The organism is Pseudomonas sp. TH31, assembly GCF_016650815.1.
Taxonomy (GTDB): Bacteria; Pseudomonadota; Gammaproteobacteria; order Pseudomonadales; family Pseudomonadaceae; genus Aquipseudomonas.
Map to the genome: position 1 here is coordinate 7,501 of NZ_JAEKEZ010000005.1, position 57,671 is coordinate 65,171.

The 57,671-nt window shown below is 52.5% G+C and carries 45 protein-coding genes and 6 pseudogenes; 29 read left to right on the forward strand and 22 right to left on the reverse strand.

Features of this window, described 5'->3' with window-relative positions:
* Positions 1–132: 132 nt before the first annotated feature.
* Entirely contained in the window at positions 133–1,482 is a 1,350-nt protein-coding gene (locus JFV26_RS01745; protein WP_201189194.1) for an aspartate aminotransferase family protein, read from the reverse strand.
* A 138-nt stretch (positions 1,483–1,620) separates the two neighbouring features.
* Between JFV26_RS01745 and JFV26_RS01750 the strand changes: the two genes are divergently transcribed.
* From JFV26_RS01750 to JFV26_RS01780, 7 genes and pseudogenes are all read left to right on the forward strand, one after another.
* Positions 1,621–2,541 carry a LysR family transcriptional regulator gene (locus JFV26_RS01750; RefSeq protein ID WP_201189196.1) on the forward strand — a complete coding sequence of 307 codons (921 nt, stop codon included), beginning with the start codon at positions 1,621–1,623 and terminating at the stop codon, positions 2,539–2,541.
* Between the two features lie 121 nt (positions 2,542–2,662).
* Positions 2,663–4,056 (forward strand): annotated as a pseudogene (locus tag JFV26_RS01755) (uracil-xanthine permease family protein).
* An 87-nt stretch (positions 4,057–4,143) separates the two neighbouring features.
* Positions 4,144–4,794, forward strand: coding sequence for a TetR/AcrR family transcriptional regulator (locus JFV26_RS01760; RefSeq protein ID WP_201189198.1), 651 nt, complete (start codon positions 4,144–4,146; stop codon positions 4,792–4,794).
* Between the two features lie 7 nt (positions 4,795–4,801).
* A complete protein-coding gene (locus JFV26_RS01765; RefSeq protein WP_201189200.1) occupies positions 4,802–5,383 on the forward strand; it encodes an IMPACT family protein in 582 nt (193 codons plus the stop codon).
* Positions 5,384–5,989: 606 nt separating this feature from the next.
* Positions 5,990–7,531: pseudogene (locus tag JFV26_RS01770) on the forward strand (ABC transporter ATP-binding protein); the annotation flags it as partial.
* A 34-nt stretch (positions 7,532–7,565) separates the two neighbouring features.
* Positions 7,566–8,672 (forward strand): ABC transporter permease, encoded by a 1,107-nt coding sequence (locus tag JFV26_RS01775; protein ID WP_201189202.1) that lies wholly within the window; start codon positions 7,566–7,568, stop codon positions 8,670–8,672.
* The gene (locus JFV26_RS01780; RefSeq protein WP_201189204.1) at positions 8,672–9,598 is read left to right on the forward strand and encodes an ABC transporter permease; all 927 of its coding nucleotides are present in this window, start codon (positions 8,672–8,674) and stop codon (positions 9,596–9,598) included. The genes JFV26_RS01775 and JFV26_RS01780 overlap by 1 nt, the downstream gene beginning before the upstream one ends.
* On the opposite strand, the gene JFV26_RS01785 is transcribed toward JFV26_RS01780, so the two are convergent.
* Positions 9,595–10,017: a hypothetical protein gene (locus JFV26_RS01785; RefSeq protein WP_201189206.1), complete on the reverse strand. Its 423-nt coding sequence runs from the start codon at positions 10,015–10,017 to the stop codon at positions 9,595–9,597. The two genes, JFV26_RS01780 and JFV26_RS01785, sit on opposite strands and share 4 nt — an antisense overlap.
* A gap of 82 nt (positions 10,018–10,099) precedes the next feature.
* On the opposite strand from JFV26_RS01785, the gene JFV26_RS01790 reads away from it, so the two are divergent.
* The 3 genes and pseudogenes from JFV26_RS01790 (at position 10,100) to JFV26_RS01800 (ending at position 12,974) form a co-directional block, all read left to right on the forward strand.
* Positions 10,100–10,465, forward strand: coding sequence for a MerR family transcriptional regulator (locus JFV26_RS01790; RefSeq protein ID WP_201189621.1), 366 nt, complete (start codon positions 10,100–10,102; stop codon positions 10,463–10,465).
* 23 nt (positions 10,466–10,488) lie between these two features.
* Positions 10,489–11,177 (forward strand): annotated as a pseudogene (locus JFV26_RS01795) (SDR family oxidoreductase).
* 438 nt (positions 11,178–11,615) lie between these two features.
* Positions 11,616–12,974 (forward strand): 8-oxoguanine deaminase, encoded by a 1,359-nt coding sequence (locus tag JFV26_RS01800; RefSeq protein ID WP_201189208.1) that lies wholly within the window; start codon positions 11,616–11,618, stop codon positions 12,972–12,974.
* Between the two features lie 123 nt (positions 12,975–13,097).
* Here the strand turns inward: JFV26_RS01800 and JFV26_RS01805 are convergent.
* Positions 13,098–13,868: pseudogene (locus tag JFV26_RS01805) on the reverse strand (calcium:proton antiporter); the annotation flags it as partial.
* A 142-nt stretch (positions 13,869–14,010) separates the two neighbouring features.
* On the opposite strand from JFV26_RS01805, the gene JFV26_RS01810 reads away from it, so the two are divergent.
* The 7 genes from JFV26_RS01810 to JFV26_RS33240 all read left to right on the forward strand — a co-directional run bounded on the left by JFV26_RS01810 (position 14,011) and on the right by JFV26_RS33240 (position 21,459).
* The gene (locus JFV26_RS01810; RefSeq protein ID WP_201189210.1) at positions 14,011–16,107 is read left to right on the forward strand and encodes a hypothetical protein; all 2,097 of its coding nucleotides are present in this window, start codon (positions 14,011–14,013) and stop codon (positions 16,105–16,107) included.
* Positions 16,108–16,132: 25 nt separating this feature from the next.
* A complete protein-coding gene (locus JFV26_RS01815; RefSeq protein WP_201189212.1) occupies positions 16,133–18,313 on the forward strand; it encodes a hypothetical protein in 2,181 nt (726 codons plus the stop codon).
* Positions 18,294–18,842, forward strand: coding sequence for a hypothetical protein (locus JFV26_RS01820; protein ID WP_201189214.1), 549 nt, complete (start codon positions 18,294–18,296; stop codon positions 18,840–18,842). Before JFV26_RS01815 ends, JFV26_RS01820 begins: the two co-directional genes overlap by 20 nt.
* The gene (locus JFV26_RS01825) at positions 18,835–20,298 is read left to right on the forward strand and encodes a hypothetical protein (RefSeq protein ID WP_201189216.1); all 1,464 of its coding nucleotides are present in this window, start codon (positions 18,835–18,837) and stop codon (positions 20,296–20,298) included. The genes JFV26_RS01820 and JFV26_RS01825 overlap by 8 nt, the downstream gene beginning before the upstream one ends.
* A gap of 155 nt (positions 20,299–20,453) precedes the next feature.
* The gene (locus JFV26_RS01830; protein WP_201189218.1) at positions 20,454–20,741 is read left to right on the forward strand and encodes a hypothetical protein; all 288 of its coding nucleotides are present in this window, start codon (positions 20,454–20,456) and stop codon (positions 20,739–20,741) included.
* Positions 20,731–21,060 (forward strand): DUF7693 family protein, encoded by a 330-nt coding sequence (locus JFV26_RS34625; RefSeq protein ID WP_446739890.1) that lies wholly within the window; start codon positions 20,731–20,733, stop codon positions 21,058–21,060. Before JFV26_RS01830 ends, JFV26_RS34625 begins: the two co-directional genes overlap by 11 nt.
* A gap of 189 nt (positions 21,061–21,249) precedes the next feature.
* Entirely contained in the window at positions 21,250–21,459 is a 210-nt protein-coding gene (locus tag JFV26_RS33240) for a hypothetical protein (RefSeq protein ID WP_242487723.1), read from the forward strand.
* Between the two features lie 269 nt (positions 21,460–21,728).
* Here the strand turns inward: JFV26_RS33240 and JFV26_RS01835 are convergent, their stop codons facing one another.
* The 4 genes from JFV26_RS01835 to JFV26_RS01850 all read right to left on the reverse strand — a co-directional run bounded on the left by JFV26_RS01835 (position 21,729) and on the right by JFV26_RS01850 (position 23,753).
* Positions 21,729–22,403, reverse strand: a complete 675-nt coding sequence (locus tag JFV26_RS01835) for a hypothetical protein (RefSeq protein ID WP_201189220.1) — start codon at positions 22,401–22,403, stop codon at positions 21,729–21,731.
* Positions 22,400–22,765: a hypothetical protein gene (locus tag JFV26_RS01840; protein WP_201189222.1), complete on the reverse strand. Its 366-nt coding sequence runs from the start codon at positions 22,763–22,765 to the stop codon at positions 22,400–22,402. The genes JFV26_RS01835 and JFV26_RS01840 overlap by 4 nt, the downstream gene beginning before the upstream one ends.
* A gap of 193 nt (positions 22,766–22,958) precedes the next feature.
* Entirely contained in the window at positions 22,959–23,186 is a 228-nt protein-coding gene (locus tag JFV26_RS01845; protein ID WP_201189223.1) for a helix-turn-helix domain-containing protein, read from the reverse strand.
* Positions 23,187–23,195: 9 nt separating this feature from the next.
* A complete protein-coding gene (locus tag JFV26_RS01850; protein ID WP_201189225.1) occupies positions 23,196–23,753 on the reverse strand; it encodes a DUF2975 domain-containing protein in 558 nt (185 codons plus the stop codon).
* Positions 23,754–25,135: 1,382 nt separating this feature from the next.
* On the opposite strand from JFV26_RS01850, the gene JFV26_RS01855 reads away from it, so the two are divergent.
* Positions 25,136–25,762: a response regulator transcription factor gene (locus JFV26_RS01855; RefSeq protein WP_201189227.1), complete on the forward strand. Its 627-nt coding sequence runs from the start codon at positions 25,136–25,138 to the stop codon at positions 25,760–25,762.
* A 13-nt stretch (positions 25,763–25,775) separates the two neighbouring features.
* Here the strand turns inward: JFV26_RS01855 and JFV26_RS01860 are convergent, their stop codons facing one another.
* Positions 25,776–26,459 (reverse strand): response regulator transcription factor, encoded by a 684-nt coding sequence (locus JFV26_RS01860; protein WP_201189229.1) that lies wholly within the window; start codon positions 26,457–26,459, stop codon positions 25,776–25,778.
* A gap of 504 nt (positions 26,460–26,963) precedes the next feature.
* Here JFV26_RS01860 and JFV26_RS01865 point away from each other — a divergent pair.
* Both JFV26_RS01865 and JFV26_RS34630 read left to right on the forward strand, forming a co-directional pair.
* Entirely contained in the window at positions 26,964–30,230 is a 3,267-nt protein-coding gene (locus JFV26_RS01865; protein ID WP_201189231.1) for a transporter substrate-binding domain-containing protein, read from the forward strand.
* Between the two features lie 99 nt (positions 30,231–30,329).
* Complete coding sequence (locus JFV26_RS34630; RefSeq protein ID WP_446739891.1) at positions 30,330–30,608, forward strand: Hpt domain-containing protein; 279 nt, start codon at positions 30,330–30,332, stop codon at positions 30,606–30,608.
* A gap of 252 nt (positions 30,609–30,860) precedes the next feature.
* Here JFV26_RS34630 and JFV26_RS34370 read toward each other — a convergent pair whose 3' ends face one another.
* The 4 genes from JFV26_RS34370 to JFV26_RS01890 all read right to left on the reverse strand — a co-directional run bounded on the left by JFV26_RS34370 (position 30,861) and on the right by JFV26_RS01890 (position 36,016).
* Entirely contained in the window at positions 30,861–31,700 is an 840-nt protein-coding gene (locus JFV26_RS34370) for a fimbrial protein (protein ID WP_207203825.1), read from the reverse strand.
* Positions 31,701–32,019: 319 nt separating this feature from the next.
* On the reverse strand, positions 32,020–34,596 hold the full coding sequence (locus JFV26_RS01880; protein WP_242487724.1) for a fimbria/pilus outer membrane usher protein: 2,577 nt from the start codon (positions 34,594–34,596) through the stop codon (positions 32,020–32,022).
* 118 nt (positions 34,597–34,714) lie between these two features.
* Positions 34,715–35,395 carry a fimbrial biogenesis chaperone gene (locus JFV26_RS01885; RefSeq protein WP_201189237.1) on the reverse strand — a complete coding sequence of 227 codons (681 nt, stop codon included), beginning with the start codon at positions 35,393–35,395 and terminating at the stop codon, positions 34,715–34,717.
* Between the two features lie 105 nt (positions 35,396–35,500).
* Complete coding sequence (locus JFV26_RS01890; protein ID WP_201189239.1) at positions 35,501–36,016, reverse strand: fimbrial protein; 516 nt, start codon at positions 36,014–36,016, stop codon at positions 35,501–35,503.
* A 347-nt stretch (positions 36,017–36,363) separates the two neighbouring features.
* Here JFV26_RS01890 and JFV26_RS01895 point away from each other — a divergent pair, with 347 nt between their 5' ends.
* Positions 36,364–37,344, forward strand: a complete 981-nt coding sequence (locus tag JFV26_RS01895) for an IS5 family transposase (RefSeq protein WP_201189624.1) — start codon at positions 36,364–36,366, stop codon at positions 37,342–37,344.
* A gap of 1,220 nt (positions 37,345–38,564) precedes the next feature.
* Here JFV26_RS01895 and JFV26_RS01900 read toward each other — a convergent pair.
* On the reverse strand, positions 38,565–39,206 hold the full coding sequence (locus JFV26_RS01900) for an HAD family hydrolase (RefSeq protein ID WP_201189241.1): 642 nt from the start codon (positions 39,204–39,206) through the stop codon (positions 38,565–38,567).
* A gap of 858 nt (positions 39,207–40,064) precedes the next feature.
* On the opposite strand from JFV26_RS01900, the pseudogene JFV26_RS01905 reads away from it, so the two are divergent.
* The 4 genes and pseudogenes from JFV26_RS01905 (at position 40,065) to JFV26_RS01920 (ending at position 46,379) form a co-directional block, all read left to right on the forward strand.
* Positions 40,065–41,611: pseudogene (locus JFV26_RS01905) on the forward strand (TerC family protein).
* Positions 41,612–42,098: 487 nt separating this feature from the next.
* Entirely contained in the window at positions 42,099–42,611 is a 513-nt protein-coding gene (locus tag JFV26_RS01910; protein WP_201189243.1) for a DUF3757 domain-containing protein, read from the forward strand.
* Positions 42,612–42,978: 367 nt separating this feature from the next.
* Positions 42,979–44,070: an IS630 family transposase gene (locus JFV26_RS01915; protein WP_201189625.1), complete on the forward strand. Its 1,092-nt coding sequence runs from the start codon at positions 42,979–42,981 to the stop codon at positions 44,068–44,070.
* A gap of 56 nt (positions 44,071–44,126) precedes the next feature.
* Positions 44,127–46,379, forward strand: a complete 2,253-nt coding sequence (locus JFV26_RS01920) for an autotransporter domain-containing protein (RefSeq protein ID WP_201189250.1) — start codon at positions 44,127–44,129, stop codon at positions 46,377–46,379.
* A gap of 1,364 nt (positions 46,380–47,743) precedes the next feature.
* Here the strand turns inward: JFV26_RS01920 and tnpC are convergent.
* The 3 genes from tnpC to tnpA all read right to left on the reverse strand — a co-directional run bounded on the left by tnpC (position 47,744) and on the right by tnpA (position 50,037).
* Positions 47,744–49,291, reverse strand: a complete 1,548-nt coding sequence (gene tnpC / locus JFV26_RS01925; RefSeq protein ID WP_201189251.1) for an IS66 family transposase — start codon at positions 49,289–49,291, stop codon at positions 47,744–47,746.
* 81 nt (positions 49,292–49,372) lie between these two features.
* Entirely contained in the window at positions 49,373–49,708 is a 336-nt protein-coding gene (tnpB, locus tag JFV26_RS01930; RefSeq protein WP_201189253.1) for an IS66 family insertion sequence element accessory protein TnpB, read from the reverse strand.
* Positions 49,705–50,037: an IS66-like element accessory protein TnpA gene (tnpA, locus tag JFV26_RS01935; RefSeq protein WP_207203826.1), complete on the reverse strand. Its 333-nt coding sequence runs from the start codon at positions 50,035–50,037 to the stop codon at positions 49,705–49,707. The genes tnpB and tnpA overlap by 4 nt, the downstream gene beginning before the upstream one ends.
* Positions 50,038–50,359: 322 nt before the next feature.
* Here tnpA and JFV26_RS01940 point away from each other — a divergent pair, with 322 nt between their 5' ends.
* Positions 50,360–51,667, forward strand: coding sequence for a lytic murein transglycosylase (locus JFV26_RS01940; RefSeq protein WP_242487725.1), 1,308 nt, complete (start codon positions 50,360–50,362; stop codon positions 51,665–51,667).
* A gap of 211 nt (positions 51,668–51,878) precedes the next feature.
* Complete coding sequence (locus JFV26_RS01945) at positions 51,879–52,673, forward strand: nitrilase-related carbon-nitrogen hydrolase (protein WP_201189261.1); 795 nt, start codon at positions 51,879–51,881, stop codon at positions 52,671–52,673.
* Positions 52,674–52,722: 49 nt separating this feature from the next.
* On the opposite strand, the pseudogene JFV26_RS33255 reads toward JFV26_RS01945, so the two are convergent.
* The 3 genes and pseudogenes from JFV26_RS33255 to JFV26_RS01955 form a co-directional block, all read right to left on the reverse strand.
* A pseudogene (locus tag JFV26_RS33255) lies at positions 52,723–53,019 on the reverse strand (hypothetical protein); the annotation flags it as partial.
* 163 nt (positions 53,020–53,182) lie between these two features.
* Entirely contained in the window at positions 53,183–53,674 is a 492-nt protein-coding gene (locus JFV26_RS01950) for a 3'-5' exoribonuclease (RefSeq protein ID WP_201189262.1), read from the reverse strand.
* Positions 53,675–53,826: 152 nt separating this feature from the next.
* Positions 53,827–54,126, reverse strand: coding sequence for a hypothetical protein (locus JFV26_RS01955; RefSeq protein WP_201189264.1), 300 nt, complete (start codon positions 54,124–54,126; stop codon positions 53,827–53,829).
* A gap of 195 nt (positions 54,127–54,321) precedes the next feature.
* Here JFV26_RS01955 and JFV26_RS01960 point away from each other — a divergent pair, with 195 nt between their 5' ends.
* Positions 54,322–54,621, forward strand: coding sequence for a hypothetical protein (locus JFV26_RS01960; RefSeq protein ID WP_201189265.1), 300 nt, complete (start codon positions 54,322–54,324; stop codon positions 54,619–54,621).
* Positions 54,622–55,083: 462 nt separating this feature from the next.
* Here JFV26_RS01960 and JFV26_RS01965 read toward each other — a convergent pair whose 3' ends face one another.
* The 3 genes from JFV26_RS01965 to JFV26_RS01975 form a co-directional block, all read right to left on the reverse strand.
* Entirely contained in the window at positions 55,084–55,488 is a 405-nt protein-coding gene (locus JFV26_RS01965) for a DUF6957 family protein (protein WP_201189267.1), read from the reverse strand.
* 67 nt (positions 55,489–55,555) lie between these two features.
* Positions 55,556–56,284, reverse strand: coding sequence for a metallophosphoesterase family protein (locus JFV26_RS01970; protein WP_201189269.1), 729 nt, complete (start codon positions 56,282–56,284; stop codon positions 55,556–55,558).
* The gene (locus JFV26_RS01975; protein ID WP_201189271.1) at positions 56,281–56,790 is read right to left on the reverse strand and encodes a hypothetical protein; all 510 of its coding nucleotides are present in this window, start codon (positions 56,788–56,790) and stop codon (positions 56,281–56,283) included. The genes JFV26_RS01970 and JFV26_RS01975 overlap by 4 nt, the downstream gene beginning before the upstream one ends.
* A gap of 395 nt (positions 56,791–57,185) precedes the next feature.
* Here JFV26_RS01975 and JFV26_RS01980 point away from each other — a divergent pair, with 395 nt between their 5' ends.
* The gene (locus JFV26_RS01980; protein WP_201189273.1) at positions 57,186–57,644 is read left to right on the forward strand and encodes a helix-turn-helix transcriptional regulator; all 459 of its coding nucleotides are present in this window, start codon (positions 57,186–57,188) and stop codon (positions 57,642–57,644) included.
* The last annotated feature ends 27 nt before the right edge of the window (positions 57,645–57,671 follow it).

Here is a 57,671-nt window from a genome sequence, read left to right on the forward strand (position 1 = left end):
GAAATTTTGTTCACCGGCGCCCATCGAGGGGCGCCTGTTTAAAGAAGGCTTTTGCAGGAGCAGAGCTTGCTCGCGATGGCAGCCCCAAGGACGCCATCGCAGGCAAGCCTTGCTCCTACAGGTCATGTCGAATCAGTCGATCTTGTTCAGCACTTCGCCGACCGCATCGAACAGACGATCCAGGTCCTGCGGCTTGCTGTTGAAGGTTGGGCCGAACTGCAGGGTGTCGCCGCCGAAGCGCACATAGAACCCGGCTTTCCACAACGCCATGCCCGCTTCGAATGGACGCACAATCGCATCGCCGTCACGCCCGGCAATCTGGATCGCGCCAGCCAAGCCGTAGTTACGAATATCGATAACGTTCTTCGAGCCTTTCAGACCGTGCAACGCATTTTCGAAATGCGGTGCGATTTCGGCCACGCTCTGAACCAGGTTTTCCTTTTGCAGCAGGTCGAGTGCCGCCAGGCCGGCAGCACACGCCACTGGATGCGCGGAATAGGTGTAGCCGTGCGGGAATTCCACCGAGTACTCCGGCGTCGCCTGGTTCATGAAGGTGTGATAGATCTCGGAGCTGGCAATCACCGCGCCCATCGGGATCGCACCGTTAGTGACTTGCTTGGCGATGCACATCAGGTCCGGGGTCACCCCGAAGCTGTCGGCACCGAACATCGAACCGGTACGGCCAAAACCGGTGATCACTTCGTCGAACACCAGCAGGATGTTGTGCTGATCGCAAATGTCGCGCAGACGCTTGAGGTAACCCTCAGGCGGCACCAGCACACCAGCGGAACCGGCCATTGGTTCGACAAATACCGCAGCGATGTTCGAGGCGTCGTGCAGTTCGATCAGTTTCAGCAGCTCATCGGCCAGGGCAATACCGCCCTCTTTCGGCATGCCACGGGAGTAAGCATTGCTGGCCAGCAAGGTGTGCGGCAGGTGATCGACATCCATCATCGCCTGACCAAACATTTTGCGGTTGCCGTTTACGCCGCCGAGGCTGGTGCCGGCGATGTTCACGCCGTGGTAACCACGGGCACGGCCAATCATTTTGGTTTTGGTCGCCTGGCCTTTCAGACGCCAGTAAGCACGCACCATCTTCACGGCCGTGTCCGCGCACTCTGAACCCGAGTCGGTGAAGAACACGTGATTCAGATTACCCGGCGTCAGGTCGGTGATTTTCTCGGCCAGTTGGAACGACAGCGGATGGCCGTACTGGAAACCTGGCGAGTAATCCAGGGTACCCAACTGTTTGGCCACCGCGTCCTGGATTTCCTTGCGAGTGTGCCCGGCGCCGCAGGTCCACAGACCCGAGAGCGAATCGTAGACCTTGCGGCCCTTATCGTCTGTCAGCCAACTGCCTTCGGCCGCAACGATCAGTCGCGGATCGCGCTGGAAATTGCGGTTCGCGGTGTAGGGCATCCAGTGCGCATCCAGTTTGAGCTGGCTGGCCAGGGAAGACGGGGCGTTTTCGGGCAAGTTCATGAGCAAAACCTCGCAGGGCAATAAGCGGCATAGAGATCAAAAGCGTTCTTGCAGCTAAATTGCCACGGGGATAAAGTCGGTGAAATCCAACTCTTCTAACGTTCAGTCTGCCATCCACTAAACTTTGAGTACCCACGCATGAGCACTCGCCGCCCCGATCCGCTGGCACAAGTCAGCGACTTTGATATTCGCCTGCTGCGGATTTTTCGCAGCGTGGTGGAATGCGGCGGGTTCTCTGCAGCGGAGTCAGTGCTGGGCATCGGCCGCTCGGCCATCAGCCAGCAGATGAGCGACCTGGAACAACGCCTTGGCCTGCGCCTGTGCCAACGCGGTCGTGCCGGGTTTTCCCTGACCGAAGAAGGTCGCGAGGTCTACCAGTCGGCGTTGCAGCTATTAAGTGCGCTGGAAAGTTTCCGCACCGAGGTCAACGGCCTGCATCAACACTTGCGCGGCGAGTTGACCATCGGCCTGACCGACAACCTGGTCACCCTGCCCCACATGCGCATCACCCACGCGCTGGCGCAGTTGAAGGAGCGCGGGCCTGACGTACAAATCCAGATCCGCATGATCGCTCCCAATGAAGTCGAACAAGGGGTGCTCGACGGGCGCCTTCACGTTGGCGTGGTGCCGCAAGCCAGCGCTTTGTCGGGGCTGGAATATCAACCGCTCTACAGCGAACGCTCGCTGCTCTATTGCGCGGTTGGTCACCCATTGTTTTATGTCGACGACAAGCAACTGGACGACGCGCGCCTCAACAGCCAGGACGCCATCGCGCCGACCTTCCGCCTGCCCGCCGACATCCAGGCGCATTACCAGGCGCTCAATTGCACTGCCAGCGCTTCGGACCGCGAAGGCATGGCGTTCCTGATTCTGACCGGGCGCTTCATCGGTTACCTGCCGGACCACTACGCCAGCCTCTGGGTGCAACAAGGTCGATTGCGCGCACTCAAACCCGCCGTGCGTTTTTATGACTTGAGCCTCGCATCGGTCACCCGCAAGGGCCGTCGCCCCCATTTGGTGCTGGAAAGCTTTCTGGAGAGCTTGGCAGCGACGCGCTAAAAGCCATTAAAGCCAAGCCACGCTGGGCGGCGCAGTAAAAAACGATTAATAACCTGAGCACCTGGACAGCTTTTTGCAGCGCATCAGCACCTTGATCCGTCAGCAATGAGTTCCTACGCCCATGCAGCCAGAATCCTCAACCCCAAGCGATTTGATCTACGGCCTCAACGATCGCCCAAAACCCCTCGCCGCGATCCTCGCCGCCCTGCAACACGTGCTCGCCAGTTTCGTCGGCATCATCACTCCGCCGCTGGTGATCGGTTCGGCGCTGGGGCTGACCGCTTATTTGCCGTACTTGATCAGCATGGCGCTGATGGTCTCCGGCGTCGGAACGTTCATTCAGGCACGTCGACCATTCGGCATCGGCGCCGGGATGATCTGCCTGCAAGGCACCAGTTTTGCGTTTTTGGGCGCGGTGTTGTCCGCCGGTTTTCTGGTCAAGCAACGGGGCGGCAGCCCGGAAGACATTCTGGCGATGATCTTCGGCGTGTGCTTTTTCGGCGCTGTGGTGCAGATCGTTTTGAGCCGCTTCATCGGCCAGCTGCGCCGGGTGATCACGCCGCTGGTGACCGGGATTGTCATTACCTTGATTGGCATCAGCCTGATCAAGGTCGGCATCACTGACCTCGGCGGTGGTTTCAACGCGGCGGATTTCGGCGCCCGGGAAATCTGGCGCTGGGCGTGTTCGTGCTGTTGACGATTGTCCTGCTCAATCGCTCGAACACGCCATGGATTCGCCTTTCGGCAATCATCATTGGCCTGGTGCTCGGCAGCCTCGCGGCATGGTTCAGCGGCAAACTGGTCCCGCAGCCATTGCCCGACTTGCCGCTGGTCAGCCTTCCGATCCCGTTCCGGTTCGGTTTCAGCTTCGTCTGGACGGCTTTCCTGCCCGTAGCGCTGATTTATCTGATCAGCACCCTCGAAACCGTCGGCGACCTCACCGCCAACTGCATGCTCGCCCGCCAGCCCATCAGCGGCCCTGCTTATATAAGCCGACTCAAGGGCGGCGTATTGGGCGACGGTTTCAGCTGCCTGATCGCCGCGACCTTCAGCGCGTTCCCCAACACCACGTTTGCGCAGAACAACGGCGTGATCCAGTTGACCGGCGTCGCCAGCCGTTATGTCGGCCTGTACATCGGCGCCGTGCTGTTTTGCCTCGGGTTGTTTCCGCTGATTGGCGCGGTGTTGCAGCAGATCCCCAAACCGGTGCTCGGCGGCGCAACCCTGGTGATGTTCGGCAGTGTCGCGGCGGCCGGCGTGCGTATCCTTGCCCAGGCACCACTGGATCGGCGCAGCATGTTGATCATCGCCACGTCGTTCGGCGTTGGTCTGGGCATCGCCGCGCAACCAGGCCTTTTGCACCTGCTGCCGCAACTGGTGCAAAACCTGTTCGACTCGGCGATCACCAGCGGCGGTATCACCGCGATTCTGATGTGCCTGTTATTACCCGAGTCGAAAACCCAAATGCTTGACGCCAATCCCCCGTTAAAAAGCGACCCGATCGAGCAGCTATAGGGGTTTTATTGCCTCAGGACTTGTCTGAAACCTGTGGGTGCGCTATCAACGCACTGGTTGCACCCACAGACTATTTCGGAAGTGCCTATGACCTTTGAAGTCCCCGCCCACGGCGGCAAACCTGCCAGCCGCATTCGTCAAAAGAACGAAGAGACGATCCTCAAAGCCGCCGAAGATGAATTCGCCCGCCACGGGTTCAAAGGCACCAGCATGAACACCATCGCCCAGAATGCCGGGTTGCCCAAAGCGAACCTGCATTACTACTTCACCAACAAGCTTGGGTTGTACGTGGCGGTGCTGAGCAACATCATCGAGTTGTGGGACAGCACGTTCAATACCCTGACCGCCGAAGACGATCCGGCCGAGGCGCTGACCCGTTACATCCGCGCGAAGATGGAGTTTTCCCGACGCCAGCCACAGGCCTCGCGAATTTTCGCCATGGAAGTGATCAGTGGCGGCGAGTGCCTGACCGAGTATTTCAACCAGGACTATCGCGCCTGGTTCCAGGGCCGGGCCGCCGTGTTCCAGGCGTGGATCGACGCCGGCAAGATGGACCCGGTCGACCCGGTAAACCTGATCTTCCTGTTGTGGGGCAGCACTCAGCATTACGCCGACTTCGCCACCCAAATTTGCCGTGTCAGCGGGCGCGCCAAGCTGACCAAGCAAGACATGGAAGACGCCGGCACCAACCTGATCCGCATCATCCTCAAGGGCTGCGGCCTGACACCGGCTATCTAAGTCCTTTATGCCTTTTACCCTCAGCGGCTTTAGCGAATACCGCGAAGAGATTCGCAAAAGCCGCTTCATCACGTTCGCCGGGCCGATCAGCAGCCCGGCGCAAGCCCAGGTGTTCATCGAACAACACAGTGACTTGAACGCCTCACACAATTGCTGGGCCTGGAAACTTGGCGACCAGTACCGCAGCAACGACGATGGCGAACCCGGCGGGACTGCTGGCCGGCCAATTCTGGCGGCGATTGAAGCGCAGGATTGCGATCAGGTCGCGGTGCTGGTGATTCGTTGGTATGGCGGCATTCAACTCGGCACCGGTGGGCTTGCCCGTGCTTATGGCGGCGGTGCGAACAAATGCCTGCAAGCAGCGCCGAAGGTTGAGCTGATCAGCCGGGTGCCGGTGAGTTGCGCGTGTGGGTTTGGTGAGTTGGCGTTGGTGAAATTGCGGGTCGCGGAGTTGGGTGGGTTGGTGGTGGAAGAATCCTTCACCGCTAATGGCGTGGAGCTGAAATTGGCCATCGGAGAACAGCAAATCGATACGCTGCAATCGCACCTCGCAGATCTCAGTCGCGGGCGGATTTTGTTGCAGCGTTAAAACAAGATCAAAAGATCGCAGCCTTCGGCAGCTCCTACCGTGGGACCGCGATCTCTTGTAGGAGCTGCCGAAGGCTGCGATCTTTTAGGGCATCCACAATTTCCCGTGCACGCCACACTTGCCCACATCTGCTGTGCACCCGGCTGTGGATAACCTGAGTACATTCTGCTGTAACCCTTCTGTCATGCGGCTTTGCGGGCTTTGTTCACTTTTCGTCCAAAGTCCTGTAAAAAACCCTAAATCAACGAAAAAACAAATAGTTAGCTCGGTTTATCACCTTTAGAAGATAGCCGCACAGTGCTTATGCCCGAGCGTTGAGCTTGCGCACAAATACTGTGGAGCAACCTGTGGATAACCCGTTCATGGCTGGCGCAGCCCCGTGTCCGGCATAGCTTGCAGCCGACTGCTCGTTTTTTGATCAAATAGATCCGGGCGAAAGCGGAGCCTGATCAAAACCATTGCCCTCAAGTGGTGCCTGATTCATCAGCGAACAGTTCCAGACGCCCCCGCAAAGCCCTGACCAGCAAGGCTTTACGAAAATTCCTGACTCTATGGCCAGAAAATTGCTTTATCCACAGGCATAACTCCAAGCGAGCCGAGCCCGTCATGCCCAACCCCGATCCTGTCCCCTATCAACTCCCACGCCTGCAACTGCGCAACATCAGCAAACGCTACCCCGGTTGCCTGGCCAACGATGCCATCGACCTGAGCATCGCTCCCGGCGAAATCCATGCCCTGCTCGGCGAAAACGGCGCGGGCAAAAGCACATTGATGAAGATCATCTACGGCGCCACCCACGCTGATTCCGGGGAAGTGATCTGGCAAGGACAACGCATTGCCATGCGCAATCCCGCCCAGGCACGCGGGCTTGGGATCGGCATGGTGTTCCAGCACTTCTCGCTGTTCGAAACCCTCAGCGTGGCGCAGAACATTGCCCTGGCCATGGGCGCGGCGGCCGGTACGCCGAAACAGCTTGAGCCAAAAATTCGCGAGGTGTCCCAGCGCTACGGCATGGCACTGGAGCCGGAGCGACTTGTCCACAGCCTGTCCATCGGCGAACGGCAACGGGTGGAAATCATTCGCTGCCTGATGCAGGACATTCGTCTGCTGATTCTCGATGAGCCGACTTCGGTGCTGACGCCGCAGGAAGCCGCCGAATTATTCGTCACCTTGCGCCGGCTGGCTGCCGAGGGCTGCAGCATTCTGTTTATCAGCCACAAGCTCGGCGAAGTCCGCGCCTTGTGCCACAGCGCCACGGTGCTGCGCGGCGGTCGAGTGGCCGGGCATTGCGTGCCGGCCGAGTGCTCGGATCAGCAACTGGCGCGGTTGATGGTCGGTGAAGCCGCCGAACTGATCACCGATTACCCGAAGGTCATCGGCGGCAATACATTTTTAAACGTGAGCGGATTGTCCTGGCATAACCCGGACCCGTTCGGTTGCTCGCTGAAGGATATTCATCTTGAAGTGCGCAGCGGTGAAATCGTTGGGGTCGCCGGGGTCGCGGGTAACGGTCAGGATGAGTTGCTGGCGTTGCTCAGCGGTGAAGAACGACTGAACCGAAATGCCGGCACGACCCTCAGTTTCGCCGGACAAGCCGTCGCCCATTTGCGCCCTGATGCCCGCCGTAAACTCGGCCTGGCGTTCGTGCCCGCCGAACGCCTGGGTCACGGCGCGGTACCTGAGTTGAGCCTGGCCGACAACGCCCTCCTCACGGCTTTTCAACAAGGGCTGGTAAGTAAAGGCCTGATCCAGCGCAGCAAAGTCGAGGCACTGGCCGAAGAGATTATCCGCCGTTTCGGGGTGAAGACTCCCGATACCCGGACGCTGGCGCGCAGCCTGTCCGGCGGCAATTTGCAGAAATTCATCCTCGGCCGGGAAATCCTCCAGCAGCCAAAACTGCTGGTGGCCGCGCACCCGACCTGGGGCGTGGACGTCGGCGCGGCCGCGACCATTCACCGGGCGCTGATTGCCTTGCGCGATGCCGGCGCGGCGATCCTGGTGATCTCCGAAGACCTCGATGAACTGTTCCAGATTTGTGATCGCCTCGGCGCCTTGTGCAGTGGTCGCCTGTCGCCGCTCAAGGCCACCGTCGACACGCAACTGACCGACGTCGGCGGCTGGATGGCCGGCCAGTTCGACGCCCCCGCTCACCTGCCCCCACAACGCATTAACGGAGTTCCATATGCTGCTTTCTCTCGAACCCCGTGGCCAGCAATCGCGCCTGATGTTGTGGTGCTCGCCGTTACTGGCGGCGGTGCTGGCCCTGGGCTGCGGCTCATTGCTGTTTATCGCGTTGGGCCACGACCCGTTGCTGACCTTGCACACCTTGCTGATCGCGCCGATCAGCGACTTGTATGGCGTTTCCGAACTGCTGGTCAAAGCCCTGCCGATTCTGCTTTGCGCGCTGGGCCTGGCGGTGGCGTATCAGGCACGAATCTGGAACATCGGCGCCGAAGGCCAGTTGCTGCTTGGCGCCCTGGCTGGCAGTGCGTTGGCGGTGAACATCATCGGCATGCAAAGTCGCTGGGCGCTGGCGCTCATCCTGCTCACCGGCACGCTGGCTGGCGCGGCGTGGGCCGGGCTGACGGCGTGGTTGCGTACCCGCTTCAACGCCAATGAAATTCTCACCAGCATCATGCTCAATTACATCGCTCTGAACCTGCTGCTGTTCTGCGTGCACGGGCCGTTGAAAGACCCGGCCGGGTTCAACTTTCCGGAGTCGGCCATGTTTGGTGATGCCAGCCGATTACCGTTGTTGATGGAGGACGGTCGGGTTCACGCCGGTGTTTATTTCGCCCTGCTCGCGCTGGTCGCGGTGTGGGTGCTGTTGCAGAAAAGTTTTGTCGGGTTCCAGATCAAAGTGCTCGGCCTGGACAAGCGCGCCGCCGGTTTTGTCGGCTTTCGCGAGAAGCGGCTGATCTGGCTGGCGCTGTTGATCAGCGGTGGCTTGGCGGGGTTGGCCGGGGTCTGCGAAGTCACCGGGCCGATCGGCCAACTGGTGCCGCAAGTCTCGCCGGGGTACGGCTATGCGGCGATCACCGTGGCATTTCTCGGACGGTTGAATCCGATCGGCATTCTGTTTTCCAGCCTGTTGATGGCACTGCTGTACATCGGTGGCGAGAGCGCACAGATGAGCATGAACCTGCCGCAAGCGATCACCCAATTGTTCCAGGGGATGATGCTGTTTTTCCTGCTGGCCAGTGACGTGCTGATTCTTTACCGACCGCGTTTAAACCTGCGCTGGGCCCGCCGCGCCCCCGTCACCGCCGTAACCGCAGGAGCGCTGTGATGGATATCGATCTGCTGAGCAATATTTTCTACGCCATGGTCCGCTGCGGTACGCCGTTGCTGTTGGTGGCGCTGGGCGAACTGATCTGCGAGAAGAGCGGCGTCCTCAATCTGGGCCAGGAAGGCATGATGCTGTTTGGCGCGGTGATCGGTTTTATCGCCGCGCTGAACAGCGGCAACCTGTGGCTCGGCGTGTTGCTGGCGATGTTCGCCGGGATGCTGCTGTCGTCGCTGTTTGCCTTGGTGGCGCTGGTGTTCAACGCCAACCAGGTGGCCACCGGATTGGCGTTGACGATCTTCGGCGTGGGTCTGTCGACGTTTGTCGGCGCGGCGTGGGTCGGTAAACCGCTGGCGGGTTTTGAGCCGGTGGTGATTCCTTATTTGAGTGAAATCCCGCTGATCGGGCGGATGCTGTTTGCCCAGGATCTGCTGGTGTACCTGTCGTTCGCGCTGTTTGCGCTGGTGGTCTGGGTCATTCTGAAAAGTCGTGTGGGCTTGATCATTCAGGCCGTCGGCGAAAACCCGGACGCGGCCAGCGCGATGGGGTTGCCGGTGCTGGGTGTCCGAACACTGGCGGTGTTGTTCGGCGGAGCCATGGCCGGATTGGCGGGGGCGTATCTGTCTTTGGCGTACACGCCGATGTGGGCCGAGAACATGAGCGCCGGTCGCGGCTGGATTGCCCTGGCGCTGGTGGTGTTTGCCAGTTGGCGGGTGTGGCGGTTGCTGCTCGGGGCGTACCTGTTCGGGCTCGCCAGCATCCTGCATCTGGTGGCGCAGGGGTTGGGGCTGGCGATTCCTTCGAGCTTGTTGGCGATGCTGCCGTATGTCGCGACCATTGTGGTGCTGGTGCTGTTATCACGGGATGCGGTGCGTACGCGGTTGTATGCGCCGGTTTCGTTGGGGCAGCCTTGGCAGGGTGGGCATTAGGCGTAAGCAGGTCTGGCCCGCGAAGGCGTCCGGACGGGCAACACCTGAACCACGCCCCACGCCAATTCAAAGAACAGGAAAATCACCAATAGCGAACTGGCGCCGTGGGCCAGGGCATAAGCCTGCCAAGCCGCAAACAGGAACCGCCCCACCGCGTCATACCGACCGTAAATCTGCTGCGGATCACGAATCCGCAACACCGCCCACACGCACACAATCGACCCCAACAAATTCGCCATCAGCATGTGCATCGGCGCAAACGCCGGCAGCTCTCCAGGCAGATTCAAGCTCTGGCTCACACTCACCAACGCCCCATGCAACGCCGCAAAACTCCAAGGCGTGACAAACACCGCCGTCACGATCAAGTCATACCAGGCACTGCCACGCACCAACCGGCGATATTGCGTTGAAGTCCACATCAGCCTTGCTCCATAAATTCGGGGAGCAACAAGGCTAAAGCCTGGAGTATGCTCCAGGGTCAAGCCTTCTCGAGACGTCATGATGCGCATCGGTGAATTAGCCCGGGCCAGCGCCGTCAGCCGCGACACACTGCGCTTCTACGAGCAACGCGGGTTGATCGCCGCGCAACGCAGCACCAACGGTTACCGCGATTACCCGGCGGACATGGTGCAACTGGTGCTGTACATCAAGACCGCTCAACGTCTGGGCTTTACCCTCGGTGAGATTGGCAACAGCGTCGCCGCGTTGTGGCAGTCGCCCGACCCGGACAGCGCCGTCACGCAATTACTGCACGACAAGCTCAAGCTGATCGAAACCCGCATGGCCGAACTCGGCGCTCTGCGCAATGAGTTGCAGCAACGGCTCGGTCAGCATTGTCCTTTGAGTCAGTATCCACTGAATCCGTAATCCACTTATCAAGGAAGCCACTCATGTCCACGGCAAAAACCGCACTCATCATCGGCGCCTCCCGGGGCCTGGGCCTCGGGCTGGTGAAAACCCTGCTGGCCGACGGCTGGCAAGTCACCGCTACCGTGCGCAACCCGCAGAACGCCGAGGCGCTGCAAGCGCTGGGTAAGGTGCGGATCGAAAAGCTCGACATGGATGATCAGCAAGCCGTCATCGCCCTGAGCCAACAGCTCAAGGGTGAAGTGTTTGACCTGCTATTCGTGAATGCCGGCATCAAGGGCCCGGAAGTTCAGACGCCGGGGGTGGCGCGACGCTGGCCGAAGTCGGGCAACTGTTTTTCACCAACACCGTGGCGCCGATCAATCTGGCCCAGCGTTTCATCGGGCAGATCCGTGACGGCAGCGGCGTGTTGGCGTTCATGAGTTCCGGGCTGGGTAGCGTAACCGCGCCGGATGCACCGGAACTGGCGCTGTACAAGGCCAGCAAAGCGGCGCTGAACTCCATGACCAACACCTTCGTGACGCAATTGGGCGAGCAGAAACTCACTGTGTTGTCACTGCATCCGGGCTGGGTGAAGACTGAGATGGGCGGTGAAGGTGCAGACATCGATGTGGAAACCAGCATCCGCGGGGTGGTCGATCAGGTGAATGCGTATACCGGCAAGGGCGGGCATTATTTTGTGAACTACAAGGGTGAAACCATTCCCTGGTAACAACGCCCTCCCCCTGTAGAAGCTGCCGTAGGCTCGGGCCGCGTTCGGACGATCTTTTGATCTTGATTTTCAGCAATCCAGAAAAAGTCCAAGATCAAAAGATCGTCCGAACGCGGCCTGAGCCTACGGCAGCTCCTACGCGGATCGGCGTTGAGCCTGATATTGCGACCCTGCACAAAACCTGTAGGAGCTGGCGAAGCCTGCGATCTGTTGATCTTGCTTTTGTCGTCCGGAAAGATCGCAGTTTGCAAGATCAAAAGATCGTCCGAACGCGGCCCGAGCCTACGGGGGAGTTGTGTTGTCCTGTCGGACGAAGCTTGCCCGCGACGCCGTTTTGTTTGAAACTTCGCACCTCGCCCCGCGGCGACCCTGGATCAGCAGACAGGGTAATCACTGAGCTGGCTAACCTGAACCCCACTTTCAGAGGAGCCGGCCAACATGCCTGCGACCCGTACCTGGTTAAAAAATCCCCTCGCGATCTTCACTGCCAATGGCCTCGATGCCCGTGGCGGCCTGGTCCTGCAAGCCGGTTTGATCGTTGAAGTGCTCGCCACTGGCCAGCAACCGTCCGCGCCCTGTGGACAAGTCTTCGATGCCCGCGAGCATGTGATCCTGCCGGGCCTGATCAACACCCATCACCATTTTTATCAAACCCTGACCCGTGCCTGGGCGCCGGTGGTCAATCAGCCGTTGTTCCCGTGGCTGAAAACCCTGTACCCGGTCTGGGCCCGCCTCACCCCTGAAAAACTCGCCCTGGCCAGCAAAGTTGCGTTGGCCGAGTTGCTGCTGTCTGGCTGCACCACCGCGGCTGATCACCATTACCTGTTCCCGCAAGGCCTGGAAAACGCGATCGACGTGCAGGTCGAAAGCGTTCGCGAACTCGGCATGCGCGCCATGCTCACACGCGGATCCATGAGCCTCGGTGAAAAGGACGGTGGCCTGCCACCGCAGCAAACCGTGCAGGAAGGCGAAGTGATTCTCGCCGACAGCCAGCGCTTGATTGGCGAGTACCACGAGCGTGGCGACGGTGCACAAATCCAGATCGCCCTCGCACCCTGCTCGCCGTTTTCGGTGACCCCGCAAATCATGTCCGCCAGCGCTGAACTGGCGAACAAACTCGACGTGCGCCTGCACACTCACCTGGCCGAAACCCTCGACGAAGAAGACTTCTGCCTGCAACGCTTCGGCTTGCGCACCGTCGATTACCTGGACAGCGTCGGCTGGCTCGGTCCACGCACCTGGCTGGCTCACGGCATCCATTTCAACCCGGACGAAATCACCCGCCTCGGCGCGGCCGGCACCGGTATCTGCCATTGCCCGAGTTCGAACATGCGCCTGGCGTCCGGCATCTGCCCGACGCTGGACCTGACCGCTGCGGGCGCGTTACTGGGCCTGGGGGTGGATGGCTCGGCGTCCAACGATGCGTCGAACATGATGCTCGAAACCCGTCAGGCGCTGTACCTCCAGCGGCTGCGTTACGGCGCCGAGAAGATCACTCCGCAATTGGTCCTGGGCTGGGCGACCAAGGGTTCGGCGAGTTTGCTGGGGCGTACCGATATCGGTGAGCTGGCGGTGGGCAAGCAGGCCGATCTGGCGCTGTTCAAACTCGATGAGCTGCGCTTCTCCGGCAGCCATGATCCGGTGTCGGCGTTGCTGCTGTGCGGTGCGGACCGGGCGGACAGGGTGATGGTTGGCGGCAAGTGGCGAGTGATTGATGGGCAGGTTGAAGGGCTGGATCTGAAGGGGTTGATTGCCGATCACAGCCAGGCGGCTCGGCAGTTGATTGCGGGCACCTAAGTCGATCGCGATCTAATGTGGGAGCGGGCTTGCTCGCGAAGACGGAGTGTCAGTCGATAAAGATGTTGGCTGATACACCGCTTTCGCGAGCAAGCCCGCTCCCACATTGGTTTTGTGGTGTATTCAGAGGCCAAGCAGCGACAACATGATGAATGTTGCAAACAATACAAAGTGCGTCATGCCTTCAATGGCATTGGTTTCGCCATCGTTGAGGTTGATCGCACTGACGAGCAACGTCAGGAAGACCATCACCGTCTGCACCGGGGTCATCGCCATATGAAATGGCTGGCCGGTGTAGAGCGCCATCGCTTCCATCACCGGCACCGTCAGGATCACCGTCGACAGCGAAGCGCCCATGGCGATGTTGACCACTGACTGCATGCGGTTGGCCAGTGCCGCGCGCAATGCGGTCAAAATCTCCGGCGCGGCGGAAATCGCCGCCACCAGAATCGCCGTGATCACCGGCGGTGCGCCCGTGCCTTCCAGCCCCAGGTCGAGGGTCTTGGACATCACTTCGGCCAAGGCACCAATCACCACCACGCCAAACACCAGCATACCGACGCTTAGCGCCACGTTGACCGGCTCAGGCTCGTCTTCCGGGACTTTCTTGCGGCGTTTTTCCGGGTAGCTGTAGCTGAAGAAATAACTGTGCGGCCCGACCTGCATGCGCAAGAACAAGGTGTAGAGCACGATCATCGCGCCGATGGTGAACGCCGAATACACCTTCCAGTTGGCCTCGGGGATGAACTCCGGCACCACCATGGAGACGCCCATCGCAGTGAGGATCATCACGCTGTAGCTGCGCGCCGAGTCGTCGTTGTAGGACTGTTCGCCATGCTTGATCCCGCCCATCAGCGCGGCGAGGCCGAGGATGCCGTTGATGTCGAGCATAAGTGTTTTCTAGACACATTAATGGGTATACCAAATCTATACTCATTAATATCAATGGGTTACGAGCCTTTTTTGACACTGAAAATTTGACACCGTCAAACGAGCGGCTAGATTTTAAGGAGACCTTCGCCAATGGCCAAATCCCATGCTCAGTTACGAAATCACCGATGACACCCTGTATTTCAGTTGGTCAGACGACGAGACGATCCACGGGTTTCGCTGTTCTACCTTGGCTGTTCCCTCTTGTTTTGACAGAGCCGCGCTCATTCAAATGGCTGAGGGAATCAAAAGCTTGTGCCTGAGTAATGCTAAGACCAGCTATAGAGGCCACTTTAGGTCTGCAAGAAACATTTTCAGCCAGGTTAAAAGGGATTCCCAACCGTTTCCGCCAGAACCGGAAAACTGGGACAACTTTGTCTTATCGCATTACGGTAATTTCCTTACAGATTCCCGGCGGAAATACAAAACGAGAATTGACCATTGGTCAGGGATTGCTTTTCTCTACAAGAAGCTGCAATGCAGCGGATTTATTCCGTCAGATGTATATATCCCTAATGAAAAGCTTTCCTCTAATGCGACATCAGATAGTAACAATGGCAACCCCCTTGGCCATCAACGTGAAAAGCCCTCCATACCAAAGGACATCAAATGTTTGCTACCAAAAAAATATCTAATCGAAGATGGCTTAAGCCTAAATGATGACGCGTATCTTCTGAATCTCAAAAAGACCCTAGACCTTCGAGCAGGCACAGTTATTGATTGCTGCGTCGACTACTGGGAAAAAATGCTTCGGTGCCATGAGAAAGGTAGAGTTATTATTGAGAGCATTTCAATTGAAGAAATTGAAGATGTGTTGTCGTCAGGCTGCTTCCGCAAAAATGGCAAACATATTGCAGATCCTTCTACGGAAGACGGAATGCGCTGGTTTCTCGCTGCAGCACACTATTACTTAAATTTTACCGACGAGCTTCCAACCTTAACCTACAAAGAGCTTGAAAAAATACCATTTTTTTACGGCGTTATACAAAACTCACACACCAGACCGAAAATAACTTCTGGTATATGGAGGGTCGCCCAAGATGATGGAATTGAAAACAACCAGGTAAATGAAACATTTAATCGCCTACTGGGAAACCTCTCACCTAGAGATTGCGCGGTTGCTTGCGCAATCATCATCACTGAAAACCCAACGTTCAATCCAACTGCTCTGGGCAATGTCAAGCTTTACACACAAAATGGAAAGTTTTATCTCCGAGGAAATTCTGATACAAAACGCATTACACTAAGCGTGAGCAAGCCGCGCGGTAGAGAGCGTAAAGTTTCGGTTCTTCCATCCCTCAGTAAACGAATTGTCCAAGATGTGATTCGGTGTACAAGAAATGTCAGGAAGCGACTTCTTGATAAAAAGAAAAGCGGCTGCCGGAAACTCTTCCTAATTTCAACTCGCAACCAAGTAGGGTCTAACCCCGACTTTACTAAATCGCTCTCTACCAATCCAGGACTTTCTCTGTACGACATTTACACATCGCAGCTAAAAAATGTCGGCATAACTCCACCCATGGTTAACCTGTATCGACTTAGATGCACCCAAGGAATACTAGAATTTTTGCGAACAGGAAGTCTTCAGGCAGTAGCAGATCTACTAGGAAATTCCGTTCAAGTTGTTGAGGCCAAATACATTCCTAAATGGATGGTTCACCGCTGGAATACTAGACTGTTAAGAGTCCTACATCAAAAATTAATTCTAGTTTCCACAGAGGGCAGCCCATGGCAACAGGACGCTTCTGATTTTGAAACAAGAGAAGATCTCGAGAACTTTATTCGAAAAGTACTCCAGGGCCTAAACAGGGGTGACGCTTTGAGCGAGGCCATCCGCTCTCGACTGGGGCATTACGCTGCTGATCCAAGCTCGCTTATTCAGATGTTCGTAGAAAGTGAAATATTGTTTCAGTTATGTCCAAAAAGCCTCGCAGCGATTTATGCGTATGCAGACGTGATTGAAAAAATGCCACGCGAGGAAACAATGAAAATTGATCCCGGAACAGATCTCCCGCTCTGGGTCTATGTAATCCTAAAAAAACTTTTTACCCAAACCGCTAATCTGGACTTCAATACCGCCTCGAACGCAGAAATCGCAATCGCGGACAGGATTGGAGGCGATTCATTGAGTTTATTAAAGAAAGCACACGCTGAAGCACAAAACCTAGCCAAGAAATTCCAGCCATTAATTGAGGCTTTATAATGAACCCACTGATGGTAACTTCTGCATGAATGATCTCCAAGCAGATTTAAACGAAGCACGCATCCGAGCCATGATCAATCAGGCCGAATCAAAAAGTAGATTGAACAAACGTGATTTTACGTATAAGGCTGACTGGTTGGTGTCGGGTGAAATAGGCAGTGATAAATGGGCAGTCCGCTTTCCAAATATTAATGAACCTACCTTTATTGACTTTAATCGTCTAATGCCGGACGGGAGCAACTTAACCGACGAAAGTAATCAGCGGCTTTTGACGACACTACAAAAGTGGCTCTACCACTGTCGAATGGGTACTCTGACCGGCAAACTCATCACTCCAGGTCGCTGGATGAATTACCTCCAATTCTCGTTCAACCTGGCATCTTGGATAAAGCTACACCGATTCATTTATAAGCCTGAAGCAAATGGATTTATGCTGCTTGATACTGATGCTTGTGAAGCGATAGCTGATGAGCTGAGTACAGGTGGCTGGAATTCGGCACTGCTACTCAAAGAAAGATTCATTACACATCTTTTTCAAGTGATTGAGACGCAGTATACCCTTGAAGCAATCCTAGACAATTTAGACGAACTTGATGAGCAATTCAAGTCATCAGCTATTCGCTACTTTCAGGATAATAATTTGTACGTAGGTATCGCACAAGACAGTAATTACACGAAAGGAATGCTTTCTCGAGAATATATTGCAGAAGTCTTGGGAAAAGCACCTACAGCACTTCACGCGCCGAGCTTCAGATTATTTATTAGGCAGTTCGAGCCAAAACTCACAAACGCAGATGTTTTGCAGGTCGGCACGCGCAAAAACCTTCATTACACCCAAAATACCAAATCGATAGAGGAAGCAGCCGATACCAGCTTGAGCGTTAAACACTTCAAAGATCAGCTTTACTTTATGAAGTTGTTTTTTAACGGGCATAGCAAATTGCCTGATCACATCCCAAAAATAGATATCGATATTGAATCTTTGGTCAAAGAATATGCGACCAACCTCAAAAGTCCGGGACACACTAATTTAATCCCGCTCACCATTGGACTGGACACGCTAAATGAAGCAGCGAAGTGGGTAACGGTATACGGCGAGGCAGTTGTAAACTCCTTGATTTTTTACATCGAGAAATTCAGAGAAATCGACGAAAACTATTCACTTTCCAAACAATCCGTGAAGAAGCAAGAGCTTTTTGAAGAAACTAAACATCTATGGATGACTAAAGATATAGAGGGATTGCCGGCCAAGCGCTTAGATGAAGCGTTAAACATTACCAAACTGCAAACCAAAAAGAAAAAAAATTTCCCAACTGGCGAAACGCACTATAAAGTTGTTATGGAAAGTTTTTTTGGCGCCTGCGCACTAGTCATCGGTATGCTTAAGCCAATTCGCAACAAGGAAATAAGCCATCTCGATCGGGCGTGCCTATGGCTTGATAATCCTGGCGGCGGAGCATTCTTGGAACATGAGGTCGGGAAAGCGGGCCAGATAGGAATTAACCCAGATATCATACGCCCGATACCATCACTGACTGCCCGAGCCATTCAACTCCTTCAAGTTCTTGGTGTTGGACTCTCTAAAATTTACAATGATGAACGGCCTCACGCCGAGAAATTGTTTTATATACCCGGCCGGGGTTTCAAGCTCCCGCCACCGAAATGCAATATGTGGAAAGTAAACTTATGCTTGAATAGCTTTTGCGAGATTATTAACACGCCAATAGACAAAAAAGGTCGCCGTTGGTATATCCGCGTGCACGAAATGCGAAAGTTCTTTCTCCTGATAACTCACCGCCACTACGGGGACGGGTCTAAAGAGTTGCTTAGATATTTAGCAGGGCACGCTGACCGGAGGAACATTGATGACTATACTGCTTATGACATATCCGATGCCGAAGCGATACGGTACGAATCCGAGTGTATCGACGACAAGCTTATTGCTTTAGAACTGGGAATATTAGCAAAAGAAGATAATGATGGGCTAGTCGCTCTCCACGCCGAGGCACTTAAGCACTTCGATGCAACGAGCATATCAACCATAAGCAAAAGCGAATTCATGAAATATCTAGACAAAGTGGGATATCGCTCCGACTTTGATATGAAAACTTATTCAATCAGGCTGGAAAATTACGACGCTGATGTCTATGCCATCGATTTTGCTATTAAACTAGGCGAAAGAAAAGATGAGAAATACGACAAATGATAATTTTAGACTTCGTCTAAAGTGGTTAGCAGAGATCACCGAGAGAAAAATTAATCCATCTAAACTGGAAATAAATGCGCTAAGTACAATGCGTCTTTTTTGTGGCCTGAGGGTATCAAAATGGTTCGATAAAATTTCGTTAAACTCATTAAAGAGCGCTGCTTTAGAACTTAGCGAGCAGCAACGTGGACTGGATCTCTGGATTGATCTCAAGTCCATGAGGGCAGCAGCTTTCGCTTTGCATGTTCCCAACGCCGCTACACCGCCAACCGCCCCTATGCCTTCCGCTGAAGACCAGGCAAAAAGCGCCTTACTAGATGCGCACATAAGCTCTATGGCTTATTTTGAACTTTACAAATTTATGTCGCTTCTCGTCCAGCAAAACTCAAATAATGCAAGCGAAATATTGGCAAGTATTGATATAAAAATTCAGACCTCAAAGGCAAAACATTATTCTTTTCTAATACACCACAACAACTTTACCGCATCCAGCCTTACTGTGATCAAAGGAGGAAAAGACGGTGGGTAAGCAATTATATACCATTTATGAGAAAGCTAGGCTGCCCGGAAAGGCAATACCAATATACAAAAAAAACAAAGATAATTTCATAGGAAAAACCAGAGTAATTAATAACTTGGTGCTAGTTCAATGGCCTAATGGACGCCCGTGTCATTTAATAAACATGTGGCTTACTCATATATGCTCTACTACCAATGCAACAGAAACCGCCAAAACATATGCTGCTCAAATTTCATCATTCGTTCGATACTGCTACAGGAACCAAGTTTCAATAACAGAGTTCACCGAACACAATTTCGTAGCCATGAAGGAATTTTTAGTTCAAGAAACGATTGTGACGCGAACCGGTGTACGGCTGGCTCGTAACAATAACCAAACAATACAGATTCAAAAACGCACATTAGAATTCCTGCACTGGATAACTGATAATTACCCGGAAGCATCAATATTTAAACTCGTCGGAGTCAAGGATACTGGAGCGAACATCACAGTAGAGGTAAAATTTAGCAAGTGGAATGGAAGAAGCTATCTATATCACCCAGAAATAGTTTCGCCAGTCCCTTACAACGATGACAAAGTTCCAATCGACGAAGAAACCATCCAAAAACTCCAAAGTGAAATCATCCGAAAACACGACGTGGAGCATTTGCCAGCTCGCTCAAAACTCAAAGCGATAAAAGATATCGACCTATTTACAGCTACCAACATATATTTATACGAGAGGCGAATGTGTCTTATTAGGACGATGAAACTTATGGGGCTTCGCCCAGAAGAGCTGCATGAACTCCCTTTGGAGCTAAATTACAACATCACGAAGACAAAGCAAATTACAGCACCAACAAGGAAACGAGGCGACCCAAACCTTGTTCGCAGATTTAAAATCGACTTACCGTCCGCCCGACGTTTCAATCAATATCTAGAGGCTCGTCAAGACTACATAGATTTTTTACAATCAAAAGGCATTTATTGCTTACAACCAAATAATTTTTTTATAGGTGAAAACGGCAAAGCGCTAAAGAAATCGTCAATTACCAAGGAGTTTGATCGATTGTGCGAAGGTGCAGGCCTCACGAGTTCACGCGTATGCCTCTCAATGTTTAGGCATCGCTTTGTTACTCGCGAAATCAACATTAGGCTTGAAGCACGGTTCGCTAAAAATCCGCACATAAAAAATGGATGGACGCCTGAACTTAGGGATAGCGTATGCCTGGAGGTGGCTGAACTTACAGGCCACGCGGATCCCGAGTCACTGTATAATTATTTTTACGCAGAATATAAGGCCATCACTTCGACCTCTAGCTATAGTGAAAAGCTGCGGATTCGTGATGAACTTGAATCGGCTAAAGAAGAATTAGTCGATCTAGAGCATCAATCGCGGCTACGGAGAATCGATTTGACGTCAGAACTCCAGTTGATAAGAACTCGCATAAACGAAATGCATTCAAAGCTGTTCGGATTTGAGTGAGCTTTTCATGTTGATCCGGAAGGCGGGAATTCGGATTAAATAATCACGGGGTGTGTGCTGGTGGGATAAAAAGCTAACAATCCAAGTGATGTTCATCAGCCCTCCTTACACGCTACGTGTCAAAATCGTCTTCCCACATGCCTCTTGAGAGCACCATGGCCCGCACACAACAGAATCTAGATTGCCTACGTGCTCGGTTAAGCGTCGTCATGGGCGATCAGAAGCAGTGGTTGACTGGTATCACTCTTTCTCAAATGCTTGAAGATATTGGGTTAGAGGACTGTCCAACGGCCACGAGCAAGGGAGATCGTCTTCGGGGCGCAGTTGAAGCTTCCAGCGACGAGCAGATCGTAGAGGCTTCTCAAAAAGTCCTGAATGCTTTGCAACTGACCTACTGTGAGCGTCACAACCAGAGAAACTGCGCCACCGTCCGTGGTTCGTGACGTCGACGCAAACACCCCGCTCTCAGCGAGAGAGGTATGCCAAATATTGCGAGAGGTCACCTTCGAGCGACGGACGATGACCAAGGTGAGCCTGGCGTCTTGGGATGAGATTTATGCGGGCCATTTCGTGGTAAGCGTCGAGGGTTGGCATATATCGATCTACAACGACTCTGACACGCTCGACTACTGCGAAGAATGCGTGAGTCCGGAGGGGCGGCGATGGTCGTTTGACGGAGGGGATCGATTTGGAACGGATCCCATTGCGTTGCTCAGCACATGGGAACATCAGACGCTTGAGCGTCTCCTGAAAGCGCTCTAGGGAGCCAAGGTCGAGTGGGCCTCTAAGAGGACGGCTGTCATGAACCAAGCCTCGCCGTTGCCGAGTCTTGGCCCTGTGGGCTTCCATCCTCCCGCCTGCGCGCTCCGCTTGCTTTGATCATCCCCGAGTGGATAACACCTCGCTTTTTGCCCCTGCTGCTCTGTAGTTATCTAACATGTAGAAAATGAAATGAAGGGTGAGTATTCGCTATCAGACGTTCTGGAAAGGATGTTCGAGAACCAACTCGCCCTCGAGGCTGCCCTGATGGAATTTACCCTTCATGTGGAAGCCCACGGACATGCGGATGTGGGGGACAACGTTCGAGGAGCTCAAGCGACAATCGGCGAGAACGCTGGACACATCAAGCAAGGGCTAGCACGGCTCAACCATCGCCCATGATCCAGCCGCTGTTCGACTTTGATCTCAAACGCGCGTCGTGCGAGCACTACATCACAGGGAAAGCCACCATCAACTTTCCGCATCAGGGAAGCACCACAGGTGGATGGCATTTCCTGTCTCACTTCGCCTGAGAATCCGGCGTGGCCAAGGTGTATCTCGTGGGTATTCACTATCCTGTCATGCGTGCATAACCATCAGCAGCGTGGCGCGTATTCACTAGAATACACATGTTTTCTGTCCGAACTGAAAACACTCTGAGTTCGCTACACCTAGTGTGGCAATTGCTGCAGCACTTCATTAGTAAAGAACGGTTCGTCCTCTACCCAGAATATATAATCCAGTCCGAGGTGGCTGCGTGAAAATTCTATAATATCGGCAACCGTGTTTTTCTTTCCTGTCTTGGGGTTGATTTGGCGCAGGTTTCCATCCTGGACAGCCATTCCTTTCACTAAATCATCTGGGTACATTTTGAAGAAACCGTAGGTTTGTGCCATATGACTTTTACGATAGGGCATCAAATCAGGGCCCCCTACTGCCATTTTAAGTTTCTTCGCTTCGGCAAATAAGCTACGCATATAGCCCTTGTCCTGCAGTGGTAGCCACTCGTCCGGTAGAAAATTCAGGTAAACCATTGGGGTCGACTTCCTGAACGCGCCACTCAGTGCTTGCATATTTGAGTTGATCGCATCCACATATAACCTTGGATCAAAATCTTTTGGAAAGATGGTCGTACCGTCTGGCTGTTCAACGCCTATTTCTATAGAGCTCTCGCTAAAATTTATCCCTTCGACTTGTCCATCCAGCTCCTTCCCCAATGCAGCAATCAGCTTTTGGAAGCGATCACGCACCGGTTTGTCCCACATCTTTGCTGACCACCCGTACTCATCATCAGCCTCTGGTTTGTTAGGATCGCGCTCCGGAGCCGAGAGCATGCTCTGCTTCAATACTCCCCCCTTGTAGATGGGATCGAGCAGCAGATAGTCCGGTACGTTTTTTTATTGGGCTGGAAGGATTTTTCCTGTAGTTGTATCCAAAGTTTCTTATCGATAGACCTCAAATAGGCAATGTCCTGCTTGATCGCGGAAAAATCGTACTGGTCTTTGACCGGCTCTAGGCTGCGCCAGGTGTAGACAATTTGCGCCCCGCTAAAGCGAGGGTCGGACAACGCCTTGTCCTTCCTGATATTTGATCCGCCTGCTTCGCGGTTAGGGAAGTAAATGTAGTTCTTGGCGGGCTGGCCTGCTGCAACAGCCGTGCTGGTTATGAGTATAGTCAGCGTAAAAATGAATATTTTTATTTGGTTCATCTGGTGACTTCCAGTTTGGATATATCTCGATTGGGCGTCAGACGACTCACTCGCGCAAAGTCGCAGCAGGGCTACTTCCTGTATTTCTTCGCCTGGCGGGCATCAACTTTTGTGTAGATAAAACACCCGATGCACTGCATCGGGTATCGGGATTAAACAACTTAAAACTCCCTTATGAACCAACCATTACGAGCTAGTCTTCAATGCTTGTCTCCGGTGTTGCGACATGCAACATAAGATCGCCTGGCTGACAATTCAAATAGCGGCAAATCGCATCCAACGTCGCTAGCCGAACCCCCTTCACTTTACCTTGCTTAAGCAATGATAAATTTTGCTCTGTAATTCCAATGGCAGCGGCCAAGTCTTTAGATTTGACTTTGCGTTGAGCCAACACCACATCGAGCTTTATTTCAATCGTCATGATATGGCCTTAGATAAATTGCTGATTTTCTCTAGCCAATACACTTCCTTTTTGATGAATGCGGGCAACAACCATTACCGAAGCAGCAAGGAAGAGACTGACCAAGTCCGATGAGTCAAACGCTATCGTCAGCAGGCCCTGACCCGGAGGCTGAAGCATGGTGACCCAGACGCTGATTGCCGGCGTCAGCACGAAGCTCAAAAGCACCCACATGATCACACCGAAACCTACCTTACCGAGCAGGACTGATGATTTCTCCGAGAAGTAGTGCCCCTCACTGTACAACTGAAACAAGCGGCGTAAGGCAATTAAGCCGTTAGCCAAAATCAGTAAAGGAATACTGGAAAGGATCACGCCACCAGCAACTTGCCACCAGGGCATAGTACCGACATCAACATTCAGATTCCCTGTCACTCCTATAGCTGTCAGATTAAAACCCAAGCCGTACTGTCTCGCGGCATCGGGTAAAAACCAGCAAGCAGCGTTCAATACAAGCATACCGATTATCAGGGCTTGAGTGAGAGTCGCCATTAAACGGCTGTGGCGGGCCAAATGATCAGTTGTCATCAGAAACGTCCTTTACGGTTCAGTTTTCCCCTTGATCCATCTTGTGCCCACCGTATAGATGAAGCACAACACCTCAAGAGATTTAATAGCTGTAAAACAGCTATAAATTAATGTATTACGATAATTTAACCGTGTCAAAATTTTTTACTTTACGCCTGAAAGCCCCTTCGTAAGCCGCCTGAACTCGCGGTGCATAGCGGTTCAACGCCCCTCCTGACGCCGCCACATTCTTTCCGGCATCCCGAGCGAGGTGGATGTTTTCCCGAAACGTTGGTGCCGATCCTCGAGACTCTGCGCAAAGACCAGACTTCAAGCAGTAGGCGAGGAGCACCTACCAGGCATAGGCGAAAGTACCTAACGAGAAGCTCGGCGCAGCCAAAAAAACGGTTGACTATTATTTATTATCGCTGCACAGTAATTTATGCATGATCTACAGACATTCCAAGCTTGAAAAATCTGATCAGTTGCTGGGCGCACGCAGATGGTAGGGCTAGATCGGCGTTCTCTTCGAAACAGCTAGCCTGCACTAGGATTCCTGAGTGTACTTACCGTGAAACCCATGACAGGAAGCATGGCTTGGAAACCAATAATTCATTAAAAATAGTCAGAAGCCGCTTATCTACCTAGCTTGGCCCTATTTGTTTATTCCTATCTAAGGAAAAGACTTTTAATCGAATTGACACATAAATTTTAGAATTTGGTATTTTGAGTTAAAAAATAGTGTGTGAAAGCTCTGTAGGCACGTAACTCCAATTAGCAAAATTTGAGACAGATCTTAGATCGCCCTCACAACAGTCAGTGTATTTTTGTAGGCACTACAAATTATTGAGCACCGCCATCATGACGCACTCAAATTTCACTACTAGCCCAATGAGATTATTAATCGCCGACCAGGATTCTAGACGACGTGTCTCTGTCGAAAAAACACTAGCCATATTAGGCTACTTCAGGGTTTGTCCTACAAAATCCTTCGATGAGCTAACCGCCCTCACACATTTCAGCCCAGGCTTATATGATCGCTTCGACCTATTAATTATTAACGCTGACTTAATTTCAGCGGCAGGGCTAGACACTTTGGACTTTTGTGTCAATAACTCGCGTCTACGGCACGTACTCATCTATGACTCGACAGCGGCGCCTGATACTCCTAAAACTTTATCTAAACGCCCTAACCATCAGGTGCGACTGATTGAGACCATTAGCTACGACGCATTGGTGGACTTTCTAAAATTAATAGATAAAAACCACAAACTTGAAAAACCAAATGTAACTCCCATCGCATTACTTAAAGCAAATACTAGCTTAAGGCCCGCACGCGAGAAAACTGCAACACCACTTATCCACTCAAATAACATTTGACGACGCCGAATGGAATACAAAAAATGAACAATCGGATTCTTATTGTGGACGACCATCCCGTCATTCGCATGGCCATTCAATTAACTCTGGCCAGCGAGGGGTATGACGTAATAGGGGAAGCGGACAATGGAGCTGACGCGCTTGAATTGATTGAGAAGTTTTGCCCTTCAACACTGATTCTAGATATTGGGATTCCCGTCATCGACGGACTAACGGTTATCAGAACAATCGCGCAGAAAAAACTACCCGTAAAAGTTGTCGTATTAACCGGTATGCCATCAAGGCATTTAGCATGGCGGTGCCGAAAAATGGGGGCTCATGCTTTCCTCAGCAAACAAACTCAGCACTCTGAATTGGCTGACGCTGTCCGAACTGTCCAGAACAACAAAAAATATTACCCTGACATCCCTTGCCCTGAGGAACGTCTAGATTGCGCCACGCATGAGCATGAACAACTACAGCGCTTATCAGCCTGCGAATTTCGAGTCATGCAGCAACTACTGCAAGGCATGAAAAACAAGGATATTGCGAGCGCAATGCTATTGAGCCCTAAGACCACCAGCACTTACAAAACTAGAATATATCAAAAGCTTCAAATCAATAACTTAATAGACTTGCACTCAATAGCGAAACGAAACGATTTAATCTGACTCACCCCAAAAGCTACAAACCTTTCAAATGAGACTGCATCTTAAAAAGCTCCGTATCACTACGAATTCCTAACTTTCTGAACGCCGCTTGCTTTTGCCCACTGATCGTTTTGTTGCTACGTGAAAATTTTATAGCTACCTGGGAAACCGACAAACCGTCCAGGCAGCAACGCAACACCTCGCGCTCCCTGGGAGACAGCTCGGAACATCGCGCCAGGGCCTCATCCCCGTTAAAGATGGTGTCTTCCTCCGCCAATTGCGGCGGCCTATGCAGCGCCTCAACCATTGCCGGCGCCAAGTACATTCGGTCAGAAGCGACCACACGAATGGCCTTCAAGAGCTCTTCGGTTTCTTGTGATTTGCCCACAAAGCCATTTGCCCCCGCTCGAATGCAGATGTTGACCGTGGCAGCCCTTTCCGTCGACGAGAAAATTACAATTCGCAAATCGGGATGCTGGGTACGGAGCGTTTGTATCAAACGAAGGCCATCGATCTCCCCGTCACTCAATTGATAATCGAGTACCAGCAAATCTGCCGATTGGGCGCGCAAACCTTCAAATAAATCCCGGCTGGTGGTGTAAACGCCAGCTACCTTAAAGTCTGCCTCCAGCGACAAGCGAACCTTCAGCGCCTCACGAATCAGTGCATGATCATCTAGGAGGGCGACTCGCAACGGTGACATTACAGACCACTTCATGATCGAACTCCTATTTGCAGCAGGGTGGGAAATATCCCGCATCACAAAAAAACAGCTCCACGTTACCCGAACTCTTTCCCCAAGGAAATCCCCGATTCATGGCCTTCTGCTGACTATAATCCGCCTCGCCCTACCAATGCTTGCGCATCAAGTAAGCGATCCGTTTTTTGAGACATATCTCATTGTCATGCGCTGGCGTTGGTCATAATTGCCATATAGCCTTCGGACTCATGCATCGATCAAAAGAACGACTGGATTTCTTAACAATCTCCAGAACGGATCACTCTTTGTCATTGACGGCGCCTGACATCGGCTAAGCCGATAGAATTAGTGCTACGACCGCTGCGTCCGGGCAGCGCGCTGCCCGCACTCTATTTTCGGTGACTACGGCTTAGAACTCATTCTCCCGTCAGCGCTTACCCGATATAAACTGATCGGTGATGCTTGCCCCCGTGCGGATTGCTCAGGGCTACACCTCCAGCGCTCTCAAAGAACTAGAAGATCATGAAAATACTACGTACACGTCGCTGGCCTATCGCCCTGTTCCTGCTTTGGTTGTGTGTCGCCCCCTCGCTCACCTTTGCTGCCTCCGAAGTAAAACTCTTGGTGCGCACACCGATTACCGCTCCCAACATCTCCTTTGACGCAAAAACGAAAGCATGGCTCGATAGCAAGCCGCAGATCCGCGTCGCATTTTGGGGTGGCGCTCAACCTCCTTTACATATTGGATTCGAGCCCAACACCTTCGAAGGGGTCACGGCCGACGTTCTGGCACTACTGCAGCAGATGTTGGGAGTCCCCATACAAATGCAACGGTTTGCCAACAGAGCAGATGCGCAGCAGGCAATGGCAAGAGGCCAGATTGACGTATTGGCGCTGAACGACGTTACGGCGCCTGAAAGCCCGTTCTTCAAGCCCAGCGTGCCCTACCTGCTGAATCACAAAGTGACTATTCGTCGCATTAACGCTCCCGGAAAACCTGGTGATACTCTCCATGAAAAGCGCCTAGCTTATATCGCCACCACTGACGCGCACGTTAAGCGTATTCAAGACCAATTTCCCCACAGCAAACTCGTGCGGTATGTCAATCATGTGAATGCGCTCACCGGCCTTGCTTATGATCAAGTCGATGCATTTCGCACCAACGCAGTCACCGCAGAGTTTTTATTGTCAAGCTTCGCATCCAGTAATCTCTACCTCACAGATGACAAAGACCCTCCCCGCGTTGCAGACATGAACTTTGCTGTCAGTGCGCAGCAACCGCGTTTGTTAGACGGAATCAATCAGTCACTGATGGCAATCCCAGTCGCAGATATGCTACGTATCACATCAAATTGGGGGCTTAGTAATAACTTCATCATTGCTCGTAAATCACTGGTTTTGACCGATGAGCAAAAAGCGTGGATAGCCGAGAATCCAAAACTTAAGGTTGTAGTAGCAGGTTCCTACGCGCCACTGACGTTTTTTGATGACAAGAATCGCTTCAATGGACTCGGCGCTGATATGCTGAAGTTAATTACACGATTAACAGGCTTGGAGTTCGAGGTAGTTCGTAGCGATAGCATCAGTGACATGGTCGTTAAACTACAAGATCGCAAAGTAGATTTAATCGCTTCGCTTAGCATCAGTGACTTTCGGCTTGAGCGCAATCAGTACACCCGGCCTTACCTGATCACTCCTTTTGTGGTGGTTACCCGGCGCGCCCAAGCAGACATAAAAAGTTTAAGCGAGCTGAATGGACTGCGTCTGGCCGTACCTTGGGGGAACCCACTGAGTCAAATGATTCAGGACGAACTCTCTGAAATCACCGCAGTGAAAGTACATAACGCCACCGAAGGCCTTGAAATGCTGGTCGCCGGGAAGGTAGATGGTACTGTTCATACCTTGTTTGGCGCCGAATACTTTATCAATCACCATTTTCAATCTGACCTGCATATTGCTTCAGTCATTGGGGCTCGACCAGCCAAAGTAGCCATGGCTGTGGGGCCAGAAAAGCAAATTCTGAAGGACATCATTAATACTGCTCTACTTGAAATTACCCCCGAAGAATATCGGGTAATGGTTGATCGCTGGGATGGTAAAAAGCTTCCGGCAGTGGCCAGCTCCTGGAACAATTATAAAGATGTCGTTTATATTGTCATTGCAGGTTCAATGTTATTTGGCTTGGCGTTCCTGATTTGGAACCATTACTTAAGAATTAACATACAGAAACGCCAAAAAGCTGAACGAGAACTTGAAGACCAGTTGCAATTTACCCGTACACTGGTGGATGGGGCGCCGGTAGCACTCTATGTTCGAGATAGCCTAGGGCGCCTTCTTCAGTGCAATCAGGCTTATTTGGATTTTTTTGATAGGTCTCGTGAGCAAATTATCGGTACAACCCTGATAGAAAGTCAGACATTTAGCGCAGACTTTAATGTGCGCTACCATCAACTCTATCTTGAAACATTGAAAAGTGGCCAACCGGTGTTTACTGACATTGATGTTGAGGTCAATGGAAAAAGGCACCGTGTTTATCACTGGACGTTACCCTTCCACAATTCCAACAGCCAATACATTGGCATTATTGGTGGCTGGCTCGACATTACAGAACGTGAGCATTTGATCGAGAAATTAAACCTTGCAACGGATGCAGCGATAAGCGCAAACCGTTCAAAATCAGCATTCCTGGCAAGTATGAGTCATGAAATCCGCACGCCGGTCAGTGCATTGGTTGGTTTGATAGAACTGATGCGGTTAGAGGGGGCTAGCGCCAACCAAATAGAAGAGAACATGGAAGTCGCGCATCAGTCCGCGCAGTCTTTGCTTTCATTGATCGGAGATATCCTAGACCTGTCAAAAATTGAGGCCGGTGAAATGGCACCCTCACCACAACCGACAGATCTGAATGAGGTGGGTCAATCGACATTTCGCCTATTCGAAACCAATGCGCGCAATAAAAATCTCGACTATCGACTGGTCATGGAGGTTCAGAACCACGGCATTATGATTGATGGCCTAATGCTTAATCAGGTAGTGGCTAATCTCTTGAGCAACGCAATCAAATTCACGGAGCAAGGGAGTGTCCAACTATTATTACGTGAGCTGCCGAGCGACTTAGCACCGGGCCGTGCAAGGTTTGCCATTCAGGTAAGTGATACCGGTAAAGGCTTGAGTGAATCCCAGCGACAGGAAATTTTTGAGCCCTTCGTACAAGCTGAACCGCAGGCGCATCGAGCAACAGGCACAGGCTTGGGGCTGAGTATCTGTGCCAGCCTGGCAAAACTCTTGGATGCGCAACTAACCGTCGACAGCCAGGTGGGGCTAGGCTCGCGATTTACGCTGATGTTCGAAGCCGATCTGGTTGAACTCACCGAGCCCCCTGCCGCCCCTGAAGTCGAATCTCAATCGACCCATAAATTGAGAATTCTAGTGGTGGAAGACCATGCGGCGAACCGACTTCTACTCTGTAGGCAGCTGGAGTACCTGGGACATGAAGCTTTACCATGTGAAGATGGTGAAACAGCTCTTGCCCAGTGGATGAACGCAGAACCACCCTTCGATTTAACGATCACCGATTGCAACATGCTTCGTATGGATGGTTATGAGCTGAGCAGATCGATCCGTGACGTAGAACAACAGCGGGCGTTGAGTCCGCATCCTATTTTTGGCCTGACTGCAAACGCCCAGGCAGAAATCATCGACCGATGCCTAGAGGCAGGCATGACCCGATGCCTGTTCAAGCCAGTCAGTATAGAAACACTGACGGTTTTGATTGCTGAAGTGGAGTAAAGCACCAAGCGGCGCGCGCAGGCCGCGACCAAAAGCGGGAGCGAGCTTGATAAAATCCGGCTTTTGAGCCCTGAGTCGTACGGCCCGCTGGTTAATGAGTTGGTGCGCACTCATCGCCAAGAGGGGCAAGAGCTGGAGCGTTTAGCTAGCCTCGACGATAGAGTTGGATTGGTCAGAGTCGCTCATAAAATTCGTGGCGGAGCACAATTAGCAGGCGATGATGCGTTAGCGGAGGCGTGTCGTGTTATTGAGCAGATTGCCTGTGAGGTAGATTCATCGGAGTACGGCTGCCACGTCGAACAGGTATTGGTTTGCCTTCAGGCTCTTGAAGCGCGATTGCTTCAAGATCTTGGCAGCAACGAACTGTTGGCGCGTTGACGCTCCCAGTCAAAGTATAGGCTGGAGACGTCTAAGATACCGAGGCCGATCTAGCCACATACCTTGTATGTGTAGGGTAGAATAACGGCCGTCCTACAATGGGACGGTATTTACTATCATGCCTGTGCTACCCCCCTTCGCGAACAAACCCGCTCTCATAAGCGGTTGTAGCTGGAGGCGAAACTTTCAATAACCTACGCAAAAAGGGCCTGAAATCGGCCCTGAAAAAAGTAAAGAGGATGGTGACTAACTTTATCTGTAACTCATCGTGAATGTTGCAGTGCTATTGGCCTGACCTTCGGTGATGGGATCGGCCGTTTGATAATAACGTGCCGTCAAAGGAATGGAATAAGCACCGTCGATAACCGCAGTTCCTGCCGCAATAGGCGTACGGAAAGTCACCGGTGCGCCATTATGGAGCAATTGCACCCCCACGCCGGACGCTACTGTTTGGGTAGGCGAAGGGTTCAGCGCCAATACACCGGCAGCTCCTGAGGAATGCGGAGTGCCATCCAGCGTAATATTCACCCTGGTATTGGCGTCGCAGTCTAGTGGGATTATAACGCTCCTTTCCCGGGCCGTGCTGCTAACTCCTGAAAATTCGCTTATCTTAGCCCTCCCCATGTCAATAGGAATAGAAGTATTGGTGACGGAACACGCGACAATCTGCATGTTTCGAGCACTTGCTGTATTACTGTAAAGTCTGCCCCTGTCAACATTGTTCTGACCTCTATATGCATAGTCCAACACCCAGCTCGGCGATACCGCTGAGGTTATATCGCCTAGCTTAATCAATTCAAAAGTATCTGTAAAAACGCTAGTGCCTATACCACGTATCCCTCGAGGCGCACTACCATCATTAAGACTTTTTTGTGTCCAGATAGCGGTAGTTCCAGTAACATCGCTATGATTGCTCCAGCGAATACCTATACCAGGAATATTGGTACGCCGTACGTCAGTTATTGTTGAGGAGCCTTGATCCATATTTGTAGGTGCTGGAAAAACGTTCCATGCGGCGCCGACAGGATTATTGCCGGCGGTAGTACAGGTTATCGTTGTTGCTACATTCGCGGTAGCCAGGACAGCTCCCACGGGAGTATCACGTTGAACGATGATTGGGTTGGGAAAATTTAAAGTATTGGAATTCGCAGTGCATAATGCCCAAGACTCATCCGCGTTGAAAATGCTGATCGCAAAAGCCAGCGTTGACAGTGTACGGAAACCAATTTTTTTCCTGGCTTGGACATTGTAGTTTTGCTGCTAAAAGTTAAATTCATTTTTCCTTTCCCTAGCGCAGATGTCTAATGGAAACAAATTGAATGCAAGGCTCGAGTCGCCTTTGCATGTGTAATAATTTTTTCCGCGAAGTGATTTTATATAGGCAGTGACTTTGACTAGCTAAATATTGTCTTTATGTGCAAGTAGCTTCCAAAGTTCGGATTGCCGAGGCAGCGTCTGTTGGTATGGCTGGTAAGTTGAAGTCTACCTTGCATTGTTGGATAGTTCCGTCGCCCCACTGCACTTGCAGCTTGCCTTTCTCCGGCACTCCGCTCAAATACAATTCACCATCAAGACCTACAATGCCGGTATTGGGCGAAGCTGTGGTGTCTTCTACCACCGTTGCACTGGCGCCGAATGGCACCGGTTTGCCAAGATGATTGAGGGTGATCAACACTCGACTGCCTACCCGAGTCTGGAAATCAGCCAGTACGATTGCACCCTTGGTCGGAACGACTGTTCTTGAATTGGTTTCCATGTCCACATCGTCAGGTAGCGTTTGACTGTTCAGAGCAATCCGGTTCTTGCGATAAGTGCTGACATATGGCACTACCGCATAACCGCGCCAGTCGGTATTCACGCCGGTGTTGTTCTGAACTTTTACATTTGAGGCGCCCGGTGCACGCACAAGGGCCATGGTCTCACCTTGTTGTTGAGAGAACGTGACGCCATAAGGATGTGCCACGACCCCGCCTTGTACCCCATAGTTCACTTGTTGCGAGTTACGGTCGTAGTTGAAACCGGCCTTAGCTTCGCCGTAAGTACCTTTGTAGTTGGCGTCGGCACTGCCGCTTGCGCCAACGCCTCGCGTGGCATAACCCTGCTGAATATTGTAGTTCAGGTTGTTATCCGGCAGCGCGGTACCGCTCAAGCCAACATCCTGGGTGGTATTGCCCTGTTTACTGGTATTGAGGTTGTAACGAGCCCAGCTGTTGGGTAGCACGTCGTCCAACGGCACCTGAACATAAAAGGACAGTTGTTGATCCTTACTGTCACGGCCTTCATAGACCGGTGCCTGGGTGTAGGTGTAATCCAGGCCATAGGTGACACCTTTATAACTGGTATTATAACCCGCGCTCAAGCTGCGTTCGTAACCCTTTTGGCGCCAGAAGTCCTGCTGATAGCCATTGACATAAAAGTTACCATAGCCGCCTAGGGACTGGTTTACGTTAACCTGAGCCTTGCTGCGCTTGTTATAAGTTCCGCGCCAGTTGTTAAAATTTTCAGGATCGATTTCATTAGCTTCCTGGAAGTCGTAGTAACCGCTGGTAGAATAGCGATAACCCGCTAGAGTAAAGCTAGTGCCGGTGGCCGCAATATCCTTGGCATATTGAAACCGATAGGACTGGCCGCTATCACGCGAGCCGTCACGCAACTCGGTTTTAGCCTGAGTCACATCGACAGAGATCGACCCCCAGTCACCAAAACCATAGCCGACGCCTAAGCTAGTGGCAGCATAGTCTACTGACCCCAACAGGCCACCATACAGCGTAATATCGTAGGGCATGCCGTAAATCAGCGTGCCCTGAGCAAACGTCGGCTTACTGCTTTCGTGGGCTGTCGAACGGTATTCTCCCAGTGTCGCTGAATACTTCAGCCGCCCCTCACGCAACATGACCGGTACTGCGGAGAAAGGCTGAACAGAACGGCGTTCAGTACCGTCGGCCTCTCGGATGGTGACTTCCATATCACCACTGGATGAAGTGGGGTACAAGTCGGTAATGGTGAACGCACCGGGAGCCACATATGTCTGGTAGATGATATAACCGTTCTGTCGTACGGTAACTTGTGCATTGCTTTGTGCAATACCACGTACGACCGGCGCAAAGCCTTTCAAGCTATCGGGAAACATGTTGTCATCCGACGCCAGCTGCGCCCCTCGATACTGCACACTATTAAATACATCGCTAGGAGTGGAGCTATCGCCCAAGGTGAGTTGACCCTTCAACAGTTGAACGTCCCTCTGCGCATAGGTGCTGACGTTTTCCCAGTTACTGCTGCCGTTACTCTCGTTGTAGGCGGAATAATTGCGTAAACGCCAGTCTCCGAAGTTCACACCACTTCTCAGGTTTAAGTAGTAACTGTCGTCTGTGCCCGAGCGGTTGTCGCGAGAGGTATTGGCGCCGCTGAAGTTGTAATTCAACAGCCCGGCCGTAAGCCCCTGGTTCCACGAACTGGGGTCTACGTAACCACGAGCTTCGCTGGTCAGTGCTGCCTGAGGAATACTGATGTCGACGCGCTGTTGGGCAAAATTGAATCGACTGCTGGCATCTGGAATGTAGTCTTTCAGACGGCTGATCGTCTGCGAGGTTGGAAGTTTTCGCAAGCTCGGAAATGCATCCAGCTTCACACCCATTTCCTGTAATTGCTGAGGCGTCATTTCGGGCTGTAATGAGCCTTCGACATCGACAAAATTCACATCCCGCTGTGTGATACGACTGTCGTTAAGATAAATATCAACGCGATAAGTACCGGGCAACTGCCCACCACGGCTAGAAAAGCGTTTAAGGTCAATGACATTTTGACCAGACACGTCCATTTCCAGGGCATGAGGGTTAAAATATTCCTGCGCCAGTGCCGAGGCAGGTTGCAAGCCCAGTCCAAGGATGAAGGGTGTCACCATCGAAATTGCCAAACGAGTAGGCATGAAAGTACGGAAATTGGCACTTTCATTTTGCTTCAGTGCCAGATTCTGATGATGCGTTTTCATATAATTAAACTCCACCCAACTCTTTAAAACACGAGGCTCTCCACTGACTGCTGGGCAGTTCATACAGCGGATTAATATTTAAATTAAACTACAGGGCGGGCGAATGACTTTTATCTGTTCAAAGAGGTGCAGTGGCAGTTGGAGAAATGCCACCAAAGTCATTGATCGACTGCCAACTTGCAGCACCGATGGCGCCCGACGGCAACGTGAGGCTCAGTGAACTTTGCGGGGCTATCATGCCGGGATCTTCAACTTCTTTACCCCCCACGTTCACCTTATAAAATGAAATATGGTAGGGAGTTGGGTTGTTAACCAGTAATTGATTGCCGCTGCGAGTAAATTTTAACGCCTTATAGGCGTCAGTGGCATTGCCTGACAAACCCACTGGCCGAAAAAACAGTTTGATGCGCGTCTTCACAGCAATTTGCAATTGATTGGTATCAGTCTTTTCCGAGGAAGGAATTGACTTAATATTGACCCAGAACACCGACTCCTTGTTTTCAGGGAAATGGCCACCCGTGCGGATGATACGCAGCACATTTTCCTGCCCCGCATCCAGACGAAAAAGCGGCGGCGTCATGATGAACGGTGCCTTGCGGGTACCGGTGGGGGTAACCTCTTCCACCCAAGATTGAATAAGGTAAGGCTTGGTTGCTTCCGGGTTATTAACAGAAATAGACGCTTCTTTTTTCGAACCATCATATACAACACGTGTTCCGCCCACTACTACGCCTGCCCACGAAGTTTGCGAAACAACCACGAGGCAGCTGGCGGCACACACAGACTTTAGCCAATGCATTAATGAGGTCTCCTTGATGGTTTAATTACCCACGAGGGAAGTGGGATAAATTGATCAAGCGGCCATGCAGGACATTAAGTTTCCTTAATGCCCCGTTTTTTTGACTTAGTTGTAATCAACAGTGAATTGGGCGAGCGCGTTTGCGGCACCATCAACTACTGTGCCGGTGGCAACGTACTTGGCGACAAAATTGAATTCGGTATCTGCGCCAGTCGCAATCGGTTTACTCAACGAACTGCTTCCCAACGGGAGTTTGGTGGTGCCATCTTCTTCATACAACCCGATGGCTACACCAGTTGCTCCGCCGCTTGCCAAACCTAGCAGGGTAGGGTCGTCTTTGTCGGACTGGCCGTCGAATTTTACGGCAGCGGTGGTAGCCCCGGCTGAGCATGCACTGAGCACGATTTTGAAGTCCCCGCGCGAAGCTGAGTCACCTACAGAAGCAAGGGCGCTGCTGCTGATGTTGCCCATATCGATTGGTGCGCTACCGCTGCCCACGTTAACAGTGCAGGCATCTGGAGATATTGAACCCGTGAAGTTGATGGTACCGTCGATAGCATTGGCCACACCAACAAATGCCGAACTTGACAGAAATGCTACAGCAATCAAACTTTTTTTCATTACGATACTCCCTTGAATTAATAGTTTCTTACGCAGTCTAGGGATGAACCACCGATTTTTTGTCGAAGTTTTTCTGGTACTAAGTGTACTGTTGCAAGCAGAACACCCCTGCCATTAGTTCATGACTTCTGTTTGATCGTCCGTTTCAGGATGATCATGGCGAACACAAAAGTCCGCCCCTTATCAAGAAAGCACGACATGAATAAATGGACTTGCAGCGTAAACTGGCAGGATCGCTTCGAATATAAGATCTGTCTCAAAGTCAGATCGAGCCTCTAAGGGAAATTCTGAAAAAGACTTCCTGATTTGGCAGAATCCCCGGACACAAATCGCCGAGCTTTTCGATGATGAAGCAAATGACATTCGCCGACGCCGAATACGCCGGTAAGCGCAAGCAGACCCGGAAGGAACTGTTCCTGATCGAGATGGATCGGGTCGTACCCTGGAAGGGTTTGATTGCCCTGATCGAACCCCATTACCCGAAGGGCGAAGGTGGTCGTCCGGCCTATCCGTTGATGGCGATGCTGCGGGTTCATCTCATGCAGAACTGGTTTGGTTACAGTGATCCGGCGATGGAAGAGGCGCTGTACGAGACGACGATCTTGCGCCAGTTTTCCGGCCTGAGCTTGGAGCGAATCCCAGACGAAACTACCGTTCTCAACTTCCGTCGCCTGCTGGAAAAACATGAGTTGGCCACTGGCATTCTCGGCGTGATCAATGGCTATCTGGGCGAACGTGGCTTGTCACTGCGACAAGGCACCATCGTCGATGCCACGCTGATTCATGCGCCCACCTCGACCAAGAACAAGGACAGTAAACGCGACCCGGAAATGCACCAAACGAAGAAGGGCAACCAGTATTACTTCGGTGCCAAAGCGCACATTGGTGTCGACGATGACTCGGGGCTGGTGCACAGCGTGGTGGTCACTGCGGCCAACGTGGCGGACGTGACCCAAATCGACAAACTGCTACACGGTGCTGAGAACGTGGTCTGCGCCGATGCAGGCTATACCGGTGTCGAGAAGCGCAAAGAGCATGCTGGACGCCACGCCATCTGGCAGGTTGCAGCCCGGCGCAGCACCTACAAGAAGCACGGAAAACGCAGCGTGTTGTACAAAGCGATACGCAAGATCGAGAGAGCCAAGGCTCAGGTTCGCTCCAAGGTTGAGCATCCATTTCGGGTGATCAAGCGTCAGTTTGGTTATACGAAAGTGCGCTTCCGAGGCTTGGTGAAAAACACTTCTCAGATGGTGACGTTGTTCGCCCTGTCGAACCTGTGGATGGCACGTCGACATTTGCTCTCCGGCGCGGGAGAGGTGCGTCCGTAATGAGGGAAATAGCTGCTGCAAGGCGCTTGCTGCGGAAAAAATGGATGAAATAAGCGGCAGACTTGATCGATTTTGAACGGCTTCCGTTTTTTGAAACCGCTATGGCTCAGCAGTCGAAAAATAGCTGCCTACTTCAGACCATCCTAAGGTGTATTGAATATTTTTGCGCTGAGTTTCGAATTCGAAGTCAAGGCCATCGAGCAGCACCCGAGATTGATTTGAGACTCGTCCTATATCGACGGTAATCGTTCCTAATCAAAGATCTCCGCAAATTCACACGTACTGGTGGGAGTCGATGAAAAGCGCGCGGCTTACATTCGTCCTGGGCGGCTCTCGCGGACTTGGTACGGCGATTGTCCAATACCTTGCTGACGAAGGCGCAGACGATGAGCCCGCTCAGGTGTTTCACCGACGGGAACGCGTCATGATCAGTGGCTTGCTTCAGTTGGCGGAACGCCCTATTCGCGGAGTCATGACCCCTCGCGCAGAGACTGATCATATCGACCTGGCGGACTCACTAGAGGCCGTTCTCACCGCACTGATGCGCTCGCCAATCAGAGCGGGGTATGTCGATGAGCCACTTTTTTGGTCGAACTGAGCGCAGTTGAACTTCAGGGGCTCGAACGCAGAATTGCCTTGCGCATAGACAATGACCATGTAGACCAGTTGATCGTTGCGCTATATCCACAAAAGCGCATTAGGATCGTCCACGACCACTGAACTCTGGGAGTTGATCGTCGATAGTCGCGCCGCTACCACTTGGTTCCCCGTTGTCATACACATTGAAGGACGTGGAAGGCTCCCCTCGATTATTGAAAGTCGGCCGGGCATCGTCGGTGATGTCACCGTTCAGATGACACACACACTGGAGATATAATCGATAACGGACTCAATCAAAGACCTGGCTGAATCTGTGCCCCCTATGATCAGTGTGAACGGTTCCGAGTTGACGCCGTTACCTCTACGATGAACACGTGCTTGCCCTTCACCATCCGCACGCTTGCGCTTTTTGACGTATCAAGCGCACTAGGGCTTTTTGGGGGTATTCATAAAATATTATCACCAGCCAATGAGCGGAGATTTATCGTCTACAGCGTCCCCAAAAGAAAACACCATTAATCCCGAAACAATACTCTTGAGAATGTAAGAGCAGTCTTGAAATACCAAAAAACCAGCGGCATTTTGATATTGCGGTATTGCTGGAATGTTTCCTGCATTTCTCAGGTTGAAGTGAAAGCTACACCCCTAACGCCTAATGTGGTCAAGCATTTGCGGGTGTGTTCGAGAGATACGTGGTGAATGCCTTGCCAGCCAAGAGCGATGGCCGCTTCGACATTGCCAAGAACGTCATCGATAAATACCACCTGATCCGGCTTTATATCTGGCAGGTGCATACGTATCTGGCCAAAGCTGGTGTTGTAGATCGCCGCGTCCGGCTTGATCTGACTCACCTCGCCGGACACCACGATATCGCGAAAACAGCTCAGGAAGGGAAAATGCTTGCGGGCATAGGGAAAGGTCTCAGCCGACCAGTTGGACAAGCCGAAGAGCGGCATACGCGCTGCGTGTAGCGCCAGCAAAATTTCCACGCCCCCTGATAACGGCCCCTGCAACATTTCATGCCAGCGATCATAATAAGCCCGGATCAAGGTCTCAAACTCTGGATGCTGCGCGATGAGACAGCGAGTCGCCTCGGCCAGGGTTCGACCAGCATCCTGCTCAGTGTTCCAGGCCTGAGTACAGATGTTATTCAGGAACCACTCACGCTCCAGGTCATCTGCAATCAGTTTGCGGTATAGATGATGAGGGTTCCAATCGAAAAGAACCACGCCAAAATCAAACACTACTGCACGAATAGCCATGGAGAATCCAAATTCAGTGTGTAGAGGATAGATCCACACCCAATTACCTTAACCTGGAATAGGATGTGACGTGACTATGCTTCAGGCTTTGCTAATTAAACCACTGGACATACTTAACGCACACATCGCAATACTATTTTTCTGAAACCGCTCAACCCCTTCAAACTCTTAATTAATGACGTTTAGAGAAAACCTAATTATAACTAATGGTGAATATTGCTGTACTATTTGTAGCTCCCAATGACATCATTCCTTGTCTGCACGTAACGCGCGACCAGCGGAAGGGAGTACGGCCCGTCGTTAGGCTCCGCGCCTACTAAAATAGACGAGCCGAGGTTTACAGAATTACTTTTTATAAAGAAGAGGCAAACCTCAAAAATGAACACGATTTAAATCACAAGTTCATTGCCTTACCCACTGCAAGTAGATTAGTCAATGAAACGGCCTCCATCAAATTCATGGTTAAATTATGCGGCGGAAGAAGCACCGAAAATATGAGATTTGTCTCAATTCACTCAAACGTGACTAACTTTGTAAAAAGCACACCTGAGTGAGGTCGGTGCCTTGTCGGCGAAAAGCCAAGCACCTGTAGATACCAATTACATGACATCAGTCGTTGGACAATGCGTTTGTAGCCGTTTCACTGGAATTTTCGGCGATTCCGGCTAGCCTCAACGCATGTAGAGCGTCAGCACACTTCCGCCAGCAGCGCCTGCAGCAATCGAACTTCAAGAGCCTGAAGATAAGCCAGCACCGTCTAGACCTGCTGGCGATTTGCGCAGCAAATATGTTCCACCGAGCAGTAGTTTGTGATGCAATCCACTCCGTCACTAACCCAATAAGAAACTGAATACCCCTATGGAATGGATTGCTGATCCCACGGCATGGCTTGGCCTGCTGACCCTGATTGTGCTCGAGTTGGTACTGGGTATTGATAACCTTGTGTTCATTGCAATTCTGGCTGACAAGCTACCGCCAGAGCAGCGAGACCGTGCTCGCCTGATTGGTCTATCCCTCGCGTTGTTAATGCGTCTTGGCTTACTGGCCAGCGTTTCCTGGATGGTCACGCTTACCGAACCGTTGTTCGAGGTCTTCGACAAGACCTTCTCCGGCAGAGACTTGATCATGCTGTTTGGTGGCGTGTTCCTGCTGTTCAAGGCAACGATGGAGTTGCATGAGCGACTTGAAGGGCATGTAGCAGCACGCACGGGGAACGTGGCCTATGCGATGTTCTGGCCTATCGTTGTGCAAATTGTAGTGTTGGACGCCGTCTTTTCTTTGGATGCTGTGATCACTGCCGTGGGCATGGTGGAACACCTGTCGGTAATGGTGATCGCCGTGATTTTCTCCGTCGGCTTAATGATCATTGCAAGTAAGCCACTGACTAAGTTTGTCAACGAGCGCCCTACCGTCATCATGCTCTGCCTGGGTTTTCTGATGATGATCGGCTTTAGCCTCACGGCGGAGGGACTGGGCTTCCACATCCCTAAAGGCTATCTCTACGCAGCGATTGGCTTCTCGATTCTGATAGAGCTCTTCAACCAAGTGGCGCGCGCTCGTCGCAAGAAGAGCTTGCAAGGTGACAGCCCACTACGTGAGCGTACTGCGCACGCCGTCTTGCGCTTGCTGGGCGGCAAAAAATGAACGCCGATGTGGTCGGTGAAGAAATTGCAGACATGCTGTCGGACGACGAGCCCGCGCAGGTGTTTGACCGACGCGAACGCGTCATGATCAGCGGCGTGCTTCAGTTGGCGGAACGCCCTATTCGTGGAGTCATGACCCCTCGCACAGAGATTGATCATATTGACCTGGCGGAATCACCGGAAGCTATTAGCACTGCACTGATGCACTCACCCTATTCCAGGCTGCCATTGATCAGAGCCGGGCACGTTGATGAGCCACTGGGGTTCGTTCATAAGAAGGAACTCCTCAAAGAGCTGTTGGCAGGCAATCAACCAAACCTCGAAGCCATGGCCCGCACGGCGCTCAATTTGCTGGACAATTTCTCGATTCTCAATGCTTTGGAACAGATGCGAAAAGAGTCGACGCACATCGCTTTCGTGGTGAATGAGTTCGGTGACTTCGTCGGGCTTCTCACCATGACCGACATCCTGGAATCCATCGCAGGCGAGCTTCCGGATGCCAGTGAAATTGAAGGCCCAAATATCGTCGCCACTGATGAAGGCTTTCTCGTGAGTGGTGCGTTAAATCTCAGCCAGATTCGCGAGTACATCGGTTTCCAGGCTAAAGCCACTAATGACTATCAGACACTCGCCGGACTGGTCATGAGCTTGCTGGATCGTTTACCCGTCATTGGGGACAAATTGAATTGGCAGGAATGGACAATGACTATTGTCGAGGTGGAAGAGAGACGTGTGACCAGGGTGCTGGTGAGTAAGGAATGATCTGAGCATAGGAAACAAGGCCGCATTGCGGCCTTGTTTTCCTTCAGGGAAGCCCGAGTGCACAAATCCTGATACGAGGCTATGTTCCCGTCTCTAGAGCACCTGCGCAGCTAGTCGATGCCATGCTGGTAGCGGCAGCGGAGTCGGCGGTAAGAGCCGAAATAAAAAACGCATGCCTACGCTCATTTCAGATCTGCTGATTAACTACACGCCTTCAGACTTTACGTAGCATCGCAGCCTTCAAAACGGCGTACGCGTTTTCACACCGCCTAGGACGTTCTCTGCCGGTCGTCACTACCGCACGTTCTTTTCAGGTCGGATCGAAACGACTGGTTAGCAGCAATGCATCTGGATGGTCAGCCCCTGCAATTACGTACCATTTTAGGTGTTACCGCTGGACGGATGTGCTGTTTGAGACATTTCTCATATAAAAGTATTTGAGTGACTGGTAAATAAGCTTCCTCAGTTTTTTATAGCGAGACTCTCAATGAGCAAAATTATTGTTCGGAGCTTCTTTTTATCGAATTTAATTTTACTTCCGTGCATGGCCGACAGCACCGACTCTTTAAACTCTGTAAAAAAACCATTGGCAGATGCTAACAGCATCGAATCTTGCCCATCCCCATTAGACATTGAAAACAAAAAAGGAATATTTACTGCTCCAGCGAAGGAGCATCCTGCAGGATGGATAGGCGCACTAATTGATAGTGAATATGACTATGCAGTAAAGTTTGAAAAGGCTTATTTTTTTGTATTGAGAAGAAAGATTGAAAAGCACCTAGGCTTTCTAGACAAATGTACATATACAACTTTCTCCGGAAAAAGCCTGGAGTTGCGGCTTGCCCATGGCAGGTTAGATAATAAATTCATGAGCGTCGAAGGCACCTCATGGAAACCTTCACGAGACATTTCCTCCTCTCTAGCCCTTGAGTGTACTGATCAGTTTCGAGATGCATGCAAATTCTCACTGAAGCCTAACTATTCAATTTCTAATCTATAAACTTCGCGACAAAAAAATTAGCATAAAGATAGTCCATAGATCTATTTTTAGGCCGCCTGAAGATTGGGATATGTTAGCCGATGGTGTGCGTGTATGTAAGCGCGAAACTGTAAAATCAAACGTACAAGATTCGACTGCGAGCTTCGCTAAACTTTTCCGCCATTATGCTTGATGCGAGCAAGGGCCACCGCTGTTGTGTGGATTGGGATGACTCAAGTAGGTCGACTCGATTTTCAGTGGCTTTTGAGACAGATCTTATAGCTACTGCGATTTATCACCACTAGTGGACTGAGCGGTTAATTCATTTATTTATTTATTTATTGGTAACGATATACTGTGCGTCCAATGTCATGGATTGGTTATGCGCATGGCCCGACCGACTTCCCCCTTCGCTTTAACGCCTTCTGATCTCATCGCCCTGCAAAGTTGGTTGCGTATGAGTACGCTGGAACAGAGCCTCGCCCAGCGAGCGCGCATCCTACTTCTACTGGCTGATGGATTGACGCCCAAGGCCATCAGCGAGCAGTTGCAGGTCACGCCGCCGACAGTATTCAAGTGGCGAAAACGTTATCTGGAGGCGGGAATCGAAGGGTTGAGCGATCTGCCGCGCAGCGGCCAGCCACTCAAACTTGGGCCCGAAAAAATCAACGAAATCCTGACACTGACTACCCGGCGTGTCCCCCAGGAAGCCACTCACTGGAGCGTTCGTTTGATGGCCAAGTATGCGCGGGTCACCACGTGGCAGGTTCGGCAAGTCTGGGCCGCTTCCGACCTCAAACCCCATCGTCTGAAGACCTTCAAAATCAGCAACGATCCTCATTTCGCCGACAAGGTAGTCGACGTAGTCGGGCTCTATCTGAACCCACCGGATAACGCCCTGGTGTTGTCGGTTGACGAGAAAACCCAGATCCAGGCGCTGGATCGCACCCAACCGATGCTGCCGCTACGCCCAGGCCAAGTTGAGCGTCGGACGCATGATTACAAGCGCCATGGCACGGCGAGTCTGTACGCGGCTTTCGACATCATGACCGGCCAAGTAATCGGACGGATTACCCAGCGCCATCGAGCCAAGGAGTTTCTGGCTTTTCTGCAACAGATTGAACGCAGCACGCCAGCCGGACTGGATCTGCATGTGATTCTAGATAACAGTTCGACCCACAAAACGGCTGCAATCAAGCAGTGGCTGGAAAAGCATCCGCGTTTCAAATTGCACTTCACACCGACCAGCGCGTCTTGGCTGAACGCCGTGGAAGGCTGGTTTGCACAGCTGGAAAGACGAGCGTTGTACCGAGCCGCCTTCACCAGCGTCGCCGACCTGAAGGCGGCTATCCGCCAATTTATCGAGGCTCACAATGAGCATTCAGCCAAGCCGTTCAAGTGGAATAAAACGGCTGAGGCCATCATTAGCTCGGTACATAAGGCGAAGCTGAGCGTGATAAAAAATAAATTAATGGATTAACCGCTCAGGCCACTAGATTTCGGTCTTCAAATCTACCACCTAGTGGAAACTTATAAATGCGGTACTTTATTAAACCTAGTATTTTCGCATTAACAACTATCGGTGCCAGTTTGGCATTCTCTAGTAACGTCCAAGCGAATGTTGAGCATCTACCCTGCCCGATGGGCTCCACAGGCCCCACCTCCAGTGGCATCTGTAATTTAGGCGTGCTCCCCGACAGCATTTCAGCGTATTACAGCAGCGCTGCACAAGCTGTCTCGGCAGATGGCACTACCGTTGTGGGGGATGCTATGAATGATGGCAACACCCGTGCGTTTCGCTGGAGGAATGACGGTGCAGGTCTACTCGACCTTGGAACGTTAAAAGCAGATAACTCAGGCGAAAGCTTCGCCACTGAAGTATCTGCAGATGGCAGCACCATCATTGGGCGAGCCCAAGCCGACGATAACAATTTTCGAGCGTATCGCTGGGTTGATGACGGCTCCGGTATGCTTGATCTTGGCTCCCTAAGAACGGATAACAGAGGCAGCAGCGAGGCAGTCGATGTATCCGCAGATGGCAGCATCATCGTGGGGTCTGCTAAAAACGACGATGATAGGGATCGTGCTTTCCGGTGGATCAATGATGGTAAAGGAATGCTCGACCTCGGAACACTCAAGGCAAACAACACCGGCAATAGCATTGCTAACGCAGTATCTTCAGATGGCAGCACTATCGTAGGACGTGCCCAAGTGGACGTCGGATCCCATGCGTTCCGCTGGAGGGACGATGGCAAGGGTATGCTCGACCTCGGGACGTTAAAAGCAGATGGTTCAGGAAGCAGCGACGCCAAAGATGTCTCTGCAAACGGCGGAGTCATCGTAGGACACTCTGACTCTGACATGGGAGAAGAGCGCGCGTTTCGCTGGACGGACGACGGCAAGGGCATGCTCGATCTTGGGACATTAAGGGCAGATGGTTCGGGAGCAAGCTGGGCTACAGGCGTATCTGCAGATGGCAGCACTATTATCGGCCGAGCTGACACCAGTATAAAAGCTGTAAGGCGAGCGTTCCGGTGGACTGATGACGGAGTCGGCATGATTGACCTCGGTTCCTTTAGAACAGACAACTTGGGATCGAGTTTGGCCAATGCTATTTCTGCAGATGGTGGCACTATTGTAGGGCAAGCTCAAAACAACTTTAACGAAAACCGTGCCTTCCGTTGGATTGACGATGGTAATGGCATGCTCGATCTCGGAACTCTAAGAACGGATAACTCAGGCTACAGTAATGCAACCGGCGTTTCAGCTGATGGCAGCGTAATAGTTGGGAATGCTGTCAATGACCGTGGAGAGTATCGTGCCTTCATCTGGCGTACGAAAATGCAGGACTTCGGTAACCTTCTTGTTTCCTTTCCCTCTCTTACCAATGACAGTGAGATCGCCGTATCCCAGCAGCAATCTGTTGCAGACCAGTTGATGGGGTCTAGCTGCTCAGCAGAAGAAGGGCAAAAGTGCTTGAGTATTGACGGGGTCGTCACGAATGCTGGCGCAACCGCTGAAGACATCGGGTCGCGTAACAGCACCGGCGGCCAAGTTACACTCGGCTACGGGGTTGATGGCAAGACGACCGTCGGCGGGACACTGAATATCAGTGCAACAAGCCTGAGCAACAGCGGCTTTGACCTGGGCGCAAACACTGCTGCCAGCGTGTGGGCTGAATACAGCGCAACAGGTCTGGCAGGGACTGGCTTACAGGCCGATGCCGCGTTTGGTAAAGGGCGGGCCAGTGGTAAAGTTACACGAGGCCGTGATTTGGAAAACGTCATGCTGGCCGCAGGGAATGCTTCTTTGGAAACATTCTTTGCACAAGTCAGCCTGGGTTATGGCGTTCAAATCAAAGATTGGCTTATCACGCCAGTTGGTACTCTCGCCTACTACGATACAAGCCGTAGTGCTTATACAGAGACGGGCTCGGACTTCAATGCCGAATACGACAGGCTTTCGATGAAGCGCACAACGGCCACTCTGGAATTCATCGGCGAGCGCCGTGTTTCAGAACGAGGCACTCTTTTCCTGGGGGCAGGCGTTGAGCATGACCTGAAGGCTGATCGCGTGGCGCTTCGCGGTACGTCCGATCTTCCCGGCGTCGAGACTTTTGATATCGAGAGCGCGTTGAACCGCCACCAGACGCGAGGATTCGCCACTGTTGGATACTCCCATGAGCTGGGAGACAATCAGACGCTTTCAGGGTCACTGCGCACTGGCCAAAATACGTTTGGCAATAGCGCTCAAACTAGCGTGAATCTAAGTTACGGCATACGTTTCTAAACTACACCCTCAGAGAGCGGAAGCATCTCCCCTCAATCGCTGGTAATACCCAGATCAGTTGCCAGCGATCCCTTAGCAGTATGCCGAGCACTAGCAAGCGCTCGGCATTCAATGGATGTGGTTAATCCAGTGTCTAAACCGGTAAAAACGTGCTGATAGCCATCGCTGGCTAGAATTTCTAGCTAACTATAGGTGAAAAAAGCCGCATTGCAGCCTTGCACTCCCTGAAAGTTCCCTGATGCAGACATAACCCTATCCAAGCCTAAAATTTTTAATAATCAAGAGAGCGGTGATTTTGAGACATATCTTATTTCTTCCGCGATGTATCAGATGGCAAGTATGCGTCCGGGCATCCCGTCTTGCACCCTGGGAGAGCAGGAAAACAGAGGTAACACATGGGTCAGTTCGTATAATTACATTAGACGGTGTTTTAACTGATTTCTGTCCCCCAAATTTGGCACTGATTCGAGAGTGTTTTCAGCCACCCTCCATCGGTTTGCCGGAATTCAATTGGCCATGTTTTAGCTTTGGCTTGGCCCCCCTTGCGTGACCAGGCAACCGGAGCCCCATGCTGGTTTGACCAGTGCAGGCGTGAATGAACCTGAATTGGGTCCATGTGCGCCACGACAATATCGCCCTCGGTGCGATATGAGTGCTGATCTGGGTTGTGTCGGGGCGTTAGGGGTGGCGTCCGGGTTGAGATGGTGTGGCGTAGGTGCGTCTACGGTGCTTTCAGTTGAAAGTCGTCGAGAAATAGACGGTGTTTTTTAGGTGCGGATTAGGGCTCGCTGAGTGCTCAGTGGGTGCTTATAAGGGTTGGGTGAGTGTGGTGCGGGGCGTTCCTGGGTTTATATGGATCGGTGATGGTGCCGGTCGGGGCAGAGCGCGCACCCAAAGCACCCAAACTGCCAAGAAGGATGTTGACGGAGGGAAGCCTGCTCGGTTCCCTCCGAAAATAGCTGAGTTGTCCGAGAATTTTGCGGAACAGTTTCGTGTGTCGATCATCACGAGAGGCGACACGTTGCTGCACCTGATTGACCACTACATACGGCGAACCTTCGACAACGGGCGGAGGATGCCGCCTCAAGTTTGCAAAAGGCTATCGACCTCTTCCCCGTTGTTAGCGAAGGGCTTCGCTACCCCGTCAAGGTCACCAGGAGCGCCGGGAAATCTCTACCTTGCGCTCAGAAGCAAAGGTGGTGGCACAGACTCGTTGGCCTGGCTGATGGAAATCGAAACGGGGCAGCTATCCGCATATTGATTCCATTGATTGGCCAGGCGGGTGCAGAACAGATGCTCGATGCGCTGAATAAAGTGCAGGAGGTTTCGGATGAAAGTGCGGCCGGGCATACCGTCTTGCGCAACTAAACCGGTTGCCATCTATGCGGCAGCAGTTCGGCAATCGCACTCGCCCGCTGCGTCGGCAGGCGCGTGAGGACGTCCTTCAAATAAGCATACGGATCATGTCCGTTGAGCCGTGCCGATTGGATCAAGCTCATGATCGCGGCTGCACGTTTGCCACTGCGCAGTGACCCAGCGAACAGCCAATTTTTGCGACCTAACGCCCATGGCCGAATCTGGTTCTCGGCCCAATTATTGTCAATGGGTACGGCACCGTCATCGAGATAGCGCGACAGCGCCGTCCAACGTTTGAGGCTGTAATCCAGAGCCTTGCTAATAGCCGAGCCGTCGTGCACGAGCTGGCGCTGGGCGATCATCCAGGCATGCAAAGCGTCCATCACCGGTACGGCTTTTTCTTGCCGTATTCGGCGGCGTAAATCCGGTTCCAGGTCGCGGACTTCATGCTCTATTTCGTACAGCCGCTGGATGTACCTCAAGGCCTGCTCGGCAAGCTGGCTCTTGTTGGTGGCGTGCAGCTCGAAGAACTTGCGCCGCGCATGAGCCATGCAGCCGATCTCGGTCACGCCGAGTTCAAAGCTGGCCTTGTAGCCGCCAAAATCATCGCAGACCAGCTTGCCCTTCCAGTCTTGCAGGAAGTTGCGGGCGTGTTCTCCGGCGCGGCTAGGGCTGAAGTCGTAAACCACCGCCGCCAATTCCGAGAACTGGCTGGTGGCGTAGGCCCAGACATAGGCTCGATGGGTTTTCTTCGCACCCGGCGTGAGCATCTGCACCGGCGTTTCATCGGCGTGGATTACGCCATGTTCGAGGACAGTATTACGCAGGGCATCGACCAGCGGCTGTAACTGCACGCCACAGTTGCCGACCCATTGCGCCAGGGTCGAACGCGCGATAGCCAAACCGGCTCGACCAAAAATCGATTCCTGGCGATAGAGCGGTAGATGGTCGGCGAACTTCGCGATCATGACGTGGGCCAGCAGCCCCGCGGTCGGGATGCCTTTGTCGATGACCTGCGCCGGAACCGGTGCCTGGATCAGGGTTTCGCACTGATCGCAGACCCACTTGCCACGGATGTGCCGCTCAACGGTGAACACGCCCGGCGTGTAGTCGAGTTTCTCGCTGACATCCTCGCCGATACGCTTGAGAGCGCAGCCGCACTGGCAATGGCTGTTGTCGGGTTCGTGGTGGATCAGAGTGCGCGGAAACTGCGGCGGCAAGGCGGTGCGTTTAGGTTTTTGCCGAACCTCGGTCGAAGCGGGAGCAAGTTTCAGCGCTTCAAGTTCAGCCTCGATGGCCGCAATGTCGGTGTCGATCAGGTCATCGAGCAGGCTGGCTTGATCCGGGCTCAGTTGCTCGCTGCGCTTGGCAAACTTGAAGCGCTTGAGTTGCGCAATCTCGTGGGTCAGCTTTTCGATAACCGTTTGGTCGCGGTGGATCTTCTTACCCATTGTCTCGATTTTCTGATCGAGACTCTCGACACGCTGCATCAACTGCGCCGCCAGAGCACGCAGTTGTTCAGGGTTTAGTTGGTCGAGATTGGGCAGTGAAGTCATGCCGCCGATTTTGCCAGAGCAGGCTAAAACCGACGATAGGCTCATCGGACAATTGCACGGCCTGGGTGGCCATGGCAGGTGTTATACGATGGAAATCGCGCTGCCAGGCCCGACTCTTTGCCAAGGCAAACCCAGCACCAGGGCATGTAGCTGTTCGGCACCCAATTCTATCTGAGAGCCGTGTCGAGAACCCGGCCAGAAGAACTTGCCTTGATGCAGGCGGCGCGCTACCAGCCAGATACCCAACCCGTCGTGCACCAGCACCTTGATGCGCGTGGCGCGGCGATTGGCAAACAGATAAGCACAGTGCGGCTGCGCCGCACCGAACACTGCAACCACCCGCGCCAGCGCGGTTTCGGTGCCGGCGCGCATGTCCATCGGCTCGGTGGCGAGCCAGATGGAGTCGATGCGGATCATCGCAACAGGTCTCGCAGAAAGGTGGCGCAGGCAGCGGCGCTTTCGGTCGGCCAGTTCACTTTCACGGTGCCGCGCGGGTGTGGGATTTCGAGGCAGATAGTCGATGACGCGGCTTGCGAATTTGCTCCGGCTAACTGCAAGGGCAGCGGAATGAAAGCAGGTTGCAGCGCCATGGCTTTCTGCGTTTGCACTCGAATCCATTTATGGACGAGGTTCGCGTTGAGGCTGTGGCTCAGCGCAACGCTGGCAATCGAGGCCCCGGGCTGGGAGCACTCTTGAATGACCTGGGCCTTGAAGGATTTGGAGTAGGAACGGCGTTGTGGCTGCATGAAAGACCCGCTTAAAAGGCTAGAAATGGTGTCCACTTAAATCAGGTGGACACCATCGCCTTTGGCGTCGGGGTCAGGAAGGTGTGTTGGCCGGACGCATACGATGGCAATATGCTTTCAGTCAATTGAAATAAACGCCTCATGACACTTGGAACATGGGCCTTGGCCTTTCTGGTGACATACGCTGCAATTCATAGGAGTCAAGGACAATGAGCATCAGAAATGTCGTCGACTTCAGCGCCGCTCGCACTCGCGCCCAGCCCTATCAGTTAGGCGTGAAATGCTCAGTGGAGAGCGCCCTATAAAAAATCGTAAGGTACCTATGAAAAAGCTGGCCGTAATAACGGGTGTTGCTGCCTCAAGCTTCATTCTGCTTGTCGCCTGCGTGGGAGAACCAACCGTCGCCGACGCCCAGCTACTTCAGATAGACCCTGTCACAACCACCCCGGCCATTATTGCGCCTGTGGTACCGACCGGTGACAACCTCAACATAAATTCGACCCAGACCTTCGAGCAATGGCAGGCAGGTTTCCGTAAGGAGGCCGTTGCAGCCGGCATCAATCCGAGCCTGTTCGACCGCGCCTTTGCCGACGTCACGCCGGACATAAGCGTGGTTCGCGCCGACCGCAGCCAGCCGGAGTTCTCCCGCCCAGTGTGGGAATACCTCGACGGCGCACTGTCTGCACTACGCGTTCGCAGGGGCCAGATGCTGCTCAACCAATACGCCGACACCCTGACCGCCATCGAACAGCGTTATGGTGTCGACCGGCTGGCACTCGTAGCGTTCTGGGGCATGGAAAGCAACTTTGGCAGCTTCCAGGGCAAAAAGTCGGTGATCCGCTCACTGGCAACATTGGCCTATGAAGGTCGACGCCAGGACTTTGCGCACGCGCAATTGCTGGCGGCGCTACAAATCCTGCAGCAGGGCGATATCACACCCGAGAAGATGGTCGGTTCCTGGGCCGGCGCCATGGGCCAAACCCAATTCATCCCTACCATCTACAATACCGTTGCAGTGGACTTTGATGGCGACGGTCGCCGTGACATCTGGGGCAGTCCGGCCGATGCGTTGGCGTCAATCGCACACTACCTGCAAATTTCTGGCTGGAAAAAAGGTCAGCCGTGGGGCTTTGAAGTCGAGCTACCGAACACCTTCAACTACTCCCTGGCCGACGGCGCGATTCGTAAAAGCGTCGCCGAATGGATACAGCTGGGGGTTAAACTGCCCAATGGTGCGAACGTGCCGTCAGGTTCCGAGCAACTTTCAGCCGCGCTGCTGTTGCCGGCTGGTTATCGCGGCCCTGGCTTTCTGATCCTCGACAACTTCCGGGCAGCCGTTAAGTACAACAATTCGTCGTCCTACGCATTGGCTGCGAATCTGCTGTCGGAGCGTTTTGCGGGCAAAGGCCTGATCAGCGGCGAATGGCCCGAGGATGACGTGCCGCTTAACCGTTCCGAGCGCATGGAATTACAGACCCTGTTGAGTCGCCACAACTACGACGTGGGCAATGCCGACGGCATCATCGGCACCAACACCCGCAATGCGATCCGCGCGGCTCAGCAGTCGTTAGGCTGGCCAGCAGACGGCTACCCGACACCCAAGTTGCTGGAAGGTTTGCGTAACCGTTAAAAGCATCGCGGGCTTGCCCGCGATTACTGGCTATCAGTCATGATGTTTTATGGCCTGAAAACCACTTCCCGTTCCAGCACCACCGTCATGCCGACTGCATCCAGCGTTACTAATGCACTCATGGACAGTGTTCGGGTGGCCTACCCGACTCCAGCAAGGGTATAAGTTAAGCAAGGGCCCAGAAAACACTTCATCGTGGTTGGACGAATTCATGCTCACCGCTTTTTTGCAGTACCCCGTTTCATTTGGCGATCCAGCAGCAAATTTTAGGCAAATTCGCGATCTTGTGGACTTAGCGCGATTTGATCTCCTTGTCATGCCCGAGCTTTGCACCATCGGATATTTTCACGACTCGCGTGCGGCATTGTTTCTTCATGCTGAATCAGCGCTCGATGGGCCTACAGCGCGGTTCTTACTGCAACTATCGGCAGACAAGAATGCAACGCTAATTGCGGGTATCGCTGAGCGTGACGGCGATCACATCTACAACACAGCGATTATCGTATCGCGAGGGCGCTGGCTGGGGAAACAGCGCAAGTGCCACCTGTCACGCATAGAGAAAGCCTTCTTTACGCAGGGTGATTCATTAGCTTGTTTCGATGATGGAATCTGCCGTTTTGGCGTTCTTACCTGTTTTGACCTTTGGATGCCAGAAGCCGCTCGCCTGTTGGTGCGCCAAGGTGCACAGTTACTGTGCTGCCCAGCCAACTATGGTGGGCCTTGGACAACCCAGCTCGCGCGCGTTCGCGCAATGGAAAACGCCACTCCGCTTATCTGTGCCAATCGCACAGGCGTGGAATTGTATGCAGGTGCAGAGGCGACATTCAGAGGTGAAAGCCAGATTGTCGGGCCTATGGGAGAAGTTTGGGCATCCGCCACAGAAGAGACGTCGCTTGGGTTGTCGATAATCGACCCAGCCGCGCACGTTCTCAAGGCGAATCCAATGTGCGATGACTTGATGGAAGAGGCAAGTCGCTATGCTTTATCAGGCCCATACCCAAAATGAACAAGCTACGTTTGGCGGCAAAGACCCGGCAACCTGAAAGACTAGAAACTCAGGCCGCTACGGCGAGCTCGGCGAACACGACTCGACCATCACTGCCACGCTGGGGGGTAAAATGTGGATGCCTCCGGGAAAGACGCAGAAACTCGCGCAAGCTCGCACGCCCAATGCTCCGCTGAAACGTCGCCAGCACGTACCGGGAGTTCACAGTGGCCGTCACCGAAAATATCCCCTCGCGCTCGACCTTTAAGGAGTCAGAAGTCCTGATCAGTTGGCCATCGCCAAACCGACCGTATTGATCGTTACGCTTGTGGCCAAAAACCACACCGATGCCTGCGCGAGCCAGTATCTAGACAGAAGATTTTGAAAAGAAAAATTATGGCTGGGCAATAATTATGGCTGAGCCATAATTCGAGATAATTCAGTTCTGCCCCCCACCGATGGTGAAACTCGAATCACCTGCAGTACACCGTCCAAAGCTGATCGGCCTACGTCGTGATGCGCCTCTATGGTTACAAAGCAAGCCGGGAGGCCAAGATCTTGAAAAGCTCTGCAAGCATTTGCGCATCAAGCAATGCATGGTGTGGCGGATCAGACAGCTCTAACCCTTCAAGAGCTTCCTCATTCACCTGATTGAAAAGGCTTGTAAGGTCGGTCGGTTGATTCACAACCTGGACTGGCCAGGGTTGATAATCTGTACAAACGAGATCACAGAAAAACCTCCAATCCCAATGTGGCGCGTCTGAACAGACCTCAAGTTCCTCGACGAAGCTCTCTAGAAACCTTCGAAGATAGGCCTGGGCTTCGCTTAGTGACTGACCACATCGCGCATGATCAAGCTGTGGCAAAACGTTCTGGATGACGAAGTCACTGCAGTCCTCAACTGCATAGGTATCCGTCAATTCAACGTAAAACTCTTCGCCTGACGCCGTTACCAGCGCTAGTGATATGAGCTTCGAGTCCTGATTGAGCTGTGTAAATTCGCAATCTAGGAATATCTTCAACTCCCTGTCCTTTTCAACGATTGTTAGCGTGGCGTCTCATTGGAGCCCGCGTTCGTCCAACGATTTACAGTGCGATGGATTTTCGAGGAGCGTAACTACCAGGTCGGCCGAGTAAGATGAGGCGCTGCATTTTTGATTGGACGTGGGGTATTTCAGTCGTCTCCCCAAGGATCGAATTTGTCCCCATACCTAGCGCTTAAGGCACGATTGCGCGCGATCCGCCTGATCCACGGATCGTAGTCCTCGGGCAATGCGGCGAGCTTAGCGCTGATGATCATTTGCACCGCTTCGTCGCGCAGTAACCTGCTGGTCAGCTCGCGGTATTCGCCACGCGTAACCACACCATAAATGGCGTGATTGTCTTTTACATAGAGGTCGGTCATTCCCACGCGCATATGGCCATATTTTTCTACGTCATCGGCGTAGATGTCCTCTAGGCTGAGGTATCCCATATCGAACTCCAGGCTAAGAATGTACTCGCTGAATAGCACTGCATGTACGCTCCGCAATGTTCAAATCCACCGATAGAGCGCACCATCATTGAAGTCGTCCCTTCGCGCCAGCGCCTACAAAAGCCAGCCAACAGCAGGCGGTTAAGCGTGCGCATGGTAGGTTAGACAGAGACGTAACTGTTGTGAGAATTCGCTTTGAACACACCAAACGCACATGCAGATTTCAATACCTTGATCAACGCACCGAAATTTTCCGACGACCCTTTTGGTCACCGCCAGAAACAGCGGTGGCAGCTCATCGCTGAAGACATCTACAAAAGCACATCCATCGATATATTGCTCGAAGCAAGAGGCAAAGCCGAAGGCTACATCCACGGTCTTGTAGACGCTGGGCATTTGTCGACGAGAGACACCGACCGCGACTATCTCATTTTGAGCATCGTCCAACGACGGCGTGAGTTTTTGCAAAAACTGCTGAACGAGTACGGCTACTGAACCGAGGTTTATGCCGAACCGTACCTCTAGTAAAAAGGTATTTTCTCACCATCGTTTCAAAGGCGGTCGGCGGAATCGAGTAGCTTGAGAAAGCTTGCTCTGCCGAGGTCTCGCCTGAAGCTAGCGATGACGTAGTTACCGTCTTGGGTTTCGAGCATCCAAAACCGCCCTTCTTTCCTCGCTGACTGAATTTTACCTGTCCGGAGAATAGAACCATCCGCCCTATGGTGCGTATCGTCACGCTCAGAGTGGTCGAAGGAAACGCCCAGGCATGTGTCATCCGCGATGAGAGCGTCGCTAATGAAAGCAGTGACTGGCACCGTGTATTTTCGAAGGCTTGCTCGCACCAAGCGACTCATCTGAAAGTCGCTTAAATCTTTACTGTGGAACTCCAACTCAGTTACTTCAGGCATCAAACCCAAGCTCCAAAACGATTCTGTCTAAAGTGTCTGCGAGCTTCGCTCACCCTGCTTTCATCGAAAAAGCAGTACCAATGCTGGCCTCTTTCCTCAGTCCTGGCCCGAGGAGGAGATAGACCGTACCTTTGGTTTCAAACATGCAGCCTTCAGCGAAGGATTTTCCGAAATTGCTGCGTACCCACATGCCGGGCTGAAATCGATTTCGACTATCAAAAACGACTTCATGCGCGAACAAAGTCGCGGGCAGTAGACCTAGCCCAATGACCTTTTCTCTCTCAACGGGATTAACCGTTAGGTCGATATAAATCCACTGTTTTACTACACAGAACGCTTTGCCGGGGAAGGTCTCTGCTGCCAAAGAGATTAGGTCTTCTTGTGAGCCTTCCCAGCCGGCAACCTCTTCCCCGGAGCCGTAAAAAAGTTGCGAGACTTCATCTAACGTCACCATCGAAAATACTCCTTCTCGTTGAACGCGGGCAGTCAAGCGAGCGTGGCCACTGACCTATCACTAGCAATCAAAGATCAATCAACAAATCAGGATCAAAGCCAGTGCTCTGCCCTGGATAACCTCTTGGGTTGGAGACCACGCGGCACCCACTTTGGGTAAATCTGGCTGCTATGTGGGTGTGCCCGTAGACCCACAGATCGGACTTGCCCACGAGCTCCGGCCAGTCATTGGCATAAGCAGAGATCAAGTGCGCGGGAAGATCATCACCGACGTGATCTAACATCGGCGCATGGTGCGTAACTACGACGGTTTTGCCATCGAACGGCTTGTCCAGCTCCTGTGTGAGCCAGGCATATGCTGCTTTGGATTTAGCGATCACGTCATCGGGACGGAGGCGCCGGTATCTCTCATCTGTTCTGATGACGGTGAAGTCGTTCATACAATCCCAGGCGACTCGTTTCGCGGCAGTAACGTCTCCAGTCGAGGAGTAATCTGTCCAGGCTGTAGTGACCAGAAACCTAGTTTGATTCAGGATCAAGACTTCGTTTTCGAGGACGTGAACATGTGCAGCTGCGGCATCCTTCATTTTTCGAAGCGTGTGCTCGATGTGGCCACCGTAGTACTCATGATTTCCGCAGACGTAGATCACCGGGCACTGGAAGACTTCGTTAGCCCACTTCACCCCGCGTGATTTGATATCAATGTCGCCGGCGAGGATGACTACGTCAGCGTCGCTTAGCGTGGGATCGAACCGAGCGAACTCGAGGTGTAGATCTGAATAGATTTGAAGCTTCATGGATTAACCTGCTGCCGTTGTAGTGGCAGGGCGATTCGGGTCTGATAGTTGGTGCAATGGAAATGCTTCCCGGCGGCAGTCATGGCGTCGTAGATCGTTCGAATATTTCTGAGCAAGCCTGCGTCGATCTCGCCGGGCGAGCTGCTGTAAATTGCTCCGCTATCGACTTTATGAAGCAGTATGCACTCACCGTTTCTGTCATAGCCGACGATCACACTGATCAACTTTTCCATCCGCTCTAAAGAACTCCCGTTGATGCAAGCAGGAGTAACAACCTGAACCGCCTCAATCGTGTGATCTGGGCTCCGCTGAGAGAGTAGGTGGGCCAGCATAGAAGGGTCTGTTGGCATCAATTTTTTGAACCGAGCCCTTGCTCCTTCACAAATGCGAAAGCGAACGTGATACCAGGGATCCTCGGAGTCTCGCTCGATCATCCGCCAAGCCGTGCGGCCAGGCCCAGGGAAGCCCGGTAAGCCGACCATACAAGACTCATCTGAAATAAACATGACGCGGATTTCCTCGTTGTGCGGTGCTGCTGTTCGAAATGCGGTGGGGCGATTAAAGAAGTATTCACACGAAAGCTCATGTGCCTTCTCCTACTTGTCGCTTCTCAGCCTAAGCAGCTTCAATTTCAGCCACCTATGCTCCCCCACGCGCTGACAATTTATGGCTATTGTTCAGTATGAAAATGCCACCTCATGTACCGACACTTCGGGGCGTACCCAAGTGGTTGCGCTCCGGCCTCGTGGCTACTGATGAGTCTCCGACGTGGCCTGAACTGACTGTATGAGGCTGATTAAATCGCAGGCCGTCCAGGTCAAATCCCATAAATATAAATATATAGATTTGAATGGGATTGCGCAAACGCGGCATACCGTCCTGCTTTGGGAGGGGAGTCAGGATGTTGCTTCGCCAAGCGTATGCGGCAGTGCTACAAATGTTGAGAGCTCGACTGGGCCTCTCACAGCACGACATCGCGTTGAATGTCACACAATCGCATGTGAGCCAGCTCGAAGCTGTAAAAACGTCGGCTACTCTGGAAGTCAGCCAAGAGCTCGCACAAGCTCTACATCTGCATCCTGTATCTTTGCTAGCGCTTGTGTACGCAGCAAAAGACCAACGACCAGCTCGTGAAATTCTGCGCTTAGCTCTAGAAGAGTTGGACGCTAATGATCTGCTGGATATCGCCCTCCCTATTCAGCCCGAAAAACTGTCTTATCCTCAGTCAGTGGCAGCGCAGAAAAAATGGGAAGCTGTCCAGAAGCTAAAAAAAGAAGGGCACAGTCAAGCTGAGGTTGTGCAGATCTTGGGGATGCCGAAATCAACAGTCGGACGTCTTTGGCACTTGAAAATCTCGTAGACGCAAATGTCTTTCTGTGCTCAATGA

Coding starts and splice junctions, on each gene's coding strand:
- JFV26_RS01955 (WP_201189264.1), bottom strand. CDS start 54,126: ATGGGATACCTCAGCCTAGAGGACATCTACGCCGATGACGTAGAAAAA.
- JFV26_RS01745 (WP_201189194.1), bottom strand. CDS start 1,482: ATGAACTTGCCCGAAAACGCCCCGTCTTCCCTGGCCAGCCAGCTCAAA.
- JFV26_RS01775 (WP_201189202.1), top strand. CDS start 7,566: ATGCTGCTTTCTCTCGAACCCCGTGGCCAGCAATCGCGCCTGATGTTG.
- JFV26_RS01800 (WP_201189208.1), top strand. CDS start 11,616: ATGCCTGCGACCCGTACCTGGTTAAAAAATCCCCTCGCGATCTTCACT.
- JFV26_RS01895 (WP_201189624.1), top strand. CDS start 36,364: ATGAAGCAAATGACATTCGCCGACGCCGAATACGCCGGTAAGCGCAAG.
- JFV26_RS01785 (WP_201189206.1), bottom strand. CDS start 10,017: ATGTGGACTTCAACGCAATATCGCCGGTTGGTGCGTGGCAGTGCCTGG.
- JFV26_RS01820 (WP_201189214.1), top strand. CDS start 18,294: ATGAGAAATACGACAAATGATAATTTTAGACTTCGTCTAAAGTGGTTA.
- JFV26_RS33240 (WP_242487723.1), top strand. CDS start 21,250: ATGAAGGGTGAGTATTCGCTATCAGACGTTCTGGAAAGGATGTTCGAG.
- tnpB (WP_201189253.1), bottom strand. CDS start 49,708: ATGATCCGCATCGACTCCATCTGGCTCGCCACCGAGCCGATGGACATG.
- JFV26_RS01940 (WP_242487725.1), top strand. CDS start 50,360: ATGAAAAAGCTGGCCGTAATAACGGGTGTTGCTGCCTCAAGCTTCATT.
- JFV26_RS01760 (WP_201189198.1), top strand. CDS start 4,144: ATGACCTTTGAAGTCCCCGCCCACGGCGGCAAACCTGCCAGCCGCATT.
- JFV26_RS01850 (WP_201189225.1), bottom strand. CDS start 23,753: ATGACAACTGATCATTTGGCCCGCCACAGCCGTTTAATGGCGACTCTC.
- JFV26_RS01780 (WP_201189204.1), top strand. CDS start 8,672: ATGGATATCGATCTGCTGAGCAATATTTTCTACGCCATGGTCCGCTGC.
- JFV26_RS01945 (WP_201189261.1), top strand. CDS start 51,879: ATGCTCACCGCTTTTTTGCAGTACCCCGTTTCATTTGGCGATCCAGCA.
- JFV26_RS01810 (WP_201189210.1), top strand. CDS start 14,011: ATGCTCAGTTACGAAATCACCGATGACACCCTGTATTTCAGTTGGTCA.
- JFV26_RS01900 (WP_201189241.1), bottom strand. CDS start 39,206: ATGGCTATTCGTGCAGTAGTGTTTGATTTTGGCGTGGTTCTTTTCGAT.
- JFV26_RS01830 (WP_201189218.1), top strand. CDS start 20,454: ATGGCCCGCACACAACAGAATCTAGATTGCCTACGTGCTCGGTTAAGC.
- JFV26_RS01890 (WP_201189239.1), bottom strand. CDS start 36,016: ATGAAAAAAAGTTTGATTGCTGTAGCATTTCTGTCAAGTTCGGCATTT.
- JFV26_RS01860 (WP_201189229.1), bottom strand. CDS start 26,459: ATGAAGTGGTCTGTAATGTCACCGTTGCGAGTCGCCCTCCTAGATGAT.
- tnpC (WP_201189251.1), bottom strand. CDS start 49,291: ATGACTTCACTGCCCAATCTCGACCAACTAAACCCTGAACAACTGCGT.
- JFV26_RS01980 (WP_201189273.1), top strand. CDS start 57,186: ATGTTGCTTCGCCAAGCGTATGCGGCAGTGCTACAAATGTTGAGAGCT.
- JFV26_RS01765 (WP_201189200.1), top strand. CDS start 4,802: ATGCCTTTTACCCTCAGCGGCTTTAGCGAATACCGCGAAGAGATTCGC.
- JFV26_RS01790 (WP_201189621.1), top strand. CDS start 10,100: ATGCGCATCGGTGAATTAGCCCGGGCCAGCGCCGTCAGCCGCGACACA.
- JFV26_RS01865 (WP_201189231.1), top strand. CDS start 26,964: ATGAAAATACTACGTACACGTCGCTGGCCTATCGCCCTGTTCCTGCTT.
- JFV26_RS01840 (WP_201189222.1), bottom strand. CDS start 22,765: ATGAACCAAATAAAAATATTCATTTTTACGCTGACTATACTCATAACC.
- JFV26_RS01915 (WP_201189625.1), top strand. CDS start 42,979: ATGGCCCGACCGACTTCCCCCTTCGCTTTAACGCCTTCTGATCTCATC.
- JFV26_RS01880 (WP_242487724.1), bottom strand. CDS start 34,596: ATGAAAACGCATCATCAGAATCTGGCACTGAAGCAAAATGAAAGTGCC.
- JFV26_RS01965 (WP_201189267.1), bottom strand. CDS start 55,488: ATGGTGACGTTAGATGAAGTCTCGCAACTTTTTTACGGCTCCGGGGAA.
- JFV26_RS01750 (WP_201189196.1), top strand. CDS start 1,621: ATGAGCACTCGCCGCCCCGATCCGCTGGCACAAGTCAGCGACTTTGAT.
- JFV26_RS01855 (WP_201189227.1), top strand. CDS start 25,136: ATGAACAATCGGATTCTTATTGTGGACGACCATCCCGTCATTCGCATG.
- JFV26_RS01970 (WP_201189269.1), bottom strand. CDS start 56,284: ATGAAGCTTCAAATCTATTCAGATCTACACCTCGAGTTCGCTCGGTTC.
- JFV26_RS01975 (WP_201189271.1), bottom strand. CDS start 56,790: ATGTTTATTTCAGATGAGTCTTGTATGGTCGGCTTACCGGGCTTCCCT.
- JFV26_RS01885 (WP_201189237.1), bottom strand. CDS start 35,395: ATGCATTGGCTAAAGTCTGTGTGTGCCGCCAGCTGCCTCGTGGTTGTT.
- JFV26_RS01845 (WP_201189223.1), bottom strand. CDS start 23,186: ATGACGATTGAAATAAAGCTCGATGTGGTGTTGGCTCAACGCAAAGTC.
- tnpA (WP_207203826.1), bottom strand. CDS start 50,037: ATGCAGCCACAACGCCGTTCCTACTCCAAATCCTTCAAGGCCCAGGTC.
- JFV26_RS01910 (WP_201189243.1), top strand. CDS start 42,099: ATGAGCAAAATTATTGTTCGGAGCTTCTTTTTATCGAATTTAATTTTA.
- JFV26_RS01920 (WP_201189250.1), top strand. CDS start 44,127: ATGCGGTACTTTATTAAACCTAGTATTTTCGCATTAACAACTATCGGT.
- JFV26_RS01815 (WP_201189212.1), top strand. CDS start 16,133: ATGAATGATCTCCAAGCAGATTTAAACGAAGCACGCATCCGAGCCATG.